General features: G+C 35.6%; 70 protein-coding genes and 1 other RNA gene (1 of these 71 running past the window's edge). 65 read left to right on the top strand and 6 right to left on the bottom strand.

Annotated features, from left to right (window positions below; genetic code table 11):
* From atpA to ACLRVU_RS11645, 18 genes are all read left to right on the top strand, one after another.
* Positions 1-215: the end of a F0F1 ATP synthase subunit alpha gene (gene atpA / locus ACLRVU_RS11730; protein ID WP_147551241.1), read on the top strand. 1312 nt of this gene lie to the left of the window's left edge; only the last 215 of its 1527 coding nucleotides appear in the window; its start codon lies off the left edge, out of view; it ends in the stop codon at positions 213-215.
* A gap of 6 nt (positions 216-221) precedes the next feature.
* Complete coding sequence (gene atpG, locus ACLRVU_RS11725; RefSeq protein ID WP_412892002.1) at positions 222-1070, top strand: ATP synthase F1 subunit gamma; 849 nt, start codon at positions 222-224, stop codon at positions 1068-1070.
* A 14-nt stretch (positions 1071-1084) separates the two neighbouring features.
* The gene (gene atpD, locus ACLRVU_RS11720) at positions 1085-2485 is read left to right on the top strand and encodes a F0F1 ATP synthase subunit beta (RefSeq protein WP_147551244.1); all 1401 of its coding nucleotides are present in this window, start codon (positions 1085-1087) and stop codon (positions 2483-2485) included.
* Positions 2486-2495: 10 nt separating this feature from the next.
* Positions 2496-2888 (top strand): F0F1 ATP synthase subunit epsilon, encoded by a 393-nt coding sequence (locus ACLRVU_RS11715; protein ID WP_412892001.1) that lies wholly within the window; start codon positions 2496-2498, stop codon positions 2886-2888.
* A 20-nt stretch (positions 2889-2908) separates the two neighbouring features.
* Positions 2909-3115, top strand: a complete 207-nt coding sequence (locus ACLRVU_RS11710) for a DUF1146 domain-containing protein (protein WP_147551246.1) — start codon at positions 2909-2911, stop codon at positions 3113-3115.
* A gap of 4 nt (positions 3116-3119) precedes the next feature.
* Positions 3120-4052: a stage II sporulation protein D gene (gene spoIID / locus ACLRVU_RS11705; protein WP_412892000.1), complete on the top strand. Its 933-nt coding sequence runs from the start codon at positions 3120-3122 to the stop codon at positions 4050-4052.
* 44 nt (positions 4053-4096) lie between these two features.
* On the top strand, positions 4097-4702 hold the full coding sequence (locus ACLRVU_RS11700) for a M23 family metallopeptidase (RefSeq protein ID WP_147551250.1): 606 nt from the start codon (positions 4097-4099) through the stop codon (positions 4700-4702).
* A 214-nt stretch (positions 4703-4916) separates the two neighbouring features.
* Entirely contained in the window at positions 4917-5909 is a 993-nt protein-coding gene (locus ACLRVU_RS11695) for a rod shape-determining protein (protein ID WP_041137973.1), read from the top strand.
* A gap of 98 nt (positions 5910-6007) precedes the next feature.
* Complete coding sequence (locus ACLRVU_RS11690) at positions 6008-7867, top strand: undecaprenyl/decaprenyl-phosphate alpha-N-acetylglucosaminyl 1-phosphate transferase (RefSeq protein ID WP_412891999.1); 1860 nt, start codon at positions 6008-6010, stop codon at positions 7865-7867.
* 117 nt (positions 7868-7984) lie between these two features.
* Entirely contained in the window at positions 7985-8203 is a 219-nt protein-coding gene (secG, locus tag ACLRVU_RS11685; RefSeq protein WP_041137972.1) for a preprotein translocase subunit SecG, read from the top strand.
* A gap of 45 nt (positions 8204-8248) precedes the next feature.
* Positions 8249-10486, top strand: coding sequence for a ribonuclease R (rnr, locus tag ACLRVU_RS11680; protein WP_412891998.1), 2238 nt, complete (start codon positions 8249-8251; stop codon positions 10484-10486).
* Positions 10483-10932 carry an SsrA-binding protein SmpB gene (gene smpB, locus ACLRVU_RS11675; protein ID WP_147551256.1) on the top strand — a complete coding sequence of 150 codons (450 nt, stop codon included), beginning with the start codon at positions 10483-10485 and terminating at the stop codon, positions 10930-10932. The genes rnr and smpB overlap by 4 nt, the downstream gene beginning before the upstream one ends.
* Before the next feature lie 50 nt (positions 10933-10982).
* Positions 10983-11334, top strand: a transfer-messenger RNA (tmRNA) gene (gene ssrA, locus ACLRVU_RS11670).
* Between the two features lie 99 nt (positions 11335-11433).
* A complete protein-coding gene (fic, locus tag ACLRVU_RS11665; protein WP_412891997.1) occupies positions 11434-12042 on the top strand; it encodes a protein adenylyltransferase Fic in 609 nt (202 codons plus the stop codon).
* 227 nt (positions 12043-12269) lie between these two features.
* Entirely contained in the window at positions 12270-12803 is a 534-nt protein-coding gene (locus tag ACLRVU_RS11660) for a hypothetical protein (RefSeq protein ID WP_412891996.1), read from the top strand.
* 313 nt (positions 12804-13116) lie between these two features.
* A complete protein-coding gene (locus tag ACLRVU_RS11655; RefSeq protein WP_412891995.1) occupies positions 13117-13266 on the top strand; it encodes a DUF6019 family protein in 150 nt (49 codons plus the stop codon).
* Between the two features lie 197 nt (positions 13267-13463).
* On the top strand, positions 13464-13847 hold the full coding sequence (locus tag ACLRVU_RS11650) for a PAS domain-containing protein (RefSeq protein ID WP_412891994.1): 384 nt from the start codon (positions 13464-13466) through the stop codon (positions 13845-13847).
* A 48-nt stretch (positions 13848-13895) separates the two neighbouring features.
* Positions 13896-14387: an AAA family ATPase gene (locus ACLRVU_RS11645; protein ID WP_412891993.1), complete on the top strand. Its 492-nt coding sequence runs from the start codon at positions 13896-13898 to the stop codon at positions 14385-14387.
* 107 nt (positions 14388-14494) lie between these two features.
* Here the strand turns inward: ACLRVU_RS11645 and ACLRVU_RS11640 are convergent, their stop codons facing one another.
* A complete protein-coding gene (locus ACLRVU_RS11640) occupies positions 14495-14842 on the bottom strand; it encodes a hypothetical protein (RefSeq protein ID WP_412891992.1) in 348 nt (115 codons plus the stop codon).
* Between the two features lie 169 nt (positions 14843-15011).
* Here ACLRVU_RS11640 and ACLRVU_RS11635 point away from each other — a divergent pair, with 169 nt between their 5' ends.
* From ACLRVU_RS11635 to ACLRVU_RS11545, 19 genes are all read left to right on the top strand, one after another.
* On the top strand, positions 15012-15329 hold the full coding sequence (locus ACLRVU_RS11635) for a hypothetical protein (RefSeq protein ID WP_412891991.1): 318 nt from the start codon (positions 15012-15014) through the stop codon (positions 15327-15329).
* A gap of 32 nt (positions 15330-15361) precedes the next feature.
* Positions 15362-15607, top strand: a complete 246-nt coding sequence (locus ACLRVU_RS11630) for a hypothetical protein (RefSeq protein WP_412892034.1) — start codon at positions 15362-15364, stop codon at positions 15605-15607.
* Positions 15520-15831, top strand: coding sequence for a GNAT family N-acetyltransferase (locus tag ACLRVU_RS11625; protein ID WP_412891990.1), 312 nt, complete (start codon positions 15520-15522; stop codon positions 15829-15831). Before ACLRVU_RS11630 ends, ACLRVU_RS11625 begins: the two co-directional genes overlap by 88 nt.
* A gap of 39 nt (positions 15832-15870) precedes the next feature.
* Positions 15871-16389, top strand: a complete 519-nt coding sequence (locus ACLRVU_RS11620) for a methyltransferase family protein (RefSeq protein ID WP_412891989.1) — start codon at positions 15871-15873, stop codon at positions 16387-16389.
* A 259-nt stretch (positions 16390-16648) separates the two neighbouring features.
* Positions 16649-17398: an MFS transporter gene (locus tag ACLRVU_RS11615; RefSeq protein WP_412891988.1), complete on the top strand. Its 750-nt coding sequence runs from the start codon at positions 16649-16651 to the stop codon at positions 17396-17398.
* 117 nt (positions 17399-17515) lie between these two features.
* Entirely contained in the window at positions 17516-18505 is a 990-nt protein-coding gene (locus ACLRVU_RS11610) for a linear amide C-N hydrolase (RefSeq protein WP_412891987.1), read from the top strand.
* 97 nt (positions 18506-18602) lie between these two features.
* Entirely contained in the window at positions 18603-18965 is a 363-nt protein-coding gene (locus ACLRVU_RS11605) for a hypothetical protein (RefSeq protein WP_412891986.1), read from the top strand.
* A 65-nt stretch (positions 18966-19030) separates the two neighbouring features.
* A complete protein-coding gene (locus ACLRVU_RS11600; protein ID WP_412891985.1) occupies positions 19031-19606 on the top strand; it encodes a TetR/AcrR family transcriptional regulator C-terminal domain-containing protein in 576 nt (191 codons plus the stop codon).
* Between the two features lie 118 nt (positions 19607-19724).
* On the top strand, positions 19725-20552 hold the full coding sequence (locus ACLRVU_RS11595; RefSeq protein ID WP_412891984.1) for an MBL fold metallo-hydrolase: 828 nt from the start codon (positions 19725-19727) through the stop codon (positions 20550-20552).
* Complete coding sequence (locus ACLRVU_RS11590; protein ID WP_412891983.1) at positions 20549-21121, top strand: histidine phosphatase family protein; 573 nt, start codon at positions 20549-20551, stop codon at positions 21119-21121. Before ACLRVU_RS11595 ends, ACLRVU_RS11590 begins: the two co-directional genes overlap by 4 nt.
* Positions 21122-21133: 12 nt before the next feature.
* Positions 21134-22111 (top strand): aldo/keto reductase, encoded by a 978-nt coding sequence (locus ACLRVU_RS11585; protein WP_412891982.1) that lies wholly within the window; start codon positions 21134-21136, stop codon positions 22109-22111.
* A gap of 116 nt (positions 22112-22227) precedes the next feature.
* Positions 22228-22659, top strand: a complete 432-nt coding sequence (locus ACLRVU_RS11580; protein ID WP_412891981.1) for a hypothetical protein — start codon at positions 22228-22230, stop codon at positions 22657-22659.
* Positions 22649-23491, top strand: coding sequence for a DNA/RNA non-specific endonuclease (locus ACLRVU_RS11575; RefSeq protein ID WP_412891980.1), 843 nt, complete (start codon positions 22649-22651; stop codon positions 23489-23491). Before ACLRVU_RS11580 ends, ACLRVU_RS11575 begins: the two co-directional genes overlap by 11 nt.
* A 70-nt stretch (positions 23492-23561) precedes the next feature.
* A complete protein-coding gene (locus ACLRVU_RS11570) occupies positions 23562-23948 on the top strand; it encodes a DUF1847 domain-containing protein (RefSeq protein WP_412892030.1) in 387 nt (128 codons plus the stop codon).
* 21 nt (positions 23949-23969) lie between these two features.
* Entirely contained in the window at positions 23970-24455 is a 486-nt protein-coding gene (locus ACLRVU_RS11565) for a pyridoxamine 5'-phosphate oxidase family protein (RefSeq protein ID WP_412891979.1), read from the top strand.
* A 1-nt stretch (position 24456) separates the two neighbouring features.
* Positions 24457-24939 carry a GNAT family N-acetyltransferase gene (locus ACLRVU_RS11560; protein ID WP_412891978.1) on the top strand — a complete coding sequence of 161 codons (483 nt, stop codon included), beginning with the start codon at positions 24457-24459 and terminating at the stop codon, positions 24937-24939.
* Positions 24940-25057: 118 nt separating this feature from the next.
* Entirely contained in the window at positions 25058-25396 is a 339-nt protein-coding gene (locus ACLRVU_RS11555) for a TIGR04076 family protein (RefSeq protein ID WP_412891977.1), read from the top strand.
* Positions 25397-25412: 16 nt separating this feature from the next.
* Positions 25413-25769, top strand: coding sequence for a VOC family protein (locus tag ACLRVU_RS11550; protein WP_412891976.1), 357 nt, complete (start codon positions 25413-25415; stop codon positions 25767-25769).
* A 23-nt stretch (positions 25770-25792) separates the two neighbouring features.
* A complete protein-coding gene (locus ACLRVU_RS11545; protein WP_412891975.1) occupies positions 25793-27136 on the top strand; it encodes an MATE family efflux transporter in 1344 nt (447 codons plus the stop codon).
* 30 nt (positions 27137-27166) lie between these two features.
* Here the strand turns inward: ACLRVU_RS11545 and ACLRVU_RS11540 are convergent, their stop codons facing one another.
* The gene (locus ACLRVU_RS11540) at positions 27167-27565 is read right to left on the bottom strand and encodes a MerR family transcriptional regulator (RefSeq protein WP_412891974.1); all 399 of its coding nucleotides are present in this window, start codon (positions 27563-27565) and stop codon (positions 27167-27169) included.
* A gap of 152 nt (positions 27566-27717) precedes the next feature.
* Here ACLRVU_RS11540 and ACLRVU_RS11535 point away from each other — a divergent pair, with 152 nt between their 5' ends.
* The gene (locus ACLRVU_RS11535; protein ID WP_412891973.1) at positions 27718-28332 is read left to right on the top strand and encodes a flavodoxin family protein; all 615 of its coding nucleotides are present in this window, start codon (positions 27718-27720) and stop codon (positions 28330-28332) included.
* Positions 28333-28400: 68 nt separating this feature from the next.
* On the opposite strand, the gene ACLRVU_RS11530 is transcribed toward ACLRVU_RS11535, so the two are convergent.
* On the bottom strand, positions 28401-29120 hold the full coding sequence (locus tag ACLRVU_RS11530; protein ID WP_412891972.1) for a glucosamine-6-phosphate deaminase: 720 nt from the start codon (positions 29118-29120) through the stop codon (positions 28401-28403).
* 251 nt (positions 29121-29371) lie between these two features.
* Between ACLRVU_RS11530 and ACLRVU_RS11525 the strand changes: the two genes are divergently transcribed.
* From ACLRVU_RS11525 to ACLRVU_RS11455, 15 genes are all read left to right on the top strand, one after another.
* A complete protein-coding gene (locus ACLRVU_RS11525) occupies positions 29372-32656 on the top strand; it encodes a response regulator (protein ID WP_412891971.1) in 3285 nt (1094 codons plus the stop codon).
* A gap of 99 nt (positions 32657-32755) precedes the next feature.
* The gene (locus ACLRVU_RS11520; RefSeq protein ID WP_412891970.1) at positions 32756-33190 is read left to right on the top strand and encodes a MarR family winged helix-turn-helix transcriptional regulator; all 435 of its coding nucleotides are present in this window, start codon (positions 32756-32758) and stop codon (positions 33188-33190) included.
* On the top strand, positions 33183-34514 hold the full coding sequence (locus ACLRVU_RS11515; protein ID WP_412891969.1) for an MATE family efflux transporter: 1332 nt from the start codon (positions 33183-33185) through the stop codon (positions 34512-34514). The genes ACLRVU_RS11520 and ACLRVU_RS11515 overlap by 8 nt, the downstream gene beginning before the upstream one ends.
* A gap of 156 nt (positions 34515-34670) precedes the next feature.
* Complete coding sequence (locus ACLRVU_RS11510) at positions 34671-35486, top strand: MerR family transcriptional regulator (RefSeq protein WP_412891968.1); 816 nt, start codon at positions 34671-34673, stop codon at positions 35484-35486.
* A 121-nt stretch (positions 35487-35607) separates the two neighbouring features.
* Positions 35608-36021, top strand: a complete 414-nt coding sequence (locus ACLRVU_RS11505; RefSeq protein ID WP_412891967.1) for a DUF3788 domain-containing protein — start codon at positions 35608-35610, stop codon at positions 36019-36021.
* A 21-nt stretch (positions 36022-36042) separates the two neighbouring features.
* Positions 36043-36267: a PF20097 family protein gene (locus ACLRVU_RS11500; protein WP_412891966.1), complete on the top strand. Its 225-nt coding sequence runs from the start codon at positions 36043-36045 to the stop codon at positions 36265-36267.
* Positions 36268-36721: 454 nt separating this feature from the next.
* Entirely contained in the window at positions 36722-38125 is a 1404-nt protein-coding gene (locus ACLRVU_RS11495) for a glycoside hydrolase family 1 protein (protein ID WP_412891965.1), read from the top strand.
* 42 nt (positions 38126-38167) lie between these two features.
* Positions 38168-39031, top strand: coding sequence for a ChbG/HpnK family deacetylase (locus tag ACLRVU_RS11490; RefSeq protein WP_412891964.1), 864 nt, complete (start codon positions 38168-38170; stop codon positions 39029-39031).
* 91 nt (positions 39032-39122) lie between these two features.
* On the top strand, positions 39123-39602 hold the full coding sequence (locus tag ACLRVU_RS11485) for a hypothetical protein (protein WP_412891963.1): 480 nt from the start codon (positions 39123-39125) through the stop codon (positions 39600-39602).
* Complete coding sequence (locus ACLRVU_RS11480; protein WP_412891962.1) at positions 39599-40138, top strand: adenylate kinase; 540 nt, start codon at positions 39599-39601, stop codon at positions 40136-40138. The genes ACLRVU_RS11485 and ACLRVU_RS11480 overlap by 4 nt, the downstream gene beginning before the upstream one ends.
* Positions 40139-40227: 89 nt before the next feature.
* On the top strand, positions 40228-40362 hold the full coding sequence (locus tag ACLRVU_RS11475) for a DUF1648 domain-containing protein (protein WP_412891961.1): 135 nt from the start codon (positions 40228-40230) through the stop codon (positions 40360-40362).
* Between the two features lie 17 nt (positions 40363-40379).
* Positions 40380-40598: a hypothetical protein gene (locus tag ACLRVU_RS11470; protein ID WP_412891960.1), complete on the top strand. Its 219-nt coding sequence runs from the start codon at positions 40380-40382 to the stop codon at positions 40596-40598.
* Positions 40599-40610: 12 nt separating this feature from the next.
* Positions 40611-41879, top strand: a complete 1269-nt coding sequence (locus tag ACLRVU_RS11465; RefSeq protein WP_412891959.1) for an alkyl/aryl-sulfatase — start codon at positions 40611-40613, stop codon at positions 41877-41879.
* A 96-nt stretch (positions 41880-41975) separates the two neighbouring features.
* The gene (locus ACLRVU_RS11460) at positions 41976-42596 is read left to right on the top strand and encodes an SAP domain-containing protein (protein WP_412891958.1); all 621 of its coding nucleotides are present in this window, start codon (positions 41976-41978) and stop codon (positions 42594-42596) included.
* Positions 42597-42602: 6 nt separating this feature from the next.
* Positions 42603-43301 carry a hypothetical protein gene (locus ACLRVU_RS11455; protein ID WP_412891957.1) on the top strand — a complete coding sequence of 233 codons (699 nt, stop codon included), beginning with the start codon at positions 42603-42605 and terminating at the stop codon, positions 43299-43301.
* A gap of 33 nt (positions 43302-43334) precedes the next feature.
* Here the strand turns inward: ACLRVU_RS11455 and ACLRVU_RS11450 are convergent, their stop codons facing one another.
* Positions 43335-43727, bottom strand: a complete 393-nt coding sequence (locus ACLRVU_RS11450) for a MerR family transcriptional regulator (RefSeq protein ID WP_412891956.1) — start codon at positions 43725-43727, stop codon at positions 43335-43337.
* A 121-nt stretch (positions 43728-43848) separates the two neighbouring features.
* On the opposite strand from ACLRVU_RS11450, the gene ACLRVU_RS11445 reads away from it, so the two are divergent.
* The 9 genes from ACLRVU_RS11445 (at position 43849) to ACLRVU_RS11405 (ending at position 51260) form a co-directional block, all read left to right on the top strand.
* On the top strand, positions 43849-45042 hold the full coding sequence (locus tag ACLRVU_RS11445) for an MFS transporter (RefSeq protein ID WP_147551347.1): 1194 nt from the start codon (positions 43849-43851) through the stop codon (positions 45040-45042).
* A gap of 101 nt (positions 45043-45143) precedes the next feature.
* On the top strand, positions 45144-45596 hold the full coding sequence (locus tag ACLRVU_RS11440; protein WP_147551349.1) for a GNAT family N-acetyltransferase: 453 nt from the start codon (positions 45144-45146) through the stop codon (positions 45594-45596).
* A gap of 1 nt (position 45597) precedes the next feature.
* On the top strand, positions 45598-45780 hold the full coding sequence (locus tag ACLRVU_RS11435; RefSeq protein WP_147551352.1) for a hypothetical protein: 183 nt from the start codon (positions 45598-45600) through the stop codon (positions 45778-45780).
* Positions 45781-45793: 13 nt separating this feature from the next.
* Complete coding sequence (locus ACLRVU_RS11430) at positions 45794-47302, top strand: 4Fe-4S dicluster domain-containing protein (protein WP_147551354.1); 1509 nt, start codon at positions 45794-45796, stop codon at positions 47300-47302.
* Between the two features lie 146 nt (positions 47303-47448).
* Entirely contained in the window at positions 47449-48609 is a 1161-nt protein-coding gene (locus ACLRVU_RS11425; protein WP_147551356.1) for an MFS transporter, read from the top strand.
* A 12-nt stretch (positions 48610-48621) separates the two neighbouring features.
* Positions 48622-49101, top strand: coding sequence for a flavodoxin (locus ACLRVU_RS11420; RefSeq protein ID WP_147551359.1), 480 nt, complete (start codon positions 48622-48624; stop codon positions 49099-49101).
* Positions 49102-49110: 9 nt separating this feature from the next.
* Positions 49111-49656 (top strand): flavodoxin family protein, encoded by a 546-nt coding sequence (locus ACLRVU_RS11415; protein ID WP_412096825.1) that lies wholly within the window; start codon positions 49111-49113, stop codon positions 49654-49656.
* A 338-nt stretch (positions 49657-49994) separates the two neighbouring features.
* Complete coding sequence (locus ACLRVU_RS11410; RefSeq protein WP_147551363.1) at positions 49995-50240, top strand: hypothetical protein; 246 nt, start codon at positions 49995-49997, stop codon at positions 50238-50240.
* Positions 50241-50255: 15 nt separating this feature from the next.
* Positions 50256-51260, top strand: coding sequence for a GH25 family lysozyme (locus ACLRVU_RS11405; RefSeq protein ID WP_147551365.1), 1005 nt, complete (start codon positions 50256-50258; stop codon positions 51258-51260).
* A 29-nt stretch (positions 51261-51289) separates the two neighbouring features.
* On the opposite strand, the gene ACLRVU_RS11400 is transcribed toward ACLRVU_RS11405, so the two are convergent.
* Complete coding sequence (locus ACLRVU_RS11400) at positions 51290-52759, bottom strand: family 1 glycosylhydrolase (protein ID WP_147551367.1); 1470 nt, start codon at positions 52757-52759, stop codon at positions 51290-51292.
* Between the two features lie 123 nt (positions 52760-52882).
* Here ACLRVU_RS11400 and ACLRVU_RS11395 point away from each other — a divergent pair, with 123 nt between their 5' ends.
* The 3 genes from ACLRVU_RS11395 (at position 52883) to ACLRVU_RS11385 (ending at position 56175) form a co-directional block, all read left to right on the top strand.
* The gene (locus ACLRVU_RS11395; RefSeq protein WP_147551369.1) at positions 52883-53650 is read left to right on the top strand and encodes a MurR/RpiR family transcriptional regulator; all 768 of its coding nucleotides are present in this window, start codon (positions 52883-52885) and stop codon (positions 53648-53650) included.
* Positions 53647-53901: a TfoX/Sxy family protein gene (locus tag ACLRVU_RS11390; RefSeq protein ID WP_147551371.1), complete on the top strand. Its 255-nt coding sequence runs from the start codon at positions 53647-53649 to the stop codon at positions 53899-53901. Before ACLRVU_RS11395 ends, ACLRVU_RS11390 begins: the two co-directional genes overlap by 4 nt.
* An 84-nt stretch (positions 53902-53985) precedes the next feature.
* Entirely contained in the window at positions 53986-56175 is a 2190-nt protein-coding gene (locus ACLRVU_RS11385) for a DNA topoisomerase 3 (protein ID WP_147551374.1), read from the top strand.
* 346 nt (positions 56176-56521) lie between these two features.
* On the opposite strand, the gene ACLRVU_RS11380 is transcribed toward ACLRVU_RS11385, so the two are convergent.
* Positions 56522-56804, bottom strand: a 283-nt coding sequence (locus ACLRVU_RS11380) for a hypothetical protein (RefSeq protein WP_412891955.1), incomplete at its 5' end; no start/stop codon positions are given.

Here is a 56804-nt window from a genome sequence, read left to right as displayed (position 1 = left end):
TTGCTTTGAAACATGGCTTTACTAAACAAATTCCGGTAAATAAAATTAATTTATTTATGGATGAACTGCTAGAAGAAATTGCTGAAAATCATGATGACTATATTCAAGAGATCAAAGAGGCAAAAGCCATCTCACCTGAATTAGAAGCGAAGCTAAAAGAAACTATCGGAACTTTTGCGGAAAGATTCGTAAAAACCGCCGAAAAAGAAGGATAGCGCCTTATGGCTGGAATGCAGACGATCAAGCGTCGTATTCGCTCGGTCGAATCAACTAAAAAAATCACAAAAGCGATGGAATTAGTTGCCACTTCTAAATTAAGAAAAACAAGAAATCAATTAGATCAATTAAAGCCTTACTATAATACTGTCCGCTCTACTGTGGCAGAAATCCTTGAATCAAGCCAAGGGCAAAGTGACAGCCCTTACTTAATGAAAACCGATGTAGAAACAACCGCTTATATCGTGATTACATCCAGTTTAGGATTATGCGGCGGCTATAATGCTAATGTCATCAAACTGGCATTAGAAGAAATCAAAGCGAATGATTTAGTTTACACAATCGGAACAAAAGGCTATAGCTCATTAAAAAGAAGTTTTCCTTCTGTCAATGAGACTTACATGCATGTGAATCAATCGTTGGATTTTAATGAAATCGTTCGTTTGGTTAATGAGCTGAAGAACTTATACTTAGAAAAGAAAATTGGTCATATTAAAATTATTTATACAGAATTTGTTAATAATCTGCGCTATGTGCCTCATGCGGTAACATTGCTGCCGGTAACTGCGGACAAGTTTGTAAAAAGCAGTCATGCAAATAAAGAGACTTTATTTGAACCCAGTCCGGAAGCCGTATTGGAACAGCTGATCCCGATGTACTTGCAAGCCGTTATCTATGGGTATTTGGTAGAATCCATTACCAGTGAGAATGCTTCAAGAAGAACATCGATGGAAAATGCTAATGATAATGCAGAAGAATTAATCGAAGATCTATTATTAAAATACAATCAAGCAAGACAGACAGCGATCACGAATGAAATTTCAGAAATCGTTGCCGGTGCTAATGCTCAATAAAAGGAGGCGGTATGATGTCTGAAAAAAATATTGGAAAAGTCGTTCGTGCCGTTGGACCCGTTGTCGATGTGCAATTTGAAGCAGATCATTTACCTTTGCTTAATACTGCCATTGAGATCATGAATGGACAAGACCAACTTGTTGTTGAAGTTGCTAGCCATATCGGTGAAGATATTGTTAGATGTATTGCCATGGGTCCGACAGATGGACTCACCAGAGGAATTGATGCCCTTGATACAGGGGCGCCGATCCGAGTACCGGTTGGAGATAAAACATTGGGACGTATGTTTAATGTTTTAGGTCAGCCAATCGATGATCAGGAATTTGACAGGGATGATGTTAAGCTGATGCCGATTCATCGTCAGGCTCCCGACTATTCACAACAAAGAACGGAAACAGAAATCCTTGAAACCGGAATCAAAGTCATCGATTTAATTTGTCCCTTCATCAAAGGGGGAAAGATTGGATTATTCGGTGGTGCCGGAGTTGGTAAGACCGTATTAATCCAGGAGTTCATCAACAATATTGCGACTGAACATGGTGGATTATCTGTGTTCGCAGGTGTTGGAGAACGTTCACGTGAAGGAAACGACCTTTACTATGAAATGAAAGAAAGCGGTGTTTTAAATAAAACAACCCTAGTGTTCGGACAAATGAACGAACCACCGGGATCTCGTTTAAGAGTAGCTTTAACAGGATTAACAATGGCGGAACATTTCCGTGATGAAGAGGGACAGGACGTCTTGCTGTTCATCGATAATATATTCCGTTTTACTCAAGCCGGTTCAGAAGTATCTGCCTTGTTGGGACGTGTTCCTTCACAAGCCGGATATCAGCCTACTTTAGCGACAGAGATGGGACAACTGCAGGAACGTATTACCTCAACTAAAAAGGGATCCATTACTTCTGTACAAGCCGTTTATGTACCAGCCGATGACTTAACGGACCCGGCTCCGGCTACAACATTTGCTCACTTAGACGCTAAAGTTGTATTGGATCGTTCTATTGCGGCATTAGGAATCTACCCAGCAGTAGATCCATTGAACTCATCATCACGTGCGCTGGATCCGCTGGTTGTGGGAAAAGAACACTATGAAGTAGCTCATGGCGTTCAGCAAATCTTACAGCGTTTCCAAGAATTGCAGGATATTATTGCGATCTTAGGAATGGATGAATTAGGTGAAGAAGACAAATTAACCGTTGCTCGTGCACGACGTGTGCGTAACTATCTGTCTCAGCCATTTACTGTAGCAAGCCAGTTTACCGGAATGGATGGTAAATATGTGCATGTAGACGATACTATTAAAGGCTTCAAAGAAATCTTGGAAGGTAAGTGGGATCATTTACCTGAACAGGCTTTCCATAACGTTGGATCAATCGAAGAAGCTGTCGCTAAAGCTGAAACATTAGAATAGAGGTGCAATGATGAGTACCTTTCATTTAAAAATCGTAACTCCTAGTGGTGTTTACGCAGAAAAAGATGTGAATATTTTAAATATTCGAACAACCGGAGGACAAATGGGGATCTTAGCCCATCATTTGCCTTTAGCCAGTGCGATTGAAATTTCGGAAATGAACTTTGTAGAAAACAATCAGAGAACTTTTTATGCAATCGGCGGTGGTTTTGTATATGTCGGAAATGATGAAACAACGATTATTGCCAACTCGATTGAAAGTCAAGAAGAAATCAACTTGGCACGTGCTACGCAGGCAAAGGCACGTGCGGAAAAGCGTCTGCAAAGCAAAGACGGTGATGTTATGCGTGCAGAGATTGCTTTAAGAAAGGCTTTGAACCGTATTCACGTCAAAAACTTATAAAACTAAAGAAAGGAGGAATAATGATGGTATACTCAATCATAAAATTAGTGACGTATATAGGAAGTGTTATGGTAAGTTTCTATGCTTTAAGCTGTATAGACTTTGCTCGTTTTCTAAAAAAGAATAAAGCAAGAGAGTTCAATACCCTTTTTATATTGATGTGCTTTGCTTTAGCTTATTTAGTCGCTTCATTTATACTCGAATTTATGACAATAAGAATCGGGTGATGATTTGAAAAAGATATTTATGAGATTAGGAGCTTTAGCTCTGTTATTTGCTTGGATTAATTATTCTTTATATTTAAAACCGGATAAATCTCACGCAAAAGAACCGGATATTCAGCAGTTAAACGATACAAATGATAAAACTACACTTCCCAGTGAATATCAGGTCGAGGTAACTCAAAAAGACGGAAGTGTTCAATATTTAGCGTTAGATGATTATCTAGTTGGTGTAGTCGCCGGAGAGATGCCTTTATCATTTGAAGATGAAGCTTTAAAAGCACAAACAGTTGCCAGCCGCACCTTTGCTTTTTCAAGAGGCTTAAAGGTAGACACAACGACTAACACACAAGTCTATTTAACTGTTGAGCAGATGAAGAATAACTGGAAAGATGAATTTGATCAAAAATATGAACGATTGAAAAATATTGTAAGTTCTACACATAATGTAGTAATGAAATATAATAATAATTATATCTCTGCCTTGTTTTTTTCAAGTTCAAACGGAAAAACAGAAAATAGTGAAGATTATTTTGCTTCCAGTAGTGTTCCTTACTTACGTTCTGTAGACAGTACTTGGGAATTATCAATCTGCCCCAACATAGAACGTACCAGTAATTTTACACCTGAACAAATGAAAGCTGCTTTTAATCAGGATATCGAAGACATTCATATCGTCTCTCATTATGACAGCGGACGTGTAAAAGAAGTCAGTGTAAATAATCAAATTTACAGCGGCAGGGAAGTAAGGGAATTACTGAATTTAGCGTCAACGGATTTTAAAATTAACTATGATGGCAGTCAGTATATATTTGATACTGTTGGATTCGGTCATGGCGTAGGAATGAGTCAGTACGGTGCTAATGGAATGGCAATGAATGGCTATAGCTATGAAGAAATTCTAGCATACTATTACCAAAACGTGGAAATTTGTAAATTATAGAATAAATTTATTCATAATGGAAATACTGTTTATGAGGTGAAATTATGAATAAAAAAACATATAAAATTGGTTTATTGTTTTGTTTATCTGTCTTTGTTTTCTTAACGGGATTGGTGGTATATGAAAAGTTTAATGAAAATAACCAGGATATCCCCGTTGTTTCCATGAATCCTACACCAACGGAAACAGAAACAAAAACAGAGGAAAAAATCGCTAAACCATATGCAGGTGAAGTACAAGTAGCAAGAAGTTTCTATGACCAAAGCGACGATGCTGAAAAACAAGGAAAATCTTTAGTGCTATTTGAAGGAGTGTATCGTCCTAATCAAGGTGCCGATTTTACAAGCAATAATAAAGCATTTGAAGTATTAGCTAGTTTAAGTGGCACCGTAACAAGCAAAAAAGAAGATCCAATCTTTGGATTATGTGTATCCATTGAAAGTGATAATGGTGTAACAATCACTTATCAAAGTATGTCTGAGGTCTCTGTAGAACTTAACGCCAAAGTTAAACAAGGTGATGTGTTGGGAAAAACCGGAGAAAACCTTTATGAAGCAGATCTTGGTAATCATTTACACATGATCGTTGAAAAGAATGGTAATGTTTTAAACCCAGAAAAATGCTTTGATAAGACAACAAAAGAATTATAGATGATTGAAGAGTTAGAATTTGTTTCTAACTTTTTTTATTTTCTTATTCATGAATATAAATTTAGTCCTTATCTATACTAATAGTGGCAGGCAATTCGAAAAGAAACAAAAAAATAATAAAAAGTTTATGAGTTTTTATTATTCTTATTGCTAGATTATTAGATATAGTATATGATATAATACTGTAGAAATAGGTTCATAGGAGGAAAAAATCATGGGATTTTCAAAAGAAATTGGTATCGATTTAGGTACTGCAAATATATTAATCTATGTTAAAGGCGAAGGAATCGTCGTTAATGAACCTTCAGTTGTAGCCATGGATGCTGAAACACATAAAGCATTGGCAGTTGGAGCTGAAGCAAAAGAAATGTTAGGGAAAACACCAGGTCGTGTACAAGCCATTCGTCCTTTAAAAGACGGTGTTATTGCAGACTTCCAGGTGACTGAAATCCTTATTACACATTTTATCAATAAATTAAATTTGAAGGGTGTTTTTTCAAGACCAACAATCTTGATTTGCTGTCCTTCTAATATTACTTCTATTGAAAAAAGTGCGATTAAAGATGTAGCTGAACGCTGTGGTGCTAAACGTGTATTTATTGAAGAAGAACCTAAAGTAGCTGCTATCGGAGCAGGTTTGGATATTTCAAGACCGGCTGGACATATGGTCATTGATATTGGTGGGGGAACAACTGATGTTGCTGTCTTATCTTTAGGCGATATCGTAACAAGTACATCATTAAAAATTGCGGGTGACCGTATGGATGAAGAAATTATTCATTACTTAAAAGATAAATATAAATTATTGATCGGTGATCGTACTGCCGAACAAATTAAAATTGAAATCGGAACAGCTGTAAGAGGCGGAAGAGAAGATAAAGTCATGGAAGTTAGAGGACGTGACTTAGTCACCGGACTTCCTCATACTGTAGAAATCAGCGCAGATGAAACTGAACTGGCATTAAGAGAAAACTGTAATACAATCGTTGCAGCTGCAAAATCAGTATTAGAAAAAACACCGCCTGAATTAGCAGCGGATATTGTAAGCCGTGGTATTTTCTTAACTGGTGGTGGAGCATTGCTTCATGGACTGGATGCTTTATTAGAAAAAGAATTAAACGTACCGGTATTCGTAGCAGATAATGCTTTGGATTGTGTTGCTGAAGGATGCGGCGTTATGTTAAATAATTTACATTACGTAAAATAAGCTGTAGGGGGATGCTTCCCTCTTTTTTTATTTTCGATTATTTCACATTGTTCACTAAGAAATATATGGTATAATGACATACAGTAGGAGGCATGAGAATGAAAATTGAAATCATATTATCATTTATAGTAGCAATGATCCTCAGTGCACTCCTCGTTCCTATTGTAAAGATTGTAGGAGACAAGCTCAATATCATTGCTTTGCAAAATGAAAGAACCATACATAATGGCCGAATCGTGAGAATTGGCGGTTATGCCATATATATCAGTTTTATCATTTGTGCTTATATATTCTTGAAAACAGATGTGCAGATCAATTCGATCCTATTTTCAAGTTTTCTTGTCTTTATGATTGGACTGTATGATGATATTCATGATGTCAGTCCCAAAGTTAAATTACTTGTAGAAATAATTGCTGCTTCCATTATTATTTTTTATGGAAAGATCATGCTGAGAGGGATTACGATTCCTTATCTTCCGGGTGATATTTGTGAATGGATTTCTATTGGGATTACCTATTTATGGATTATTGGTATTACGAATGCGATCAATTTGATCGATGGATTGGACGGACTATCCTCTGGGATTTCAATAATCGTCCTTGTAACTTTATCGCTTACCAGTTTACATTTCGGGAGAACCGATATTGCTGCGCTTTCACTATTGCTGGCGGGAGCAACAGTTGGTTTTCTCTTCTATAATTTCAATCCGGCCTCTATCTTTATGGGAGATAACGGAGCCTTGTTTTTAGGGTTTATGATTTCTGTTATTTCATTGTTAGGTTTTGGATATAAAAGTTCGGCTTTCTTTACGTTAGGTGCACCGATTATTGTTTTAGCCGTTCCAATTATGGATACGATCATGGCGATTCTAAGACGTAAACTAAGGAAGAAAAAATTCTCTGATGCAGATCGTGAACATTTGCATCATCAATTAATGTTTAACTTAAACCTAGGACAAAAAAAGAGTGTTTTAATATTATACGGAGCGACTGTTTTATTCTCACTTTCATCTTATATTTATCTGTTTGACAAAAAAGCAGCGATTGCTTTATTCGTTTTGTTAGTTATCGCATTTGAGTTATTTGTTGAGTATACGCAGATGATCAGCCGTCGTTATCGACCATTGTTAACGATTATCAATCTCTTTGTCCATAGTGATAAGTTACCGATCTTAAGTGAGCCGGAACCCGATGTTCATACTTTAAAGGAACTATCTACACAAATCAATAAAGAAAATAAGCAGCAGATCGATTATTATCGTCGGCGTGCCAGAGCATATGAAAGGACTAAACGAATCATGAAAAAAGATAGCAAGTCAAAATTAAAATTGCAGATACTTATTGTTTCCATTTTAAGTGTATGTGTTGTATTTGGAGTAGTGGCGGTGATGTATCTTAAAAATCAAGGAGAAAGCAATCAGCCTCCTGTTGTGCAGCCAGTGGATGATGGCTTAAATTATACATTGTCAACCAATGCAACAGATAAAATGAAAGAAATCTTTGAACAGCTGGAAGCAGCTAATCAATCAGGAGATCAGGAAAAAGAAATGACTTATGCAGCTGCTTATTTTGCGACTGATTTCTTTACATGGTCAAATAAAACGAAACGTGAAGATATTGGCGGCTTAAATTATGTTTGGCCGGATTCGCGTCAGGATTTTGCCTCATTTGCTTTGCGTGACTATTATGCAAATTTCACAGATTATGCCAATAAATATGGAATCAGCTTACTTCCGGAAGTAGAAAACTATGTAATCAATGGTGTTTCAGAATCAGAATTCCGCTTAGAAAGTGAAGAGGATAAAGATAAGCCATGCTTTGATATCAGCATTGATATTACTTATAAGCAAGTGAGCGGAGGCATGCCAACCTCTTCCTTAAAGAGTTCAATGGTGATTACTGTCGTAAAAGATACAGAATTGTATTATGTTGTCGGGATCGACTATAAAGAAGCTTAATCGCTTCTTTTTTTGCCCTTTAAATGGTTGAAATTTAAAAATAGATATGGTATTATGACAATGCTAGTAAATCAGAAAATTCACATGAGTTTTAATTAGTATTTAGGAGGATCGATCATGTTAGATATATTAATGGTAGTCGTATGTATTGCAATTATTGTATTATCTCTATTGCAAAGCGGTAAATCTGAAGGAATCGTCAGCGCTTTGACCGGACAAAGTTCGGCATTATTCGCACAAACTAAAGAAAGAGGATCAGAGTTAGTTTTAACACGATTAACAGTTGGATTCGGTATTGCTTTCTTTGTGTTGGCAGTATTAATCCAAATGGGGTAAACAATAGGACAATGCAGTCCTATTTTTTTTTGAAGGAGGGATGTTATGGAAAAGCAAATATTAGAATGGTTAGCAGCCGATGATTATTTAGGAATGGATGTAGATGAATTAGCTACAGCATTGGGATTTGATACAACCGATAAATTTAAAGAGCTGGTAAAATGCTTGGTAAAGCTGGAGGATGAAAAAGCTATTGTCAGAGGAATTGGTGATCGCTACTTTTTACCTGATCGTACAGGCATTGTGATTGGAACAGTTCAATTAAATCCGCGTGGATTTGGATTTATTCGAGTGGGAGATGATCTCGATGATGTCTATGTGGGGGAGAAGAACCTGCATGGGGCTTTAAATAATGATAAGGTTAAGGTCAAGATTGATGGAAAACAAAGTGGTTCTTCTTTAGAAGGAGAAGTCATTGAAATAATTGAAAGAGGTCAAAAACAGGTTGTTGGATTAGTGAAGCAGATTCAGGGGAAATTTTATGTATCTGTCGATGACAATAAATTTGGTTCATTAGTCCTGCTTAGCGGAAACCGCAAAGGAGCAATGGAAGGACACAAGGTTGTCGCAAAAATCACAAGTTTTGAACAGCCGATTATGGGGGAAGTCGTACAGATTTTAGGGCATCGCAATGATCCCGGAGTCGATATTTTATCTGTTGTTGCACGCTATGATTTAGCGACTGAATTTAATGAGGATGTAATGGCAGAATTAGAAAGTATTCCGGATGTCGTGGCGGCAGAAGATAAAGAAAACCGCGTCGATCTGCGTGATGAATTAATTGTGACTATCGATGGTGATGATGCGAAAGACTTAGACGATGCCATCAGCTTGAAACGATTGAAAAACGGAAACTATCAATTAGGGGTTCATATTGCGGATGTCTCTCATTACGTAAAAGAAGGAAGTCAGATTGATAAAGAAGCTATCAGCAGAGGAACTTCGGTTTATTTAGTTGACCGTGTTATCCCTATGCTTCCACACAAGCTTTCTAACGGAATCTGTTCGTTAAATCCGCATGTTGATCGATTGACGATATCTTGTATCATGGAAATCAATTCATCAGGGGATGTGGTTGACCATCAGATCTTGCCAACGATGATTCATTCTACAGAAAGAATGACTTATAATAATGTCAATAAAATATTAGACGGAGATAAAGCAACAACGAAACGTTATGAAGATATTCATAAATTATTCTTCCAAATGGAGAAATTGGCGATTATCTTAAGAAGTAAACGTAGTAAAAAAGGGGCTATTGACTTTGACGTGGATGAGGCAAAAGTTATTGTTGATAAAAAAGGTAAACCAACAGATGTAGTATTAAGAACCCGAGGAATCAGTGAACGAATTATTGAGGAGTTTATGCTGGTTGCCAATGAAACTGTGGCAGAACATTTTTTCTGGCTGCAAGTACCTTTTATTTATCGTGTTCATGAACATCCTAAGAAAAAGAAATTATTGAATTTTGCTACGATTGCCAGCGTTTTAGGTTATAAGATTAAAGGCTCTTTGGATCATGTTTATCCAAGAGAATTAAGCTCACTGATTGAATCGGCAAAAGGCAAACCAGAGCATAGTGTTATTTCAACCTTGCTGTTAAGATGTATGCAGAAAGCACGCTATGATGCTCAATGTTTAGGGCATTATGGACTAGCTGACGAATATTACACACATTTTACTTCGCCAATTCGACGTTATCCGGATTTATTAGTACACCGTCTTATCAGAAATTATGTATTTGAGCAAAAATTAGATGGTCAGACAATTCAGCACTTTAGTGAAGTTGTACCGCAGTTGGCGGAAAGTTCATCAAACTGCGAAATTGATGCGGTAAACTGCGAACGTGATGTAATGGATATGAAAATGGCAGAATATATGCAAAGCCGCATCGGTCAGGAATATGATGGAATTGTATCTTCGGTGACTGCTTTTGGATTGTTTGTAGAACTGCCTAATACCATTGATGGCTTGGTGCATATTTCTACTTTGAAGGATGATTATTATCATTATGACGCTCAATATTTACAACTAGTAGGAGAAAGAACTGGGAATACTTATCGTATGTCAGACCGAGTACGTATTAAAGTCATCAGTGCCTCTAAACTGGATGGTCAGATTGATTTTGAAATTATTGACAGCAAGAAGAAAAAACGTAAACCTAAAGAAGAGCCTGTACATCGCAGAAAAGGTGATAAAAAAAGAACACCTACTTCACGAAATTTATTTTCTCGTTCAAAGCGACCAGCTAATAAAAGTCGAAGCAGGAGGGGATCAAAATGAAAATCTTAGCCCAAAATAAAAAAGCTTATCATGATTATTTCATTGAAGATACTTTTGAAGCGGGCATCGTTTTACAAGGAACGGAAATCAAATCTGTTCGCAAAGGAAGTGCTAATTTAAAGGATAGTTTTATTCGTATCAAGAATGATGAGGCCTTCTTAGAAAATATGCATATTGCTCCTTATGAACAGGGAAATATCTTTAACCATGAGCCACTGCGTACTAGAAAACTTTTATTGCATAAAAAAGAAATTCTTAAATTGGCAAAAGAGGTCAAAGAGGGTGGGTATACGATTGTTCCCACTAAGCTTTATTTTGATAAGGGAAGTAAAGTGAAAGTGGAGATTGCTTTGGCAAAAGGAAAGAAATTATTTGATAAACGTCAGTCGCTAAAGGAAAAAGATGCGAAAAGGGACATTGAAAAAGCTTTAAAGAACATTTATTGATTTCATTTCAATGAATGTGCTATAATTCATATGCGGTTATCCGCATATCTGGGGTCGTCTTGGATTCGACAGGGACAAGTCTGACTTTAGCTGCAGTCGGAGGCACACGTTACGTGCACAAACAAATAACTGGAAACAGAACAAATTATTCATTTGCCTAATTAAGTCGACATAGACTTTGGCATGCTACTGTTGGATTTACTCATAATTCATCAGCTAGTATCATAACTTATGAGTTAAGAAAAAGGATTGCCTAGCTCCTTTTTACGAAAACCAATAGGCTCGCTAAGTGAAAGATTGCTTATTGATCGTAGCTTAGTTAAACTCATTCAATAAGATAAACTGTAGACGCTTTAGAGGGACTGTTTTTGGACGGGGGTTCGATTCCCCCCGGCTCCACCTGAGTCATTAAGATATTAATGGTTGAGGTGAAGGCGAAAGGAAAAATGAAAGGATTAATTTATAATCCTTTTTTTGTATATAAGAAAGGAGCAAAATAAAATGTTGAAAAATAAACTTGGCATAAATAATTCAGCAGAGCTTGCACGCAAGGAAGAACAGATTAGCAAGGCAAAAGCGTTGGATCTATTTGAAAATGAATTACTTGATACTTTTGAAGTTGGTACTTTTAAAGGCTTGGCACAAATACACGATTATTTATTTAGTGACATTTATGATTTTGCTGGAAAAATGAGGGATGTAAATATTGCTAAAGGGGGATTTCGTTTTGCTCCTTTTATGTATTTAGGAGCAGCTTTAAAAAATATCGATGAAATGCCACAATCTAATTTTGATGAGATTATTGAAAAATATGTAGAAATGAATATAGCTCATCCATTTCGTGAAGGTAATGGGCGTAGTACAAGAATTTGGTTAGATTGTATTTTAAAAAAAGAATTAAAATGTGTTATTGATTGGAATGAGGTTGATAAAGAGGACTACTTATTGGCTATGGAGAGAAGTCCGATTAAAGATGTAGAAATTAAGGTTTTATTGAAGAGCGCATTAACAGGTAAAATTGATGATCGAGAAGTATATATGTTGGGAATTGATGCGAGTTATTATTATGAGGGATATTATATTTATAAGACAGAGAATTTAAAAAGATAGAGTATGCTTTTTATTATGATAAAAGGATAATTTTAGTATCTTTTCAAATATTGAACTTAGCTTGGCACCTGTCTATTTGTCATATTGAGTCAAACAGGTTGATCTGTTTTTAATTTCAATTGTTGATATAAAGTTTCTATGATAATATAAAAATAGGATATATCTAAATATTAGAAAATACAAAAAAGATTTACAATGTACTTAGTTATAATTTAGGGGATGGCTCAATGTATGAATTAAATTATTTTAATGATAGAAATAAAGCACAGTTAGATATTGCGCTTGGTCTGTTCATGAATAAAAAAAGAATAAAGAAATTAAAAAAGCTTCCAAAAGCTTCTACGAATTTTAAAACTCTCTTGCTTCAAGCCTTTTTATTTTTTATAATAGCTTTTATTTATTACTTATTACAAAAATCCGATGTAAATATCTTTCTGACAGTTATGCAAACAATTTGTATAATTCTAGGAGTAATATGGCTATTTTTAGCCTGTGTTAATTATTACATAATGTATACTTCTTTTAAACAAATTAAGAATGCCGATGATCTAGTGAGTTTAATAATAGATGAAGAATACATCATGGATAATAATAAAAAATATTACTGGAATAGTTTGTATTGTTGTGCTATTTTAAATGACATTATTGTATTAATTTTTAAAAAGGATGCTCTTTATATACCATATAATGAGGAACATTTAAGGATATTAAGAAAAGTAATTGATGATGAAAGTTATTTTTACAGTATGAAAAATAAGTAAGCTCTTCTATTGTCTATATAAAGTGACTTATTTTAATTTTATTGATAGAGTAAAAAAGGGAAGAGTTTCTAATATTTTACTTAGGCTTCTTATGCAGAATTAGAGCCTGGTATAATCGGATCCGTTATATGGAAATGGTCTTTGTGAGTTATCAAAGATAGTTAACACATTTAAACTAATGTATGAATGTCAAAGACTTTACTATAAAACAGTCTTTTTATTAGAATTAAATGAATAGAATGTGTGTCCTGTTGTCTTGATACAGAAAGTGAAATTCAGGTATATCCGATATAACATGAAAGGATAGATAAGTATGCTCAATTTACTCAATATAAATGTAGGATTAAGTATAGTTATTACAGTTTTACTATTTGTTATTTTATGTTTTATTATGAAGTTGGCAGTCAAAGCAGGAGTAAAAGAAGCCTATCAAGAGATAAAAGACGATGGCAGTTTAAAATAGAAAAATAAAGAAGTAAGTAAAAATCTATATAACATTAAACATATTTCTATTATATTAATATTTATATTTAAAATGTTTTTTGATTGTATTTATTATATATGTTAGTCTATAAAGTTATCCAATCTAGTAAGAAACAATATAACGGCGTTTATCATTCTTGTATATGATGTGAAAAATAATAAAAAGAGGACTAAAAAATGGAAATAACAAAAGAAATTTTAGAAAGTATTTTAGATGCCTATATTTATGAAATAGTTTTTGTCGATCGGGAACATATTGTTCGCTATATAAATAAAAAAGCTAAGCAAAGATATGGGGATCGCGTTCAAATAGGAAATAGTCTTTTTAATTGTCATAATCAAAATTCGAAGATCAAGATTGAAGAATTTTTAAGGCGTGCAGATGCTGGTGAAGAGGAAATGTTTGAACTTCTTAATGGTAAAACAGGTGAAAGAGAATTCTTTGTACCAGTAAGAGATATAGATGGTAAGGTGATTGGTTATTTTGAAAGACATGAAATGCCATGGAATCAAGATGAACCGGAAGTGCCTGTATTTGAATATTGGAAACATCGGCAATAAGGGAATATAATAAATTTAAATGATATAAAATTAAAGAGGAAAAGAACAATGGGGATTAAGAATTATTTAATTGAAGGAGTATCTTGTACAGGGAAAACAACAGTTTGTGATGAACTGATAAAACGTGGCTATCAAGCAATTCATGGAGATCGTGAATTAGCCTATCAGGGGGACCTTGAAACCGGCTTGCCAACAGCTGGTCTGACACATGAACATCATATTTGGAACATTCAGAAAGTAAAATGTTTAGTCGCCAATCATGATGAGAAGATCACCTTCTTTTGTGGAGGGTCTCGTAATTTTTCAAAGTTTATTGATTTATTTGATGAGGTATTTATCCTTGATATTGATCTTGAAACCTTGAAACATCGATTAGACCAGCGTCCTAAAGACGAATGGGGATCAAAACCGTCAGAAAGACAACTAGTGATAAAACTGCATCAAACAAGAGAGGATTTACCTGAAAAGGCAATTATCATTGATGCCACTCAACCGATTGAGAAAGTAGTGGACGAAATTATTCGTCAAATTAAAATATAACCGAATATGATGTAATAAAGTTATGATTGTATCTTGATACTGTGATATGTAGACTCAAGATACTTTTATTTTAAAAAGAAAAGACTATCCAATTGGATAATCTTATCTTAAAAACCAGAGTAACTCGATATCTTTATAATACCATAGGTTTTGCATTCTATGTACAAAATTCGGTTGCCAGTGTCCCCTTTAATATCTTTGGTAGGCTTTAAATAAGTATTACGTGTTCCATAATATGTAGGACTTGGATCAAAGCCCGTCGTATAGGCATCAATTAACGCAATCGATAGTCTGATTGAACCTGTAGTAGAAAAGAATGAATAGCTAAAAATTACTAATAATGCAATAAGGGGAATAATAAATCCTTTCCTTTTCTTTTTAAGAATAGTATAAAGCATCCAACCCATTCCAATGATAGAAATAATACATAGGCACCAAGCTAAAGTAAGTTCCATTTTTCTGCCTCATATCTTTACTATTATTATAACACTATTTAAAGTCATAGCAAACTTGCTAAGCTAGTGTATGAAAAATGCAAAAGGAGATAAGATTGTAAATAAGGAAAATCTATAGTAAAATTAAATAAAGAAGATACATTGAATAATGAATGAGGAGGGAAGTACTATGAACTATTGTGAAAAATGCTATCATCTAAACGATCAGGAAGAATGCAGCTGCTGCGGTAATAAAAAATTAAGAGAAATTACGGATAAAGATGTAGTTTTTCTTATAGAAAAACAAACAATTTGGGCAGAGATGCTGAAAGAAAAGCTTGATCATGCAGAGATACCTTTTGAATGTGTTGAAGGTATGGGAGCTGCAATGGCAATAAAAACAGGGCCATATCTGGAGAATTACCAGTTCTACGTACCTTACGCTTATTATTCAAAAGCAAAAATTATTATTGATGAAATGTTTTCACAGGATCAAACTGCTGATTAATAATAAATATTTTTTAAAATAAAGGAGAAAAAATGATTGTTCTTAGAGAAATGATGAATAACGATATACCGCTCTTTAAAAAATGGCTCTATTTGCCGCATGTTGCCAAGTGGTACCATGAGCCACTAGATTGGATTGAAGAGATTGAAAAACAAGACAATGAATTTTTTCCTGGTTTTATCACTTTATTGTGGAAGATAATGGAAAACCAATTGGCTTTTGTCAATATTATGCTTGTCAGGACAGTGATGAATCTTTGGGTGGGTATACAAAACTAAAAGGAACGTATAGCGTCGATTACCTGATTGGAGAATTAGACTATCTTAAAAAAGGATATAGAAAACAAATCCTTGAAAGTCTCATTTATATGATTATGACTCATGATGATGCCAAGAGAATCGTCGTGGAGCCGGAACCGGAAAATAAGGCTTCTTGTAGGTTACTAATATCACGCGGATTTGACTTCGATCAAGCCACAGGAATCTATGTAAGAGAACTATAAAAATGCTTAGTTTAAGCTAAGCGAAAGGAGCAGCTGCTAATGAATGCCTTTTTATTGATGATCCCATTCTTTTTTATACGTTTTGGTTTAATGCAGATGGTCAATAAAGAGGCATTGTCACGTGCAGCCTTTTTTTCGCCATTACAAGGAAATGAAAAAATTGCTTACCTTGTTTATCAGTTATCTAATATCCTTATCATTCTTTATCCGCTTTTCTTAAAGATTCAATTGGATCACTATACATTTTTATTTGGTTTCCCCCTCTATATTTTAGGCACCGTTATTCTTGCTTTATCCATTACTGCTTTTGCTAAACCGGATCCTAATGGGCTAAATAGAAAAGGTATCTATCGCTATTCTCGCAATCCCATGTATGTTGCTTATTTCCTATGTTTTTTAGGGATTACGGTCAGCACACAATCAATTTTGTTGCTGTTAGCGGTATTCACTTTTCAGATTTCGGCTCACTGGATTATTCTTTCCGAAGAAAGATGGTGTCTTATTAAATTCAAAGAGGATTATGTGGATTATATGCGACATGTCAGACGTTATTTTTAAATACTTTAATATGCAATTCTATATACGATAATGCGATTTATATTTAACTACTGAATTTATTTTAGTAGTTTTTTATATGTAATTTAAAAAAATCGGATAAACTCTGCCCATGCTTTTAATGTAAGATACACATATTCTGTATGGGTATTTTATTATATTAAACTCTACTGATATAATAGATCTTGTGGCATATTATAAGTTCGTATCTGTAAGATGTTTAAAATAAGAATCAGGAGAGAAAAAATAAATAAATCATAATTTGAAATTAAAAATTGCATTACTGTCTTGCTGTTTTGCCACAGCGTCCATAAATGCAATTGCGGGAAATATCCCGGAAATGGTAAAGACATTTTCTTCAACACCGCTTTATATCATTGAGTTAATCACAACGATTCCGTCATTGTTTCAAATGCTGGCAATTATGTTCGGTCGGTTTATCGCTAAGAACATAGACTATAAAAATAATATCCCTTTAGGAATCGTCTTATTCGGTACTGGGGGTGTTTTCCCTATTTTCATTCAGGAAATCATTCTTATCTTGCTATCCAGAGCTGTTTTTGGGATCGGTGTAGGTTTAATTTCTTCCTCACTGTTTACCTTAATTATTTCATTCTTTGATGGGGAAACAAGAAGCACTATGATCGGAATGCAGGGAAGCATAGGGGGCTTAGGAAGTTTGGTTGCTACCTTTATTTTCGGTCAGCTTCTGATATGTGGTTGGAGCTACTCGTTTATCACTTATTTTGTCAGTTTTATTCTATGTTTTATGTGCAGTGGCATTTGTATCTTTATTCAAGAGAAAAACCATTCTGTCTATGTTCATTTTGGTGAGAATGCATCCAGTGTAGTTTTTGTGTTTCAAAGTTTAGGTGCATTCTTAGCCCCATATCTTGGTAATATGTTTAGTTATGTGACAACGGGTTTAAATAGTCAGTTCATTATGCGCGGAGTTATCTTTGGAGTACTGGCATTAATAGCTTTCTTTATTAAAAGACCGATTCAAGATTAAGATTCAATGTAATATTGGATCTTTTTCATTTGAATATACTTAGAGAATCTTAGCTAAGGAATATCTCTTATATAAATAGAATATATAACAGTAGAAGATATAAACTTAGGAGGGCCTATGTGCACAGCAATCAATGTTAAAACGCAGTTTGGCAGTATTTTCTTAGGACGTACAATGGATTTTTCTTATCCTTTAGATCCGCAGCTTTATGTTGTACCTAAAGGTTATGAATGGAATAATCAGCTAAATACGCATACGATCAAGGCGAATTATACTTTTATGGGCATTGGTCAGGATATTTCTCCGATAACTTTTGCGGATGGAGTCAATGAAATGGGTTTTGCAATCGCTGTTTTATATTTTCCCGGCTATGCAGTTTATGATCCGATTGACATGCAGGATCGTCGAACCTTATCTGTTACTGCACTTGAAATGACCAAGTTTTTATTGAGTACCTGTGCGAATGTTGACCAAGCAGCTAAGTTATTGAAAACAATTCGAATTGTTGGAATAGAGGATCCGGTAACTCAATCGATTGCTCCGCTTCACTGGATCATGGCAGATAAAGAGGGAGCCTGTTGTGTCATTGAAAAAACAGAAAAAGGCTTACAGGTAATGAATAATCCTATCGGGGTACTATCAAACAGTCCTGACTTTTTATGGCATATGACAAATTTAAGAAATTATATGAATGTAACCCCGACACAGATGGAAGCGATAAAGTGGAACTCATTTAGTTTAACACCATTTGGTCAAGGTGCGGGTACCTTCGGTTTACCTGGAGACTATACGCCGCCATCCCGCTTTGTCAGAGCTGCCTTTTTAAAAAGCCATACCATTTACCCAAATAATCAAAGTGAAGCAGTGGCAGCCTGTTTTCATGTAATGGAAAGTGTAAGTATTCCTAAAGGCATAGTCATAACTAAACGAAAAACCAGTGATTATACTCAATATACAGCGTTTATCGATCTAGTAACTTCACGATACTTTTTTAAAACTTATGACAACAGTGAGATTATAGCGGTTCAATTACCACTTTATTCCCAAAATAAAGATCAAATTATTTCTTTAGGTAAACTGATCCATCCAATAACGTTTAAGCATTGAACTTAGGAACTTGGAACCATGAAGGTGAAGAGTTCTTTTTTATTGCACATAAAATAAATAAAGGGTAGAATATAAAATAAAAAGAAGGAGGGCTTTTATGGAAAGCAATACATCAGAAGGATTAATGGAAGCGGAAAAGGTAATTTCTGCTACGATTAAAAACTGTGAAAAAATGCAGCCAAAATTTATAAAAGGAAGTTCACAGCATACTTTACTGGAAAACAGAATAAAAGCGTTGTATATCTCAAAAGCCTTAATCAGACAAGCAGACCTTTCTGTTTATACCATAGAAGAACTTCATCAGGCATTGCCGCCCATCCTCTCTATTATTCATAAATGTGAAAAAGGGCAGTCCAAGTTTGAAAAGGGAACCCCCTATTACCAGCGTTTTACCCCTTTGATCAATGCTATGTCCCAATCGTTGATTCTGCTTAAAGAAGAAATTGATAAAAGAAATTAATTATTTAAGGTTAATCTTTTTATAGTTGTATAAAAACTGATATACTAAGAACAGGAGGTGGGGATATGGCAATTAATATAAAAGCCCTCTTGGCAAATGGCTTGCTGGAACTTTGTGAAGAGATACCGCTGGATACGATTACTATCAAACAATTACTGAATAAAACTGAAGTTAGTCGACAGACTTTTTATAATCATTTCAAGGATAAAAATGACTTGATTCAATATATTTATTTAGAAAAGATTATACCTCGCTACAACGATGCCAATACTGAAATTGATTTTTATGAGTCTCTTTTGGATACCTTTAAAAGAATGAAAGAATATCATGTTTTTATGAAACAAGCTTGTTTGATGGAGGATCAAAATTGTTTAAGAGACTATATTTTTGATCACTGCAAACAATTTGATTTAGAGTGGCATCAGCATCTTTATGGAGAAAAGCCAATGCCTGAGGCTCTTCGTTTCGCAACTGAGTACCATGCGACGGCTTCCAGCAGTATGACACTTTCTTGGATATTATCGGATATGCCTGCCAGTTGTGAAGAGATGGCATTACTGATTACAAAAATGCGCGGAATTGGAATGGAAAAACTGTTTGCCGATGCGAACACAGGGTATAATCCTTATCAAAAAAAATGAATAGGTTGACAATTTAAGTAAAATGTCAATTTATGGACAACATAAAAATAATTGTAAATTGCTCTCTCTTTCTTTATACATTAAAATGGAATTGTATAGAAAAGGAGGGCTTTTATTTATGGAAATAAAGAGAAGTATACATGGACAGGCAATGCCTGAAAAAGTAATAAAAATAAATGAAGATGCTTTTTTACCAACCCGTCAAACTGAAATTCGCTGGCTTGGCAATGCCGGTATTATGATCAACAGTCACGGAACAACTTTGATGATCGACCCCTTACTGGAAGGATTTGATATGCCGCTGCTTTTTGAAATGCCGATCTTGCCGCAGACAGTTCCTCATTTAGATGCCGTACTGATTACCCATATTGATAATGATCATTTCAGCAGACCGACATGCTCGGATTTAAAACCAGTTTGTGAAGCCTACCATGCCCCTTATTATGTGGCAGAAGTGATGAGAGAGGAGAGCATTAACGGAACCGGACACGCCATTCATGATACGTTTAAGGTCAATAATATTACAGCAACATTAACCCCTGCCAAACATAACTGGCAAAATGGCTCAACGAAGTATCATTATAGAGAATGGAAAGAAGAAGATTACTGTGGTTATTGGCTGGATACAATAGATGGAACGATCTGGCTTCCGGGAGATTCCCAACTTATGGAAGAACATTTACAAATGCCTTCTCCTGATGTCATATTGTTTGATTTTAGTGATAATGACTGGCATATCACATTCGATGGGGCTGTCTTATTGGCTAATACTTATCCAAACGCGGATTTGATCTGTATTCATTGGGGAAGTGTTGATGCCCCTGATATGTCACCCTTTAATGGGAACCCCGAGCTATTGAACAGTAAAGTAATTCATCCGGAGCGTATTCGAGTTTTAGCACCGGGAGAACCCTTTACTTTAACTAAGAAACAGGTGAAAGCATGAAAAAGACACTTTATTTAATGCGGCATGGAGAAACCATGTTTAATATCCAGCATCGCATTCAAGGCTGGTGTGATTCTCCCCTGACAAAAAACGGTATTCAGCAGGCAAAGAAAGCAGGGCAGTATTTTAAAAATCAAAACATTATCTTTGATCATGCTTACTGTTCAACTAGTGAGCGATGCAGTGACACTATAGAGTATATAACCGATATGCCTTATACCCGACTGAAAGGATTAAAAGAGATGTTTTATGGCGAACTGGAAGGAGAAAGTGAACGTCTAAACTGTCAGACACCTAAGGAATGCGAAACCTATTATTTGCAGTTTGGCGGGGAGTCTTCAAATACAGTGAGAGATCGAATGCTGGAAACTCTCACTTCTATAATGGAAAAAGAAGATCACAGCTCTGTCTTAGCTGTATCACACAGCGGTGCTTGCTTTAATTTTTTAAGAGCGATTCAAGATCCAATGGAAGAATTAGAAAAAGGTTTCGGCAACTGTTGTATCTTTGTTTATGAATTTACGGACCATCAGTTTTATTTAAAAGAAGTGATCAGACAACATTATTAGGAGGTAAGAATTATGGAATACGTTAAATTGGGAAATACAGGATTAGATGTGTCAAAAATATGTTTAGGCTGTATGAGTTTTGGAGATCCAAAGAAATGGATCCACAGTTGGGTATTAGACGAAGCTGCATCAAGAAAAATTATTAAAAAAGCTTTAGATCTAGGTATTAATTTCTTTGATACTGCTAATGTTTATGGCATAGGCAGCAGTGAAGAAATCTTGGGCAAAGCGTTAAAAGACTATGCTGTTAGAGAAGAAATCGTCATTGCCACGAAGGTGAGCGGAAAGATGCATGATGGACCGAATGGTTCCGGACTTTCAAGAAAATCAATCCTTCATGAAGTTGAACAGTCGCTTCAACGTCTGCAGACAGATTATATTGATTTATTGTATATTCATCGCTGGGACTATCAGACACCGATCGAAGAAACAATGCGAGTCCTCAATGACTTAGTCCGATCAGGTAAAGTTCATTATATCGGAGCTTCCAGCATGTATGCATGGCAATTTCAAAAAGCCCAGTATGTAGCAGAAAAGAACGGTTGGACTAAATTCTCAGTCATGCAAGGACATTATAATTTGCTGTATCGTGAAGAAGAACGGGAAATGAATCCTTTATGTCTGGATATGGGGGTTGCTTTGGTCCCTTACAGTCCTCTTGCCGCCGGGCGTCTGACAAGAGATTGGGACAGTGAATCAAAACGTGCACAGGAAGATCAAGTGGCTAAACAAAAATATGATGCCACAGAAGCACAAGATAAACTGATTGTACAAAGAGTAGCGGAAATAGCAGAAAAGCATCATGCGACTCGTTCACAGATTGCGGTTGCATGGCTTTGGCACAAAGGAGTGACGGCTCCGATCGTAGGGATTACAAAAGAAAAATATTTAGATGATTTTATCGGTGCCTTAAATATCACTTTGAGTAAAGAAGATATGACATTACTTGAAGAATTTTATCTTCCTCATTCTATTATTGGGCATCAGTAGTGAATAAAATGGTTGTACAAACAGCCATTTTTTTATGTCTTTTTTAGCTTATTCATGTCCGTTAAAATAAATTTATGTTAGAGTAAAACATGTAAGTATAAACTGAGGTGAAAACAATGAAAATTATAGTATGTTTAGACGATCAAAACGGAATGATGTTCAATCAAAGGCGGCAGAGTCAGGATCGTATGGTAAGAGAAGATATCATGAGGCTTTCACTCCCTATTGTGATGAATGCCTATTCTTATAAGATGTTTGAAAAAGATGCTTTTGCAAAAGCGATTATTATAAAAAATGAATTGCCTGTTTTTAAAGATGATTGCTATCAGTTTATTGAAGATTTGGATATAAAGCCATATGAAGACCAAATCACAGAAATTATCGTTTATTCTTGGAATCGAAGCTATCCCAGTGACTTAAAATGGACGATAAATCTAGCTGATAAACAATGGCAGTTAATATCTGAAACGGAATTTCAGGGTAATTCCCATGACTGTATTACCAAAAAGGTGTATATCAGAAACGAGGATTTGACACATGATGTTTAGAAAATTACTGCTTATTTTTGTTCTTGCAGTCAGCCTCTTTGGCTGTTCTTTGGCACCGGAAAAAGAAGTCGTTGATTTAGCTGACCTTCCGGAATTTTCGGGAGAACCCTATGTTGTTGTGAATGACAATATCCCAAATTTTGAAGAAAGTGATAAAAATACAAATTCATTTGAACGATACAGCGATCTTGATTCACTGGGAAGATGCGGAGCAGCATATGCTAATGTTTCAAAAGAAGTAATGCCCATAGAAAGTCGTGGATCCATTGGACAGGTAAGACCCTCTGGCTGGCAGACTGTTAAATATGATCAGATTAATGGGAAATATCTCTATAACCGATGTCATTTAATTGGGTTTCAGCTGACCGGAGAAAACGCAAATGAGAAAAATCTGATTACAGGTACAAGATATATGAATACAGAAGGTATGCTTCCTTTTGAAAATATGGTTGCTGACTATGTCAAAGAAACAGACAATCATGTGTTATATCGAGTGACACCTGTTTATGACGGGGACCATTTAGTCGCGAGCGGGGTTTTGATGGAAGCTGAATCCGTTGAGGATAATGGTGAGGGTATTCAGTATTGTGTGTATGTGTATAATGTTCAGCCGGGTATAAGTATTGATTATTCTAATGGAGACAGCCACTTAAATGAAGAAATCGATACTAAAGAAGTGATAGGAGCAGAGATCCGAGGAAATAAAAAATCAAAAGTCTATCATTGCCCAGGACAAGCGGCTTATGAAAGTATGAAAGATTCAAAAAATTTGATTATATTTAATAACGAAGAAGAAGCAATCGAGGCCGGATATCGAAAAGCAAAACAGTAAATATAAAAATATTTTATAGATAATACAGGAATAGCTGTTATAATGGGATAAATAAAGGGGAGAAAAATGAATATACTGTCAAAAGCATAGCTGTCATAAAAATGATTTAGAGAATGCCCCGAAGAACTGTCTGTCATTAGACGAGGAACAAAAAGAAATTATCAAGCTGTATCAAGATAAAGAAAATTTTGATATAGCGAAAGCTTCTTCTAAAATTGGAATGGATGACTACGGCAGTAAAACCCAACTGAAAGAAATGATTGATTTTGCTCATGAGATGGGCTATCAGAAAACAGATTTTAATATTGTGCTAGGTCTTTGTGTTGGGCATGACACATTATGTTTTAAATATTCAAAGATTCCGGTTAGTGTGTTAGCGGTAAAAGATCGTGTACTGGCTCATAATCCGTTAGGGGCTGTTTATTTAGCTGACAGTTATTTTAAAGATAAATTTTAGTGTTGGTAAAGGAGAAAGATTATGTTTAGAGAAATACGTCGTAAAAATCAACTATTATCATTAGAAGAAACCATCTTCATTCTTGAACATGAAACATCAGGAACTTTAGCGGTTCTAGGGGATGACGGGTATCCTTACGCAGTGCCATTAAGTTTTGTCTATGAAGATTCTAAGATTTATTTTCACTGTGCTAAGACCGGGCATAAGATGGAGGCTATTTTAAATGATGATAAAGTATCGTTCTGTATCATTGCTCAGGATCACATAATTCCGGAAGAATATACAACGTATTATCGAAGTGTGATCGTGTTTGGAAAAGCACGTCTATTAGAAAGTGAAGAAAAACGTCATGCGATTGAAATCTTAGCTAAAAAGTATTCCCCTCAGGATGAAGAAGGACGTGCAAAGGAAATCGAAGAATCTTTTAATCGCGTAGCTATGGTTGAAATCGCTATTGAGCATATGTCAGGGAAAGCTGCCCTTGAACTTGTTAAAGGGAATAAGTAGAATGGCAGATACCGGAATTCCCGTCATTTCAACTAAACGTTGTCTGATTCGTTCGTTTCAGCAGTCTGATATCTTCACTTTTATGGAGTATCACAATAATGAACAGTGGATGTGCTATCAGGGATTCAAAGGGCTGACCTACGAGCAGTATTACCAAATATTGTTAAAGCCGTCTATGTTGGAGGAAGGAATCCAGCTCGCTATTATTAATCATAAAGAAACAAAGCTGATGGGTGATCTTTATTTGAAAAAAGAATCAGATCAGCTTTGGCTGGGATACACCATACATCCTCTATATCAGCGTCAGGGGTATATCTGTGAAGCCATCTTTGGAATTATAAATTGGGCTTCAAAACAGGATATATCATTTTTGAAGGCTGGTGTTTTCCCTGATAATACGGCAAGCAGGAATCTCCTTATAAAATTAGGTTTCAATTTTATCACAAGAGAAGAAGACGAAGATATTTACAGTTTCAAATTATAAGCTGCTTATCCCAAGGATGGGCAGTTTTTTTACCGCTTTCATAAAAGCGTTAGTAAAATGTCGATAAATAAAGTATAATGTAAAAAGAATAATGACTATATATGGGGGAGGAGCGCATATGGAACATAAATGTAAAATCACAGTATTAAAAAAAGAATGTTATCAAGATTTACAGGCAGAATACTTGGCAGATCCTAAAGCAGGGGTATGTCCGCTGTTTGAAGTAGGACAGGAGTTTATTTTAGAAAGAAACAGTGAACGTGATGATTTCTGGCATATGATGGATGGAAAATTTTGCTCCGAAGCATGGGATGCGATCAGCCGTTATGTCTATACAGCTTTGCAGGGAGGCTCGATTATGAAGGGCTGGACCAACGATGAAAAAATGATGATTGCCTGTTGTAATGATGGAACACGACCGGTTATTTTTAAAATTGAACGTATCGATGTTGAGTAATAGAAAGGAGACCGTGATGAATTGTCGGTTATATTCTTTATATCTATGTGTAAAAGATATGGAGCGCGCTATTACGTTTTATAAAGATTTCTTTGAAAAATTACCATTAATAGAAGATGAAATCTACAGTGTCTTTGATCTTAATGGTTTTCGCTTAGGATTATTTGCTTATCAGAAAATGGGAGAAAATCATGAATTTGGAAGCAATTGTCTGCCAAGTTTAGAAGTAGAAAGTTTAGATGTTCTCAAAAATAAAATAAAGAATTTAGAAATATGCTTTCCTCTTACCAAAATAAAAAATAATTGGGTTGTGGAGTTTATTGATAGTGAAGGTAATCACATTGAACTGACAGCTCCGATTAATATAGAGTAGGAGAGCAAAACGGGAGAAAAAGTATGTTTAATTTTCAAGTAGATCTAACAAAAGATAAAATATTTAAAGCCTTACTGTTGTTTGCAATACCAATTTTTATCTCAAATATTTTTCAGCAGTTTTATAATACGATGGATACAATGATTGTTGGTAATGTTTTAGGGGATACCTCATTAGCGGCAATCGGTGCCTGTACAGCAGTGTATGAACTGTTAATCGGTTTTGCACTTGGAGTCGGAAACGGTTTGAGTATCGTTGTAGCAAGAAGCTTTGGAGCTAATGATAAAGAGTTGTTAAAACGTTCTGTTGCCGGATCCATTGTGATCGGAATAGGGTTGACAATTATTATAATGATTATTTCGCAGCTGGGACTATATCCACTGCTTAAATTATTAGATACTCCGCAAAATATTATTCAAGAATCTTATTCTTATATTTCGATGATTACGTTATTTGTAGGAGTTATGTTCGCTTATAACTTGTGCGCCGGATTATTGCGTGCAATCGGAAACAGTTTCATGCCTTTAGTTTTCTTAATTATCTCTTCAGTAGTTAATATTGTATTAGATTTAGTGTTCATCACTCAATTTAATATGGGAATCCAGGGAGCAGCGATCGCAACCGTTATTGCCCAGGGAATTTCCGCAGTTTTATGTATCGTGTATATGTGGAAAAAAACTCCGATTTTGATTCCGCAAAAGGATCATTTCAAGTTTGATAAAGCGTTATATCAGGAATTGGCGGGACAGGGATTCTCTATGGGATTCATGATGGCGATTGTTTCATCAGGAACTGTTATATTACAAAAAGCAATCAATGGCTTTGGCTATCTTACTATTGCCGGTCATACGACAGCTAGAAAGATCAATGCTTTTTGTATCATGCCATGTGCTACCATTGCAGCTTCTTTATCTACTTTTGTTTCACAGAATAAAGGAGCTGATAATCGTGATCGTATTATTGAAGGTGTGAAAACCGGGTTTAAGATTGCGATTGGTTGGGGCATCATCGCAACGGTTGTTTTATTCTTTTTAGCCAGACCGTTGGTTACATTGCTTTCAGGTTCAAGTGAAGCGGTTGTACTGGATAATGGCTCTCGTTATTTAATGATTAACGCTCCTTTTTATGCCGTACTGGGAATTCTTTTAATACTGAGAAATTCACTGCAAGGCTTAGGAAAAAAAGTAGTGCCATTAATTTCAAGTGTCATTGAATTTATTGGTAAAGTAGTCTTTGCATGGCTATGTATTCCAGCCTTGGGGTACTTTGGCGTTATTATCTGCGAACCGGTAATCTGGTGCTTAATGTGTGTTCAATTATTATATTCTTTCTTTAAGAATCCTTACATTAGAGGAACGCAGTCATAAAAAAGAGGCAGTATCTAATTGGTATTGCCTTTAGTCTTCTATATCTATGAGATTACTGCTGTATTTAATCTCACCTGCTAGAACACCATCAAAATAGTCCTGTTTTTGTTTGATGAACTGTAGAGATTGTTGCAGCAGCTGCATTTTATGAAGCAGTATTTCATTGGTTTTAGAAAGCATTTCTTTTCTTTGTGGAATGCTGGAAACTCCCTGCAGACAATATTCCATATAAATTTTCATATCTTTGATGCTGAATCCACAGTTTTTTAAGCATTGCAGACTTTTTAGCCAAGCAATATTTCTTTCATCAAAATCACGGTAATTATTTTTATCTCTTTTTACATTAGGAACTAATCCTTCTTTGCAATAGAACTTTAATGTTTCATAGGTCATTCCTACTTCTTCACAAGCTTCTTTCATCGTACACATTTTTTAATTCCTCCATAAAGTATAAAAAACTCTTGCTCGGTTGTTACTACCGGATGCTATAATTTAATTGTAGAGCGAGACCAACAAAAAAGCAAGAAAGAAAATGGTTGTGAATTTTAAGCAGTAAACTTAGTGTAATAGGAGGAATTACAATGAAAGTATTACTAATTAACGGGAGTCCTAATATCAAAGGATGTACCTATACCGCTTTAACGGAAGTGGAAAAAACATTGAATGAGGCAGAGATTGAAACAGAAATCATTCAGGTTGGCAGTAAAGATCTTCGTGGCTGTATTGGCTGTCGTCAATGCAAGAAAAATGGGAAATGCGTATTTAATGATTTAGTGAATGAAGTAGCACCGAAATTTGCTGAATGTGATGGTATTGTGATCGGATCACCGGTTTATTTTGCCTCAGCAAACGGGACTTTAATCTCATTTATCGATCGATTATTCTATAGTGTACCGGTAGATAGGTCAATGAAAGTAGGTGCAGCGGTTGTCTCTGCCAGACGTGGCGGATGCTCGGCTACATTCGATGAAATTAATAAGTATTTTACCATTTCGGGAATGCCGATCGCTTCTAGTCAGTATTGGAACAGTGTTCATGGGTATACGCCTGAAGATGTCTATGCTGATAAAGAAGGATGCCAAACGATGAGAACTTTAGGAAGAAATATGGCATTTCTTATCAAGAGTATTCAATTAGGCAAAGAAGAATATGGATTACCTGAAAAAGAAGAACGTGTATCCACAAACTTTATTTAGTTCTTTAATGGATGAAGCATTTAAACATAAAAAGAGTTGGGATTAAAAGTCTCAGCTCTTATTTTTTATTATATATTTGTATAATGGTTTGGATCGATTAAAGAAGCAGCTTCCTGATCGCAGATTACGGTAAAATTAGGGTGCATCTTTAATATGGTTACCGGTACGTCCTGATTGATTGGTTCGTCCAAGAATCTCTTGAAAATCTCTGCTTTTTCTTTTCCGTTAACGATCATTACCAGATGTTTCACTCTCATTAGACTCTTTGGTCCCATCGTTAATGAATAAGGCTGACGTGGACGATCACCATAACCGGGATTGACGGCTTGCTTATCTTTAAAGTCAATGCAGTAGGTATAACTGTCAAATGGGGTACAGCGTGGACAGTTCCCACAGAAATGACCATCATAGCCAAGACCAATGACCATGACATCAATGCCTCCCGCATTTTTTATTTCATTATCATAATTTTGCCAGTTATCTAAATCCATAATATGAATGCGTTCATCAGGGATATGCGCTTCTTTAAAAAACAGATTCTGCATATCATTCCAGTTTGGACCATGAGGCTCATCTGTATATGGATTTTCATCAAACAGATAATATTCAATATCTTTAAACTTTTCTTGATCTTTTACATGAGGAATCATCATCGAATACATTGTTTTAGGTGAACGACCGGAAGTTAAAGAAATATTGACACGTTTGTCCTGCATCATTGCACCTAATAAAATAAACATGGCACTTTCACTCATCTTTTGTTCGTTTTCTTCAATTATTAGTTTCATACCTTTTCTCCTTTATATAAAGCGCTTACAATTAAAGTATACTGTTTTTTACAATAATGGTCAACAACTCCGGTTTTTATCATTCATTTAGGCTTCTATTATCAAATAGGGGAAGGTCATCGTTAAAAAGGTAGGATGAATAGGAAAAATGTTTATCTTTTCCAATATAATGAAAACGAGTATAATAAACATATATTGAACAACAAGACTCTGTGATTAAATCAATGAGAATTAAAGATTGGAGATATGGAATGATTAAGAATAAAGAGGAAGTCATCGCTTTTGCAGCTTATATTATGCATACTTTTTTTGTGGATAATAATATAGAACCATTGATTAATGCGATGAGTGATGACATTTTATGGATGGGTTCTGGAAGAGTACAGGTGGCAGAAGGAAAAGAAAATGTCGCTCGTCATTTTATTGAGGGGAAAGATGATTTGTCTCCCTGCCTGTTTAGTGAAGAAAACTATGAAGTGACCTTATTAGGTGAAAATGATGCGATCTGCCAAGGACACGGCTACATAGATACACATCCAAACAGCGATGTTAAACTTCATGCCTTTCAGCGTGTAACTTTTGTTTTTCATAAAGAAGGTGATACGTTTAAGATAAAACACTTACATCATTCGATTGCCTATGAAGCGATGGAAGATGAAAAACTGTTTCCTGTTCGTTATGGGAAACAGCATTATCAAACCTTGAAAAATGAATTAACGAGAAAAGATAATCAGATTGAATTAATGCTGTCGCAGCTTCCGGGTGGAACAACGATTTGTTCACTCGATGAAAACTTGACAACTAAGTGGATTTCTAAAAGTGGGTGTGAATTATTAGGTTTTGAAAATGAGAAAGAATTTTGGGAAGAAACAGGCGGCGATACCACGAAAGTCATCTATCAAGAAGATATTCCTAAAATAAAAAAAGAACTCAGCCGCTGCCTTGGGGAACGAAAATCTTTTATGCTTGAATATCGTTTAAAAAGAGCCGACGGAAGATTGACTTGGATCGTTAATATCGGGAAGATCATAAAGAATGAAGATGGACAAGAGGAAGTCTACTGCTTCGTAAGTGATATCAGTGAACGTAAAGAAATGGAACTGTTGTATAAAAAAGCCGATTTAGATGTGAAGCGTCAGGCAGCTTTTATGATGGAATTATTTAATACATTGCCATGCGGTATTGTTCAATTTACCGTTGATGATGCACATTTATTGTTGATGACAAACCGCTATGGCTGGGAAGTCTATGGGTATGAGGAAGAAGAGTTTCATCAAACGATCAAAAGTCCTTTGCAGTTTGTTTTAAAAGAGGACAAAGAACATATTATGGCATTACTGGACAGCCTTGTACTTGATGGTGAGTTAGTCAAATATGAAAGAAAAACATATAAAAAAGATGGCAGTGAACTTTGGATTTCTGTATTGATGAAGCGATTGATCAATATGGATGGAAAAGATGTCATTCAGGCAATCTATACAGATATTACCGAACAGAAGAAAATGCAGTTAGAAATAGAAAAAAGCAGAAGAGTGGAAACAGAATCTCTTCGTGCAGCAATCGATATCGCTTATCCTCTTATCTATAATTTAAATTTAAGTCAGGATAGCTATACTTTATTGAGTAATCGTATCGAAGAAGGTCTGCCTGAAAGCGGACAATATGATAAGCTGTTCGATAATTATCTGCCACGAGTGCACAAGGACTATCAAGAGGCATATATCGAGAATTTTAAAAGAAAAAATATGCTTCGACGCTTTGCGGCCGGAGAAAAAGAAATCTATATGGACTTACTGCAGTTAGGTGGGGATGGAAATTACCACTGGCAGTCTGCTCATGTCATTCATGTCGACGACCCTTACCAAGAATCGCAGTTAGCTATTTTATTGGTGAAAGAGATGGATGAGCAAAAAGCAGAGCAGCTTCGTCAGGAACAATTACTGCGTGATGCCTTAGCCAGAGCAAATGCAGCCAATGAGGCAAAAAGCAGCTTTCTATCATCGATGAGCCATGATATCCGCACGCCAATGAACGCTATTATTGGAATGGCGGCGATTGGTCAGATGAAACGCTATGACAGTGAGAATGTTAAACATTGTTTTGAAAAGATTGATGCATCAAGCCGTTATCTTTTAGCTTTAATCAACGATATTTTGGATATGTCTAAGATTGAGCAGGGGAAGATGAATATTAATCCGGTAGAATTTAATCTGATCGAAGTGATGCAGGAAATCAACAGCATTATCGTTCCGCAAGCTTATGAAAAAGAAATTAATTATGAAATGCATATTATGGAGCCGATCGCACATAATTATGTCGGTGATGGGTTACATCTGCGTCAGATTATGATGAATCTATTAAGCAATGCTCTTAAATTTACCCCTGTTTCAGGAGATATTACGGTTACGATTAGTGATGAATATCATCGTAATGGATATGCCTACTTAAAATTCTCAGTAAAAGATAATGGCATTGGGATTTCAAAAGAGTTTATGTGGAAATTATTTCAGCCCTTCGAACAGGAATATGCGGATTCTGCAAGAAATAAAGTAGGAAGCGGATTAGGGTTATCGATCGTTTATAATTTGGTTCATTTAATGGAAGGACATATTGAAGTCAAGAGTGAAAAAGACAAGGGCACTGAATTCATTGTGACAATCCCAATGAAGCTTGTCTTTATCAATAGGGAAGAAGAAGAGGTTCACCGACAAAAATCTTTGCTGAAGGATCTGAGTGTTTTAATTGTGGATGATGATACTGTGATCGGTGAGCAGGTGAGCTTAATCTTAGAAGATATTGGAGCTGATTGCTTATGGGTAGATTCCGGATATAAAGCTATCGAAGAAGTTAAAGCACGTCTTGAAAATAATTCTCTGTTTGATGTTGCGATGATCGACTGGAAAATGCCGGATATGGATGGATTGGAGACAACGAGAAGAGTCCGTCAGTTAGTCGGTCCGGATACGATGATTATTATTATTTCCGCTTATGATTGGAGCAGCATTCAACAAGAAGCCATTGAGGCAGGAGCCAATACTTTTATTACGAAACCCTTATATACAGAAAATATTTGTGATACATTAGAAAACTTATATACGGAATTCGAGTACCAAACTGAAAATCAAGTGAACTACAATCTTAATGGAAAAAAGATTTTATTGGTTGAAGACAATGAACTGAATATGGAAATTGCTAAAGAATTACTGGAAATGCAGGACTTGATCGTTGATACTGCAAGTAATGGACAAGAAGCTGTAGAGATGGTGAATAATCATGAACCCCAAACCTACTATGCTGTATTAATGGATATTCGCATGCCGGTGATGGACGGACTTGAAGCAACAAGAAAAATTCGTCAGTTGACAGGAATAAAAGGAGATTTGCCGATCTTAGCCATGAGTGCCAATGCATTTGATGAGGATAAAAAAATGGCACTGGCGGCAGGAATGAACGGTTATTTAGTAAAACCTGTCAATGCCTCCGACCTCTATCAGGCATTGAGTCAGCTGCAGAAAAAAGAATCTGTTATAGAATAAATAAGAGAGCTATTTAATAAAATAGCTTTTTTTATTGACAATAGTACTAATTCGTACTAATATTAAATGGTACGAATTAGTACTATGAAGGAGGATGTTATGAATATTCGAGAACAAATTAAACTTGTTAATATCGCTTTAAGCGGTACATTAGATTTATATAGAATCTGGGCTAAAAAGCATCAATTAAATTATAATGCTTTGGTTATTTTATATACATTGAATGATTATAAGATATGTACGCAAAAACAAATCTGTGATTGGTGGGCTCTACCCAAACAAACAGTCCACGGCATTTTATTAGATTTTGAAAAGAAAGGATATATATCCATTATCGCCAATAAAGAAAACAAAAGAGAAAGGCTGATCTCATTTACGGAAGAGGGAGAAATATTTGCTCTTTCGATATTAAAAAAGCTTCACCAAATGGAAGAAAACGCTATGCATAATCTAGGAGAAGAAAAAAGACAACAGCTTATTGACTGCAACACAATGTATTATGAATTATTAAAGGAGGAAATGCAAAATGAATAATCCTTTAGCGAAAAAGTTTACTTTTTCTTCATTATTACGATTTACGATACCGAATATTATGATGATGATGAGCTTATCTATGTATATCATCATAGACGGAATGTTTGTTTCTCGTTTAATTGGAACAACTGCATTATCGGCTGTAAACATGGTTTATCCTGCTGTCTGCTTTGAAATGGCGGCTGCTATTATGGTGGCCACTGGCGGAAGTGCTATCGTAGCGAAAAAACTCGGGGAAGGAAAACACAAAGAAGCACAAAATAATATAAGTTTTCTTATTGTTATAGAATTATTGATGGGAATTGGTGTCGCTATAGTCGGGACTTTGTTTACCAAAGAGATTATAGTGTTTTTAGGAGCCAGTTCCATGCAGGCACCCTTATCTATTGCTTATGCAAAAATCCTATTTGCCTTTGCACCCGCCTTTTTTCTTCAAACTGCCTTTCAGACTTTTTTTGTAACAGCTGGGAAACCAACATTAGGTCTGATCGTTACCCTTTTGGCAGGGGTTACAAATATTGTATTGGATTATATTTTTATGTCATCATTAAATATGGGAGTTGCGGGTGCGGCAATCGCTACCGGAATCGGCTATTGTATTCCGGCTGTTATCGGTGTGCTTTTTTTCTTGACTTCCCAAAAGAATGTATTGCGTTTTGTCAGACCGCAATTTGATTATAAAGTACTCTTGCAGTCTTGCACGAACGGCTTATCGGAAATGGTCACTAACTTAGCAAATGCAGCAACGACATTTTTATTTAATTATACCTTACTTCATTTTTATGGAGAGAATGGTGTTGCCTCTATCACTATTATTTTATACTTTCAATATATATTTACAGCACTGTATTTTGGTTATTCTAATGGTATTGCCCCGATTATTAGCTATAAATATGGAAATAACGATAACATACAATTACGCAGTATATTTAAAAACAGTATCTTGTTTTTGATAATCAGTTCCGCTGCCGCCAATCTTTTAGTCCATTTTACTATATCCCACGCATTAACTGTTTTTACGTCTATAGACAGTGAAGTATATAATATAGCGTTACAAGGATTCAATATTTATTCTCTAGCTTTTATTATCATGGGATTTGGCATTTTTGCTTCAGCAATGTTTACAGCATTTTCTGATGGAAAAACATCAGCAGTCATTTCTTTTTCTAGAACGTTTATTTTCATTGTAGGTGCTATTCTTATTCTTCCTAATCTATTAGGAGAAATAGGTGTTTGGATCGCAGTGCCAATAGCTGAGGTATTGGGCTTTATCGTAGCTGTTTCTTACCTTGCGGCAAAGAAGGGTAAATTTCTATATATTTAACAGGAACACTATAGGAATAATATTTGAATTCGTTATTTGGCGTTATTAGCCTAAAGTCATTCCTTCTTAATTTCTAAAATTATTATTGCTCTGCACTTGACTCTACCATGATGGAATAGTTTATACTAACACTGAGCTCAAGAGGAGGACCTCCGTATGTTAAAGATATCAGACTTTTCAAAACTATCAAGAATCAGTATTCGAATGCTAAGATTTTATGATGAAAAAGGTATTTTAAAACCGATCATCGTGAAAGACAATGGGTATCGTTATTATGAACCTACCCAATTGATTATTGCTTCACATATTCAATACTTGCGTTATCTAGGCTTTGGCACAGATAAGATCAAAAGTATTTTAGCGATTTTTCAAAATGGTCGTGAAATAACGGGATATTTGAATAGCCAGCTTAAAGAATTAGAAAGTGAACGCAATAAATTGACGGAAAAGATTGATGCTCTTTCATTGACGATCCAAAAAATCAATCAGGAGGAAATTATGATGAATTACCAAGTAGAAATCAAAGAGATACCCGCAAAGTACATGATGTGTAAAAGAGCGATCATTCCATCTTACGAAAAAGAAGGCTTGCTGTGGCATGGAATGATGAACGAATTAAAGGAATGTCAGTTAAATGTGGATATGGTAGAAAATGGAACAGTGATGGCAGTTTTCTATGATCCCGGATATAAGGAAAAAGAAGTCGATGTAGAAATAAGAATGGAAGTAAAAGGACATTATGAAGATACCGAAAACATCAAGTTCAGAAATATTGGTGCGGTAAAAGTTGCTTCTGTTACCTTTACGGGAGGATATGAACATATTACGGAGATTTCCTATCATATCGCCACATGGATTACCGATCATCACTATGAGATCTGCGGTCCTGACTTTTCTATTTATCATGTAGGATATGCACAGACAGATAATCCCAATGAATTCGTTACTGAAATCTGTTATCCAATTAAATAAAGCTAATAGACCGAATATTATTTTGATCTTATTAACCTGACATCTACTTGTCAGGTTTTAACTGCTATAATGATAGTAGGCATCAGCTATTTAAACTAAAAAATAGACAGGAGGAATGAGGATGACAAAAAATGAACCAACACCTAACGAATTGAATATATTGCTAGGAGATCATTTATTTACTGTATGGCAGGAAGTATGCAGTCAAGTCGAAGGAAAGTATGATATGGAGAAGCTTTGGAATACGGGCGGAAAGAAATGGGACTATGAATATAAGTATCGCCGTGGTGGCAAAACATTGTGTGCATTGTATGCAAAAGATCATTCTATTGGTTTTATGGTAATCTTTGGTAAAGCTGAACGTGAAAAGTTTGAAGCAGAACAGGAAAACTATTCACCTGCAATTTTAAAGGTGTATGAGGAAAGTGTTACGTATCGTGATGGTAAATGGATGATGTTTGCATTAACGGATCTTTCTTTGATGGGAGAGCTTCTGAAGTTACTGCGAATCAAGCGCCGCCCTAATAAGAAATAAAGTGGAAAAGAGATGAATATAATGAATTGTCCAAAATGTGGAAAAGAAATGCAGTCCGGCTATTTACAAACGAATAAAATCATGGCATTTAATCAGCACATACATAAATTATCTTTGCTTCCAAAAGATGAGGGTGATTTACTGATTGTGAATAATACAGTCAGAGGGGCAAATTTTAAAGGGTTTATCTGCAAAGACTGCGGACTTATTGTCTTTGATTATACCCAATCAAATGTTAAAGAATAGATGAAGCCACAAATTATTGTTTGCTTCATCTTTTTTATCAATTATATAATGGGTCCTTGTTTATTGGCATCAATAATCGCAAGACCGGTATTTTTAAAACTTAACATTAATCCCAGCATACAGATTAAACACCCTAAATCAAAAGTATAAGGAGAAAAATTGGTAAAGATATAAACGTTTAACAATAGGAAGATCATGATAGTTAATAATGGAATTTTAGCAAGCCTTCCGACTACATAGAAAGATATAAGAACTAGAAGATTAATGAGAGGGGTGTTTTGAATAAAGAAAGTAAAAGAAAGACAATTCCTTTTGTTTTTTTAAAATATTGGAGTGAAAAAGAATTCATATTATAAGGTACACTAAAATAAAGTAATCGATTTCATTTAACGAAAAAATTCGATGTTCTCGTTAATACGGATTTATACTTAAAGAAAAGCAAGGAGGAAAAAATATGGCATTTCCAAAAGGATTTTTATGGGGTGGCGCTACAGCTGCCAATCAATGTGAAGGTGGTTATTTAGATGGTGGAAAAGGATTGAGTATCGCTGACGTAATGACTGCCGGTAGTTTAAATAAAGAAAGAGAAAATACACTCGTCGTTAAAGAGGGGGAATATTATCCTAGTCATATCGCAATTGATATGTATCACCATTATAAGGAAGATATCGCATTGTTTGCGGAGATGGGATTTAACTGTTATCGTATGTCCATCAATTGGGCACGTATTTATCCTAATGGCGATGATGAAATTCCAAATGAAGATGGTCTTCAATTCTATGATGACCTATTTGATGAATGTTTAAAATATGGGATTCAGCCTATCGTTACTTTGTCTCATTACGAAACACCTATCGGACTATATACAAAGTTTGGCGGATGGAAATCAAGAGAATGTATCGATTGCTTTGTCCGTTATTGCAAAACAGTGTTTACACGTTATAAAGGTAAAGTCAAATATTGGATGACTTTTAATGAAATCAATTGTTTAGAAATGAATTCATGGAATGGGGCAGCCATGCTGGAAGAAGATTTACAGACCAAAACTCAGGCTGCACATCATTTATTTGTCGCAAGTGCTTTAGCGGTCGTTGCCGGTCATGAGATTGATCCGGAAAATAAAATCGGAATGATGTACGGGGGATTATTTTCATACGCTAATTCATGTAATCCGGCAGATGTACAGGCAAATATTGATACGATGCATGCACAGCTTTTCTATTGTGATGTTATGTGTAAAGGGTATTATCCGAACTATAAATTGAAACAATTAGAAAGAGAACATATAACCATTCAAAAAGAACCGGAAGATGATGAAATTTTATTGAAAGGTAAAGTAGACTATTTGGCTTACAGTTACTACATGACCCTTGTTGCTGGTGAAAAAACCGCAAAAGCCGAATTGGCAAACGGAAATTTATTTACTGGATATAAAAATCCATATCTGGAACAGTCACAATGGGGATGGCAGATTGATCCAATGGGAATTAGGATCTCAATGAATGAGTTATATGATCGCTATAATATCCCATTAATGATCGTTGAAAATGGTTTGGGTGCAGTCGATGAATTAAAAGAAGACGGAACGATAGATGATGACTATCGTATTGACTACTTAAGAGAGCATATCAAAGAGATGGAAAAAGGAATCAATATTGATGGAATTCTATTACTTGCTTATACTCCTTGGGGATGTATTGATCTAGTTTCAGCCGGTACCGGAGAAATGAAAAAACGTTACGGCTTCATTTATGTAGATCGTGATAATGAAGGTAATGGAACATTGAAACGCTATCGTAAAAAATCTTTCTACTGGTATAAAAAAGTCATTGCTTCTAACGGAGCTGATTTAGATTAACAATGTATTCTCTGTTTACGTTAAGAAAAGAGGAATATCTAAATGAAATTAGTAATAAGAGCTGATGATTATGGTTATACAGTGCCTTATAATATGGGCGCACTAAAAACGATTGAAGAAGGAATCACAACACATGTCGATATTATGCTGGATACCCCGGGAACTGTAGATGCCCTAGAAACAATAAAGAACTATCCTTGGATTTCTGTAGGTTGGCATGACCATTTCTGGGGAGCGCCGGTAAGTGATCCTAAGCTGATTCCTTCGATGGTCAATGAAGAGGGAAGATTTAAATTCAGAAAAGATCAGTCTTTAAAGAATGAATGTGTTTTTGAAGAGGTATTATTAGAATGTCGTGCGCAAATTGAAAGATGTATTCGTATTTTAGGCAGAGCACCCGATGTTGCTTTGATCCATGGGGGCTCTCCCTTTGAATTAGCTAAAAAACAAGTATGTGATGAATATGGTATCAAGTATAATTTCATGTATAAATATGATACCCACTCAAGCAAAGAATCCTATCCGTTGGAAGAATTTGAACATCTAAACATCACGATGGCAACGCAGCACAGCACTGCCTATAAACCTCAGGAAAGCACAGACTGGAATGATCGTAAAAACTATGATCCGGTACAATATTTCTTAGACGATGAAGATGGCATCTTAAAACAAGAAATCAGTATTTCGGCTTGGCATCCAGGATATTTGGATGATTATATCGTAACTGAATCTTCTTATAAGGAAGCAAGACCGATTGATATTGCGGCGCTTTGCTCACCGATTCTTAAACAGTGGATTGTTGACAATCAAGTCGAATTGATTAATTTGCGTGATGCACTGTATGGAACAAATGAATACCAGAATCATTTAAAAGTAATCCATAGTCCTTTAGCTATTCAAAAATAACAGGCACCTTCTACAGTGCCTTTTTTATTTGGAGTGTAAAAGATTGTAGCCGATATAAATAAGCGATATAATAATAAAAGGAGGAAGCTTTATGGGACACTTTGGTTTTTCTTATATGGGTATCATATTTCTTTTATTACTGATAGTACCCAATCTTGTTTGGACAAAGCATCAGCCTAAAGGGTATGATCCCGGTCATGAAAATACGATTTTAGGCTTCTTTGAACGGGTTGGAGAAGTCTTGGTCAGTGCTGTTGCCTTGATCTTTTCTGATTTTAATTTTCAAGGCTGGGATTTGTGGAGTATTTGGCTGCTGTTAGCTTTGCTTTTTATGACCTTTTATGAAATATGGTGGATTCGTTATTTTAGAAGTGATAAAGAGCTTCGAGATATGTATCGCAGCTTTGGTATAATACCGGTAGGTGGAGCCACTTTGCCCATTATTGCTTTTATCTTTTTAGGAATTTACGGAAAGGTGATCTGGATGATTTTAGCGGTTATTATCTTAGGAATCGGTCATATCGGTATTCATCTACAGCATCAAAAAGAAATAGAAGGGGAAAAGCTATGATTATATTGATCAGTGGCAGTACGCATACAGGTAAAACAATGCTGGCACAGCGCTTATTAGAAAAATATCACTATCCGTATCTTTCCATTGACCATCTAAAGATGGGACTGATCCGCAGTGGTTATACATCTTTAACACCAAACAGCAGCGATCAGGAGCTGACGGACTACCTATGGCCGGTAATACGAGAAATAATAAAAACAAACATTGAAAATCATCAGCATTTAATCATCGAAGGCTGCTATATTCCATTCGACTACAAAAAGGATTTTGATATAACTTACTTATCCGATATTCGTTTTATTTGTTTGATTTTTAGTGAAACATATATTCATTCACATTATAATGAAATCAGCAGGTATGAAAATCAGATTGAAAAACGCTGGGAAGAGGAAGCCTTTAATAAACAAGAACTTATTGAAATAAATCAATATAATTTAGAGATGTGTCAGCGACATCAATGTGATTATATAATGATGAAAGATAAATATGAAATTAATTTAAAAAGGTTGTGTGAGAAATGGAGCGAAAAGTAAAAAGCACAGGATTTCAGTATATTATAAATGGGATATGTCTTGTGGTTTTAGTGGGCGTCTTTGGCTGCCTGGTTTTAAATTAGAGTCATTTGCCTAATCAAATTCCTGCTTATTATGATGCCAGTGGAGCGATTGACCGCTGGGGGAATAAAAATGAGTTATGGCTCTGCCCGGTTATTTCTTTAATCCTTTTTGTTATTTTACTGTTATTGAGAAATATTTAATTACCTGGGAAATAAATATGAATAACGGTAATATAAACAGCTATCGTATCGCTAAAGATATTGGGCTGTTGGTAAAAATGATTTTAATTATTGCATTTAGTTATATAACGATCAACTTTTCAGGTGGAAACACATTGCCAAACACGTTTACACTCATCCTAGTAGGATCAATATTTGCAGTTGTATCAGTGGGATTGATTTTGTATATGCATATAAATAAAAAAGCAAGCTTATAGGAGGAATATGAAATGCTTAAAAAGAACGGTGAAGAATTATTAAGAAAGTTTAGTGAGACAGCTTATCCTTATGAAATTAAAAAGATTAATGATCGCATTTATCATGTAGTTGGCTTAGGACACAGCAACTCGATAGCGATTGAGGGTAATACATCATGGATTCTAGTAGACACATTAGATAGTGATCAGCGAGCTTTGCGAATGAAAGCAGAATTGCTGAAAATTGCGAATAAACCGGTAAAAACGATTATTTTTACTCATAGTCATTATGATCATCATGGCGGAAGTGGTGCATTTAAGGACACAGTTGAAGAAATTATTGCGTTTAAACCTAAAAAAGCACCTTTAAAATATTATAATCTATTAGATGATGTATTGCAGAAAAGAACTTTCAGACAATTTGGCTACGCTTTGAGTAATGAAGAATGTATTACACAAGGAATCGGGATTCGTGAAGGAAGAGCCGTGAACGATGGGACAGGTGTTTGCTTGGAGGCTAATGTTTTATATGATCAAGATATTGTGGAAAGAGAAATTGATGGTGTAAGACTGCAATTCGTCTCTGCTGTCGGGGAAACTGACGATCAGCTCTTTGTCTGGCTGCCGGAAGATAAAGTGTTATGCTGCGGGGATAATTATTATGGATGTTTTCCTAATCTCTATGCCATCAGGGGAAGTCAGTATCGTGATATTGCCGCTTGGGTAGACAGTTTAAATTTAATTTTATCTTATCCTGCTGAAGTGGTTCTGCCGGGACATACAAAAGCCATCATAGGATATGATCAGGTTCAGGAGGTTTTAGGCAATTTTAAAGATGCGATTGAATTTATTCTGCTGGAAACATTAAAATGTATGAATAAAGGCATGAGTGAATCAGAAACAGTATCAGCGGTAGTTCTTCCACAAATTTGGGCTGACCTGCCGTACTTAGGGGAATTCTACGGGACAGTGGAATGGTCAGTACGTTCAGTCTATCATGGCTATTTTGGCTGGTTTGATGGCAATCCGACTCATTTAGCACAATTATCAGATGAAACATTTGATACAAAATTGTTTTCTATGATTGGTGAAGAAAAGATGGAATCAGAAATTCGCACAGCATTAAATGAAGAAAATTATCAGATGGCTGTTCAATTATGCGATATTTTACTGAATGCTAAAGTGGGTATACAAAAATATAAAAAGTTAAAAGCAGAAGGTCTGATGGGCTTATCTAAACAGGTAACTTCTGCCAATGCACGCCATTATTATATTTGCAGTGCAAAAGAACTAATGGAATAACCTAAGGTCCTAATGGACCTTTTTGTTTAGATTATGTCATTTAATAGGAAATATGATATAATTATAAAGAAATAAAATGAGATTAGGAGTACAAAAATGGAAATAAGACCCGAGTTTAAGGAAATCAAGACATTTGATGAATTTATTAAATATTATTGGTATAAAGAAGAACTACAAAAGATCTGCAAGGAATTAGGTATTGATCATTCGGGATCAAAAGGGGATCTGAATCATAATATCGAGGCTTATTTTAATGGACAGATAATAAAGAAAGTGAAACGTGTTAGTGTAAAAAAGAAAGATGTTGAGTTAACTTTGGATACGAAGCTTTTAGAGAGTGGTTTTGCGATGAGAAATGAATATCGAGAATTTTTCGGAAAACAAGTTGGGGTGAAAAACTTCAAGTTTACAGCTGATATGGCAGCGGCAATAAAGAAGGTTCGTCAGGAAAAAAATAAAGACTTTACGGTAAGAGATTTAATCGATGTTTATTATGGGAAAAGTGATTATGCGAAGTATGACAGTTCAGCTTGCCAGTGGAATAAGTTTTTAAAAGCCTTCTGCCAAGATGAGAGAAATAATGTTTATAAGGATAAATTAAAAGCAGCCGCAGCTTTGTGGAAACAGGTACGCCTTTCAACGCTAGATAAAGTTTATGATTATTCTATGGTTGATATTTATCGTGATGTTTTGGAAGAATTTCGTATAATGGAATAATAAGATATGAAAAGCACACAAATTGATTTGAAAAAAAGAGGGTATATCGATGATAAAGAACTTCAAAATTATCAAGAAATGCCTCATACTACAATGGTTTTGTGGATAAATGATCTTGATCCTATAAAGCGAAGCATTGCCGCTCATTATCTTGATGCTTTGCTTAAAGAAGACATAATCTTATTGATCGATCAGCTAAAAAAAGAAAAATGTCTTTATACAAGAATAGCGATCTGTGAGAAGCTTCAGACCGGCAACGTTTTAACGGCTTCATTAATGATAAAAGAACTCGGAAAGATCGGACGTAATCAATATCATGTCCTGCCAAAAAGAAGTTCCGCAAAAAAATCATATCCTTTGCCTAGAGACATAATCGCTCGTTATTTAGGGAAAATGGATACAGTTATTTTTCCTATTTTATTAGAAGTATTAGATACAAACGATGCAAGTCAAATCAGTGAGGTGTTGGATGCAATAGGATTTATGGCATTTTACCAGCCTTCTCTTGCGACTAAGGAAAACGCTGAAAAGATTTATACCATTTTTGATCGGTATCAGGACAACCCTTTACTAATTTGGAAAGGCTTAACCTGTCTATCGGCTTTTCCATTTCAAGAAACAAAATTAATCTTACAAGGCTATGCCTGTCAATCAGGTGTTTTGAGGTTGGAAGCACAGCGTTCGTTACACTTAATGATGAAATAAAAAAGATTCCTATTTTAGTTTAGGAATCTTTTTTTACCAGTTTGCCATATTCATATCATCTTCAATGGTCTTATTTATAATATCCTGATAATGGTCTAACTTTTTAGTCATATAATCCAGTCTTAAACGGGCTTCTTCAAAATCAATTTCAGCAATTTCTTTTTGCCTTTTTAAAATCTCGTATCGTCTTTTTATGGTTTGATCTCCTTCTAAACATAAGTTGACATATTCTTTAATAGCTTCAATTGACATACCGGAATCACGTAAATGTTTAACGCCAATGAACCAATTCAAGCAGGCATCATCAAAGATGCGATTATTATTTTTATTGCGTTTAACCGGTGGGATTAATCCCTGATCGCTGTAAAAGCGAACGGTATGCTCTGTAATATGCAGCTTTGTGGCAATCTCTTTGACCGTATACATAAATTTTTCTCCTTTTTTTATAAAAAATGCTTGCCTTCGTGTAACACGAAGGTGATACATTAATTCTAACAGATATTGCACAGATAAGCAAACACTGTATAAATAGATTGGGGGAAATAAAATGAATCAAACTAAATTATGGACAAAAGATTATTTATGCGTCTTATTTACTACATTCTTTGCAGCAGTAACGCATAATATCTTTATCTCTATTTTTCCTTTATATGTTGTCGAAATAGGAGGAAATAATGCATTAGCCGGTGCAATGATTACTGGATTAGTGGTTGCCAGTACAATTACTCGTTTAATCTGCGGCTCTTTGCTTGATCGTTATGGACGACGTAAAATGTTGATGATCGGGGGCTTTTTATTTGCATTAAATACGATTGCTTATAATTTTGTCAGTAATATTCCGGGATTGTTCATGCTGCGTATCTTGAATGGAATCAGTCAGGGGATTTATTTTGGTGCAGCAAGTACAATGGTGGCAGATATCGTTCCAGAAGAGCGTTTAGTGGATGGAATTGGATATTTTGGAATTGCCGGAAGTTTAGCGGCTGCTTTTGCGCCTATGATTGGATTAGAGATATTTCAAAATCTAGGAGCATCTAACCTGTTTTTATTTGTCTCTTTCTTTGCAACGGTAGGAGCATTGTTTACACTTTGGATCAAATCAGATTTTATTGCTGCACCTGTTGTTAAAGGGGAAGAAAACCATGGATTTAAAATACCAAAACTTTCAATGCTGATCGAGTTTAGTGTGTTGGTACCGGCTATTATTTCATTCTTTATTACGTTTGGAAACAGCTCAGTAGCCAATTTCCTAGCCGCCTGTGGGATTGAAAGAGGCATCACCAGCATTAGCTTATTTTTTATGGTAAACAGTATTTCAATGATTATCATACGTTTGTTTACAGGAAGGCTAACCAATCGCTATGGACTGTCTCGTTTGATTTTTACAGGAGCAGTTTTGGTCGGTATTGGTTTTGTAACAATTGCCTTTGCATATGATACGTTTATGATTATTGGTGCAGGTATTCTTTGTGGTATAGGTATGGGTATCACTACCCCTTTATTAAATACCATGATTTTTAAGATAGCCAGCCCACAAAGAAAAGGAGTGGCTAACTCAACCTTTGCCTTATTTGGTGATATTGGAAACGGGATTGGAGCAACTGTCTGGGGAGCTTTATCGCAGTATAGTGGGTATACGATCACATATCTTGTCTCTGCAATCTGTATCGTCATTGCTGTCATTATTCATTTGTTTACATTAATTCCTAAGATAAAATTAAATCCACAATATGATAGGTAGAATTTCGATTCTATCTTTTTATTTTCTAACAAAAAATTAACTTTTCTTATTCATAGCGCAGTAGTAAAATAGGGTTAGAGAGTAATAAATGAGGGATAAAAATGGAAATGGTTAAATTTGATCAGAGAGATGATACAATAATCAACCAATTAATGGATATATGGGAAAACTCTGTTCGAGCAACCCATTTGTTTTTAAAAGAAGAGGATATTTTAAGAATAACGGAGTATGTTCCACAGGAATTAACACAGATTCCGGTCTTGATAGCTGCAAAGAAGGATGGAAGGATTGTTGGATTTATGGGGATCGATCAAGATAGTTTGGAAATGCTGTTTATTTTAGATAAGGAACGTGGACAGGGGATCGGAAAAAAACTGTTAGAATATGCGATCCTGAATGAACATGTGGATCGTCTGAGTGTAAATGAACAAAATCCTCAAGCTAGAGGGTTTTATGAGTATATGGGATTTGCAGTTGAAAAAAGAAGTGAGCAAGATGATCACGGCAATCCTTTTCCCTTGCTCCATATGCGTTACAAAAGAGAAGAGGATTAAAATGAAATCTAAAAAGACACTGATATTTTCTATTGCTTTAATGATTGTAGCATTAGTATTGATGTTGTTTGGTATCTATTTTGGTAAGCTGTCAGATACCGCAATTAGGATTGTCGGCATTACGATTTTATTAGATTTAGTGATGATTGTGTTTAATTATATGAGCATTAAAAAAATGAAATAAAGGAGAGATGTATATGAGAGGGGTTTATTCATCTATTACAGATATTCGCAGAAAGATTTTTACTGAAATAGCGAGAATGGCTTATAATGGAAATTATCATGACTTAGAAGAAATACCGTATAAGATTATTCCGGGAGAAATTGGAACATATCGCGGCAGTGTCTTTTTGGAAAGGGCGATCGTAGGAGAACGTCTGCGCTTAGCAATGGGTTTGCCTTTAAGACCGATTGATCAGCACGCTCCTTTAACAACGGGAGTAAGTGAAAGTATTGTGGCAGAGAAATATTATGAACCACCACTTATTAATATTATTAAATTTGCTTGTCACGCCTGTCCTGATAATCAAGTAACGGTCACGAATGCCTGTCAAGGCTGTTTAGCCCGTTCATGTAAAGAGGTTTGTCCTAAAAATGCGATAAGTATTGTTGACGGGAAGAGTGTGATCGATCAGGAAAAATGTATTAAGTGCGGTCTTTGCATGAAGGCATGTTCGTATGATGCGATTATTAAACTGCAACGTCCTTGTGCAAAAGCCTGTGGTATGGATGCGATAAAAACGGATGTGAATGGGCATGCAGATATCGATTATGATAAATGTGTTTCATGCGGTATGTGTTTAGTAAATTGTCCGTTTGGTGCTATCAGTGATAAAGGACAAATCTTTCAGCTGATTACTTCAATCAAAAACGGAGATAAGGTAATTGCGGCTGTTGCTCCGGCATTCGTTGGACAGTTCGGTCCCAAAGTTACTCCGGAAAAGTTAAAAGGAGCGATGCGCCAGTTAGGCTTTGCCGATGTGGTAGAAGTAGCTGTAGGTGCAGATTTATGTACTTTAGATGAAGCAGAAGACTTTTTAGAAAAAGTGCCTTCTAAGCAGCCGTTTATGGCGACATCTTGCTGTCCTGCTTGGTCAGTTATGGCAAAAAAGCTGTTTCCTGAATTCAAACCTTATATTTCGATGGCATTAACACCAATGGTATTAACTGCAAGAATGATTAAAAAAGATAACCCCGACTGTAAAGTTGTATTTGTGGGACCATGTGCGGCAAAGAAGCTGGAAGCCTCACGTAAATCGGTGAGAAGCGATGTCGATTTTGTATTAACTTTTGAAGAAATTATGGGGATGTTTGAAGCAAAAGACATTCATTTAGATCAATTAGCAGAACAAGATCCGTTTATCAAAGCAACAGCTGCCGGGCGTGGTTTTGCGGTGAGCGGAGGAGTGGCTCAAGCAGTGGTCGATTGTATTCATAAAACTCACCCAGATCGTGAAGTCAAAGTGCATGCTGAAGAGAGTTTGCAGAACTGCCGTAAGATGCTAAAAGATGCAAAGGCAGGAAAATATGACGGGTACTTGCTTGAGGGAATGGCATGTCCGGGTGGCTGTGTCGCCGGAGCGGGAACGCTGCAATCTATCGTTCGTTCAACAACGGCTGTGAATAAATTTAAAAATACAACAGAAGCTAAAAATGCGGCAGACAGCGAATATGCTGAACGTCTGCATGAATTATTAGAAAAATAGATCCAATCCTTATAAACACTGAACAGTTTATAAGGATTTTTTGATGTTTTTTAAATTTAAGTATTGACTTGGAGTTAACTCCAAAATGTATCCTTTAATTAGGAAGAGCTAAATACTCTGACAAAACAGCTTAAATTGGGGGTATTATGGAAGAAAAATTATGGACAAAAAAATATATATTGGCAGTAAGTATCTTATTTGGCATTTGCTTTTGTTCAAATATCGTTTTATCTGTACTCACTATCTTCGCAAAAAATCTAACTGGCTTGGATACTTATGCAGGATTGATGACATCAATATTTACAATTGCCGCTTTATCGGTACGCTTTGCTGCGGGGGTACTGTTAGATAAGTTCAACTGTAAACGTGTTATTTTAAGCGGTATCAGCCTGATGATCATTGCGTCTTTCTTGTTTATTAGCTGTGATGATATTACAGCGGCATTGGTTTATCGTGCTGTGCAGGGGATTGGTTTTGGTATTGCTTCAACCGGGGCAAGCACCTATGTGACAAAGGTTTGTCATCCTAATCGTCTTTTAGAAGGCGTGAGCTATGCTGCTATTGCTAATTCCTTAACTGGGGTTATCGGACCTTCTCTTGCTTATGCATTAATCGGAAAACATTACGATCAGTTTCAGTTATTGTTTATTGTCGCTGCTCTCATCGCTGTTGGCACCTTCCTATTGATGCTTTTAGGAAAGGATGCACATCAGCAGACAATCACAAGTTCAGCAGTAAAAGAAAAGAATAAAAAAATTAAAAGGAATGCTTTGTGTTTACCGGTAATGATCCTATTTTTAAATTCACTAACTCAGAGCGCCATTACTTCTTTTGTTTCTTTATATGCAATAAGTTTGGGTTTTGCAGGGGCAGGGTCTTTCTTTTCTGTCAATGCCATTGGGATGATTGCATCTCGTTTTGTAATGAATCCATTAGTAAAAAGATTTGGTCAGTTTAGAACGATTTTAATTAACTCTGCTGTCTTTTTTATCAGTGTTTTTCTATTATCAAAAGTGACAGCAATGTGGCAGATGCTTGTTATAGCTTTGCCGGCAGGATTTTCAATTGGAGCGATTTCACCTATAATTAATACGTTTATGATTCAAAATATGCCTGCTAATAAAAGTGGGATTGCCAATGCTCTTTATTATAGTTCAATGGATATTGGCTATGCAATTGGATCTATAATATGGGGGATAGTGGCGACTATGACAGGATATGCAAATGTTTTCTTTATTGGAGCGTTGATTCAGATTATATGTGTTGTATTTAGTGAGATACAGTGTAAAGTATTTAAACTTAGATAGGAGGAAATATAGATGTCTAAAACATTAGTTGCTTATTTTTCCCATTCAGGGAATTCACAAGTGATTGCCAGAGAGTTTGCCAAAGTGTTAAATGGAGACTTATTTGAAATAAAAGCAAAGCATACTTATTCAAGCCAATATAATACGGTTGTTGAGGAGGCAAAAAGAGAATTAAATGCGAAAGCCAGACCGCTGTTGGTCAACCCGCTTCCGGATCTAAAGGAATATGACACGATTGTCATAGGGTATCCTAATTGGTGGGGGACTATGCCAATGCCTTGCTTTACATTTTTAGAGAGCGCAGATTTTAGCTATAAGACGATAATTCCTTTTTGTACACACGAAGGAAGCGGCATGGGAAGAAGTGAGCAGGATCTTCAAAATCTTTGTTCTTCTGCGCGGATCTTAAAAGGTCTTGCTATCCGCGGATCAGCTGTACAAAAGGCTCAGCAGAAAATCATGAATTATTTAAAAGAAAATCAATTGATTTAGGAGAAAATTATGAAAGTTATTATTCTATCATCAAGTCCGAGAAGAAAAGGCAACAGTGAAATTTTATGTGAACAGTTCGCAAAAGGAGCAAAAGAAGCAGGACATGAAGTGGAAATGGTTAATTTGAATGACTATCACATGGGATTCTGTCTTGCTTGTGAATATTGCCGTTATCATAATCATGTCTGCGTATTAAAGGATGATGCGAATCAGATTATTGAAAAAATAATTGAAGCAGATGTTTTTGTAATGGCGACTCCGGTCTATTTTTATAGTTTGTCCGGACAACTAAAAACATTGATTGACCGTATGTTTGCCAGAGAATATGAAATTCGTGATAGTGAGAAACATAAAAAAGCTTATCTGATTTTAACAAGCGGTTCACCTGATGTTAAGCAGATGACAGGTATAGTAGAAAGCTTTAGAGGTTTTATTCAAGTATTGCGTAAAGTGGAAGAAGGGGGCATCATTTACGGCTTAGGTGCTTTCCATAAAGGGGATGCTTTAGAACACCCAGCATATAAAGAAGCTTATGAAATGGGAAAAAAGATTTGAAAAAGCCCTTGTCAATTGACAGGGGCTATTCATATACTTCATAAAATTGGTTCATTTTTTTAATAATTTGTTTCACTTCCTGTTCACATTGTGAAGAATAAGTAGGATCACAATTGAAATGATTATTAAAGATGTGAATCAATTCATGGATCTCAGATTTCTTTTGCTACTGTAGAGCCAGCTTTTATTAAAAAATATGATGATGGGCGATATGTACTTGTTTGAAAGAAAGATATCTTGCTTATTAATACAATAAAAGCATATCAAGAATTAAGTTGTTTAAGAGATCAAAGATTTATTATTTAGCAAATATGACATTAAGTTTGTATCAGAATATAGTGAATAGTAAAGAGAACTTCAATCTGACAAAGCTGAGAAAAGGATTGATACAATTTGTTGTTTTAGTATTTGGTACATTATTATTGGTGATATCTGTGGATTTACTGGTTAATGTTACCGGACTTAATCAAAATGAACTTAGTGAAGTGATTTCTGTAGCCGCAATTCTTTTAACTATTGGAATGGCAATTGTTAAATATATTAAAGAAGCATATATTACTTTACAGGATATTTTAAATAAGTAAAAGGAGGGAAGGTTTATGAGTTTATTAGGTATTGATATTTCAAGCTGGCAAAGTGAGCTGGATCTTAGTCAGATTATTTGTGATTTTGTAATTGTTAAAGCTACAGAGGGGGCAGATTATATCAATCCCTACTGTGAGTGCCACTTTCAAAAAGCATGCTTACTAAATAAGAAGGTGGGTTTTTACCATTTTGCTAGAAACAGCATTAATTCTGCAGAGGTAGAGGCAGACTATTTCATCAGCAATACAAGAGGTTATTTTGGAATAGGGATTCCTATTTTAGATTGGGAAGATGCTGTTGAGGATGTGACCTGGGCTTTAACATGGCTGCAAACAGTTGAAAGGAAAATGGGAGTAAAACCTATGATTTACATGTCTGAAAGTGTAGTGAATCGCTATGACTGGACAGATGTGGCTAGAGCCGGTTATGGCTTGTGGGTTGCAAAGTATAAAGGGTATGATCCCATTTACAATTATGATACAGCTAATAGAGGAAGCGAACCTAATATTTGTCATTGGCCGTTTTATGCGATGTGGCAATTTACTTCAACAGGTTATTTGAATGGCTATAGTGGTAAATTGGACTGCAATGTTTTTTACGGTGACATTATGGCTTGGGATCGTTATGTGGGAGCGGCAGCCTCACCAGCCGAACCTAAACCAAAGTATTTGAAATATAAGGTTGGAGATTATGTCACCTTCGGAAGCTGCTATGTCTCTTCTAATGCAAAAATTGGCTGGCCGCCCAATGGTGAGGCACTAATACCGGATATTAACGAGGGCATTATCACCGCAATTTATGAAGGAACCAATAATCCCTATCTGATTAATGAGGGAATGTGCTTTATTAATGAGGGTGATATTCAGGAAAGTAAAGAAGAATTTTATATTGTCCAAAGCGGGGATACATTGAGCGAAATTGCTATGCGATTTGGTACGACGTATCACTATTTGGCACAAATTAATCAGTTAGAAGACTCAAATTTAATTTATCCAGGACAAAAACTGAAAGTTCATTAAAAAAGCTTGCAATCACTGCAAGCTTTTTTCTATTTTAATGTTTCTCCATTGGACTGAATAACCCCTTTATACCAGTCAAATGATTTTTTCTTTATTCTTTTTTTCGTTCCATTTCCTTCATCGTCCAAATCAACGTAGACTAAACCATAACGTTTGCTCATTTCTCCGGTACCAGATGAAATTAAATCAATAGGTCCCCAAAGTGTATATCCCATTAGATCAATACCATCATCTTCCACTGCAATCTTCATTTGCTGCAGATGAGCATGTAAATAATTAATGCGATAATCATCAATGATCTGCCCTGTTTCATCTAACTTATCCGTTGTTCCTAATCCATTTTCTACGATCATTAATGATAATTGATAACGACTGTAAAGATCATTTAAGGAAAGTCTCAATCCAATTGGATCGATTGTCCATCCCCATTCGGACTTTTCAAGATAAGGATTCTCCACTGCCATCATTTGATTGCCCTCTGTCATTTTCTTATCTTTTCTCGTTGTAGCTACACTTGTATTATAATAGCTAAAACCGATGAAATCGACAGTACCATTCTTTAAAGCCTCTTGATCGCCCTCGTTCATGATGACTTCTATGCCCTTTTTCTTCATAGTGTTTAAGGCATATGCCGGATAATGACCGCGACATTGGATATCGGTATAAAAATAACGCATCATTCTTCCCATTTCCATACAATATAACTGATCTTTAGGATTGCAGGTTTCAGGATAGCTCATGATATTAGCGAGCATCATACCGATCTCAAATTTAGGATTGATACTCCTTGCTAAAGCGACAGCTTTTGCAGAGGCAACAAAAATATGATGTAATGCCTGATAGCGTTCCTGCTCATTGCTGCTGCAAAAACCAAGAGAACGATATCCATTGTTTAATAACAAATTGATTTCATTAAACGTTAACCAATATTTTACTTTATGCTGATAGCGAGTAAATACAGTAAAGCAATATTTTAAATAATAATCGATAGATTCACGATTAATCCATCCGCCTAACTTTTCTGCAAGGTGAAATGGATAATCAAAGTGAACAGTAGTAACCATCGGTTCGATCCCATATTTTAAACATTCATCAAATACATCATCATAGAATTGCAATCCTTCTTCACTGGGTACTGCATCATCTCCATTAGGATAAATACGACTCCAAGCTAAAGACATACGATAACATTTGAATCCCATTTCTGCCATCAATGCAATATCTTCTTTATAATGCCCATAAAAATCAATGGCTTCATGGCTGGGATAATAAAGCTGGTCATTTAATTCGATATAGGCACCAACTGGAAGATCATCTTTTCTAAAATTATGAACAAAATCTCTAGTCCCATCTTTTAAGGTGATCGAAATCTTTCTAGGGGTATTCTTATTACCGGCTGTCATAAAATCATAGGTTGCTAAGCCACGGTGCGATAATCCACCCTCTACCTGACTGGCAGCACTGGCACCGCCCCAAAGAAAATTCTCTTTAAAACTCATAACATCACGCTCCTTTATTTCAATATACCGCTTAATAAAATATATTTCAATAATAAATAAAATAAATTTTATAATGTTTTATATTCCATCTGTTTATGGTAGAATATAGATAGAGGTGTTAGGATGAATGTACTAGAAAATATTCACATCCATTATGATGAACTGACTAAAAAAGATAAGGACATTGCAGATTATATTTTAGAGTATCCGAAGAAGTTCTGCCGTCAGGACATGAATGACTTTACAAGTAAAATGAATGTTTCTAAATCAGCTCTTATTCGATTTTCAAAGAAATTAGGATATTCCGGATATAGTGAATTACGTTATGAGTTATCAAGAATTATTTTTATCGGCGGAGAAAAAAGACAAGAGCTTTATACTCCGGTAGAAATTATTGGGCATGGCTATATAGAATGTCTTTCTGCTTTAATTGAAGAACTGGATTCTGAATTGATCGAAACCATCGCAAAAAAGATTTGGCTAGCTAATAAAATTAAACTCTTTGGATATAATGAGTCTGCTTTGCCGCCACAGCATTTAGCGATACGAGGAACATTGCTAAACTTAGATTTTGCAGTCTATACAAATCGTGATTACTTTGCGACACAGTTCAAAAATATGCATAAAGAAGATTTAGCGATTATCTATTCAGTCAAAGATCATGCCAAGGTTTATGCATCATTACTAAAAAATAGAGAGATGCCGGCGTTAGTCATTACGATGAATCCTAAAAATTTTTCATTGATAAGTGAGGATTTAATGGTGAATCTGCCTAATCCAGCAACATCAAAGGCTGGGCTGCTGGATGAACAGGTGTTGTTTTATGTTTTTAATGAGATTTTATTAGCTCAATTAATGAAAACAAAAACAGATAAAGGAGGGTGTTTATGAAATTATTGGAGTTGCCTAATATTGGGAAAGAAACTGCACGTCAGCTAGAGGAAGTTGGCATTCATGATGCAGAAGAGCTGCGTTTGGTTGGAGGCAAGGAAGCCTGGCTTCGCATTAAAACCTCCATTGATCCGGGTGCTTGTATTCATCTATTATATGGTATAGAGGCGGCAGTTGAAGGAATTAAAAAGAAAGATTTAAATAATGAAAAGAAAGAAGAATTGAAGGAATTTTATCATTTAAATGAGTAAAGCGGTGTTTCACTGCTTTATTTTGTTTATAGCTGGCGTCATGATGAAAACAATGATAAAATAATGAAGAAATGAGGTGGAAACATGGCCAAAACATTAGTTTTAGCAGAGAAACCCTCTGTTGGCAGAGATATTGCCAGAGTATTGGGATGTAATAAAAAGTTAAATGGAGCATTAGAAGGCAATCGCTATATCGTGACTTGGGCATTAGGACATTTAGTCACATTAGCTGATCCGGAAAAATATGATAAACGTTATAAAGATTGGGATTTAAAAGATTTACCGATCATTCCTGATCGCATGTCATTAGTGGTAATTGGTCAGACAGCAAAGCAGTTTAAAGCGGTACAAAGCCAAATGAATCGAAATGACGTTCAGGAGATTGTCATTGCGACAGATGCAGGACGTGAAGGAGAATTGGTTGCCCGTTGGATTATTCAAAAGGCAGGAATAAAAAAGCCATTAAAACGCTTATGGATATCTTCTGTAACCGATAAAGCTATCTCCGAAGGATTTAAGCACTTAAAAGATGCCCGAGCCTATGAATCACTGTTTCATAGTGCCTATAGCCGCAGTGTTGCCGATTGGCTGGTAGGAATCAATGCAACGCGTGCGTTAACCTGTAAATATAATGCACAGTTGGCGTGCGGGCGTGTTCAAACCCCTACATTAGCGATGATTGCCGCTCAGGAAGATCAGATTCGTCAGTTTGTCCCTAAGCCTTATTATGGCATTACCGCCGAAGCGATGGGAATACGCTGGAGCTGGCGGACAGCAAAAAATGAAACGCATGTATTTGAAGAAGAAAAGGTGGATCAAGTTCTTTCTAAATTAGAACGTCAATCTCTAGAAATTACAGAGATCAGTAAGGCATCTAAAAAGAAATATGCACCTTTGCTTTATGATCTTACAGAATTACAAAGAGATGCCAATAAGCTCTATGGCTTTTCTGCAAAAGAAACATTAGCAATCATGCAGAGCTTATATGAATATCATAAAGTGTTAACTTATCCAAGAACGGATTCACGTTATTTAACCGATGATATCGTGCCGACCATAAAAGAGCGTTTGGAAGCTAGCCGTGGTGGGGATTATGATGCTGCTATTCAAAAAATCTTGAAACAACCAATAAAGAAACAATCTCATTTTGTGAATAATAGTAAGGTTAGTGATCACCACGCAATCATTCCAACTGAGCAAAGTGCTTACATTGGAAGTTTTGATGATCGTGAAAGAAAAATCTATGATTTAGTATTAAAACGTTTCCTTGCAGTTCTGCTTCCTCCTTATGAATATGAGCAGACAACACTCACTGCTAAAAGCGGCAATGAAACTTTCATAGCAAGGGGAAAGATAGAAAAAGCAATAGGCTGGAAAGAAGTATACGGACATTATCGTGATGAAGAGGAAGAAGAGGACGAACAGTCTTTACCGCCTTTGAAAAAAGGACAATCAATGCATGTGGATAAATGGGAAAAAACGACGGGTAAAACTCAGCCGCCTGCTTATTTTACTGAAGCAGCATTGCTTTCTGCGATGGAAAATCCGGTTCGTTATATGAAAAGCAGTTCTAAACAGTTGAATACTACACTGAGTGCGACTGGTGGTTTAGGAACCGTAGCGACACGTGCGGATATTATTGAAAAGCTGTTTAATACATTCCTTATTGAAAAAAGAGGACAGGAAATTCATGTCACCGCTAAAGGAAGACAGTTACTTCAGTTGGTTCCTAATGATTTAAGATCACCTGAACTAACTGCAAAATGGGAACTTGAACTCGCTAAAATAGCGAAGAATGAAAGAAAATCGAATCAGTTTATTAAAGAGATTGAGAAATATACGCATAGTGTTGTTGAAGAGATTGAAACTAGTGAAGGTAAATTTAAACATGATAATATCACCACTAAAAAGTGTCCTGAATGTGGTGAACTTTTGCTGGAAGTCAATGGTAAAAAAGGAAAGATGCTGGTGTGTTCAAATCGTGAATGCAAGTATAAAGAAACTCTGTCTATTGTAACGAATGCTCGTTGTCCGAATTGTCATAAGAAAATGGAATTAGTGGGTAAAAAAGAAAGTCAGATGTTTGTCTGTAAAAACTGTGGCTACCGACAGCACATGAATGCTTTCAAAAAAGAACGAGAAGATAAGAAAGGTGTAGCGGGTAAGAGTGATGTGAAAAAGTATCTGCAAAAACAAAAAGCAGAAACGAAAACAACCATTGAGGATTCACCGTTTGCTGCACTGTTAGATTTAAAAAAAGAATTGAAGAAATAAAGATGAAGACATTGACCTCAGTGTCTTTTTTATAAGCTGCTTTACTGCTTTGGGTTTTAACTTTTTCAAAAGAAAGTGTCAGTCAGCATGAAAATAGAAAGTGCAGGAGATTTTATGATGACTTTTAACAAGCATTGTAAAATAATAGGCTATGAAACTGCACTGTCGTTAATTGAAGAGTGGATGAACAGTGAGTGAGCCAATGTACCCAAAGCAGCTCTTGGAAAATTGAGAGTTCGATGAAAGAAATAAACCAGGTTTATAAGCTGGCTAATCGATTTGTCGAAAGTAATAAATAAAATCGGTATGACGAAAAACAGTCATACCGATTATTTTTTAGTTATCGTTAATAGTGGAGCAGAAATTGTTTTGCCTCTTCACAAGATTCAAATATCTGATTACTGTCAAGAATGTAATTAACAGTATCTTGCCAATCTTTTAAGGTGAAGTCTTCAGCGACATAATTACCAATTATTTTTTTTATGGAATTTAATAAATGAGGAGCATGTAAATCTGAGAGATATTCACAGTTTAAATCGTTGGCAACACAATTGATTAAATGAAGATTTTCGTTCATGTCATACTCCTTTCCTTCTGACCGAGATCGTATACAATCAGGTTGTACACTT

This window comes from Beduini sp., assembly GCF_047239305.1.
Classification (GTDB): Bacteria; Bacillota_I; Bacilli_A; order Erysipelotrichales; family Coprobacillaceae; genus Beduini.
Note: the sequence above shows the minus strand (reverse complement) of the source record. Positions and strands in the feature narration are given on the sequence as shown.

Coding starts and splice junctions, on each gene's coding strand:
- atpG (WP_412892002.1), top strand. CDS start 222: ATGGCTGGAATGCAGACGATCAAGCGTCGTATTCGCTCGGTCGAATCA.
- atpD (WP_147551244.1), top strand. CDS start 1,085: ATGTCTGAAAAAAATATTGGAAAAGTCGTTCGTGCCGTTGGACCCGTT.
- ACLRVU_RS11715 (WP_412892001.1), top strand. CDS start 2,496: ATGAGTACCTTTCATTTAAAAATCGTAACTCCTAGTGGTGTTTACGCA.
- ACLRVU_RS11710 (WP_147551246.1), top strand. CDS start 2,909: ATGATGGTATACTCAATCATAAAATTAGTGACGTATATAGGAAGTGTT.
- ACLRVU_RS11700 (WP_147551250.1), top strand. CDS start 4,097: ATGAATAAAAAAACATATAAAATTGGTTTATTGTTTTGTTTATCTGTC.
- ACLRVU_RS11695 (WP_041137973.1), top strand. CDS start 4,917: ATGGGATTTTCAAAAGAAATTGGTATCGATTTAGGTACTGCAAATATA.
- ACLRVU_RS11690 (WP_412891999.1), top strand. CDS start 6,008: ATGAAAATTGAAATCATATTATCATTTATAGTAGCAATGATCCTCAGT.
- secG (WP_041137972.1), top strand. CDS start 7,985: ATGTTAGATATATTAATGGTAGTCGTATGTATTGCAATTATTGTATTA.
- rnr (WP_412891998.1), top strand. CDS start 8,249: ATGGAAAAGCAAATATTAGAATGGTTAGCAGCCGATGATTATTTAGGA.
- smpB (WP_147551256.1), top strand. CDS start 10,483: ATGAAAATCTTAGCCCAAAATAAAAAAGCTTATCATGATTATTTCATT.
- fic (WP_412891997.1), top strand. CDS start 11,434: ATGTTGAAAAATAAACTTGGCATAAATAATTCAGCAGAGCTTGCACGC.
- ACLRVU_RS11660 (WP_412891996.1), top strand. CDS start 12,270: ATGTATGAATTAAATTATTTTAATGATAGAAATAAAGCACAGTTAGAT.
- ACLRVU_RS11655 (WP_412891995.1), top strand. CDS start 13,117: ATGCTCAATTTACTCAATATAAATGTAGGATTAAGTATAGTTATTACA.
- ACLRVU_RS11650 (WP_412891994.1), top strand. CDS start 13,464: ATGGAAATAACAAAAGAAATTTTAGAAAGTATTTTAGATGCCTATATT.
- ACLRVU_RS11645 (WP_412891993.1), top strand. CDS start 13,896: ATGGGGATTAAGAATTATTTAATTGAAGGAGTATCTTGTACAGGGAAA.
- ACLRVU_RS11640 (WP_412891992.1), bottom strand. CDS start 14,842: ATGGAACTTACTTTAGCTTGGTGCCTATGTATTATTTCTATCATTGGA.
- ACLRVU_RS11635 (WP_412891991.1), top strand. CDS start 15,012: ATGAACTATTGTGAAAAATGCTATCATCTAAACGATCAGGAAGAATGC.
- ACLRVU_RS11630 (WP_412892034.1), top strand. CDS start 15,362: ATGATTGTTCTTAGAGAAATGATGAATAACGATATACCGCTCTTTAAA.
- ACLRVU_RS11620 (WP_412891989.1), top strand. CDS start 15,871: ATGAATGCCTTTTTATTGATGATCCCATTCTTTTTTATACGTTTTGGT.
- ACLRVU_RS11610 (WP_412891987.1), top strand. CDS start 17,516: ATGTGCACAGCAATCAATGTTAAAACGCAGTTTGGCAGTATTTTCTTA.
- ACLRVU_RS11605 (WP_412891986.1), top strand. CDS start 18,603: ATGGAAAGCAATACATCAGAAGGATTAATGGAAGCGGAAAAGGTAATT.
- ACLRVU_RS11600 (WP_412891985.1), top strand. CDS start 19,031: ATGGCAATTAATATAAAAGCCCTCTTGGCAAATGGCTTGCTGGAACTT.
- ACLRVU_RS11595 (WP_412891984.1), top strand. CDS start 19,725: ATGGAAATAAAGAGAAGTATACATGGACAGGCAATGCCTGAAAAAGTA.
- ACLRVU_RS11590 (WP_412891983.1), top strand. CDS start 20,549: ATGAAAAAGACACTTTATTTAATGCGGCATGGAGAAACCATGTTTAAT.
- ACLRVU_RS11585 (WP_412891982.1), top strand. CDS start 21,134: ATGGAATACGTTAAATTGGGAAATACAGGATTAGATGTGTCAAAAATA.
- ACLRVU_RS11580 (WP_412891981.1), top strand. CDS start 22,228: ATGAAAATTATAGTATGTTTAGACGATCAAAACGGAATGATGTTCAAT.
- ACLRVU_RS11575 (WP_412891980.1), top strand. CDS start 22,649: ATGATGTTTAGAAAATTACTGCTTATTTTTGTTCTTGCAGTCAGCCTC.
- ACLRVU_RS11565 (WP_412891979.1), top strand. CDS start 23,970: ATGTTTAGAGAAATACGTCGTAAAAATCAACTATTATCATTAGAAGAA.
- ACLRVU_RS11560 (WP_412891978.1), top strand. CDS start 24,457: ATGGCAGATACCGGAATTCCCGTCATTTCAACTAAACGTTGTCTGATT.
- ACLRVU_RS11555 (WP_412891977.1), top strand. CDS start 25,058: ATGGAACATAAATGTAAAATCACAGTATTAAAAAAAGAATGTTATCAA.
- ACLRVU_RS11550 (WP_412891976.1), top strand. CDS start 25,413: ATGAATTGTCGGTTATATTCTTTATATCTATGTGTAAAAGATATGGAG.
- ACLRVU_RS11545 (WP_412891975.1), top strand. CDS start 25,793: ATGTTTAATTTTCAAGTAGATCTAACAAAAGATAAAATATTTAAAGCC.
- ACLRVU_RS11540 (WP_412891974.1), bottom strand. CDS start 27,565: ATGTGTACGATGAAAGAAGCTTGTGAAGAAGTAGGAATGACCTATGAA.
- ACLRVU_RS11535 (WP_412891973.1), top strand. CDS start 27,718: ATGAAAGTATTACTAATTAACGGGAGTCCTAATATCAAAGGATGTACC.
- ACLRVU_RS11530 (WP_412891972.1), bottom strand. CDS start 29,120: ATGAAACTAATAATTGAAGAAAACGAACAAAAGATGAGTGAAAGTGCC.
- ACLRVU_RS11525 (WP_412891971.1), top strand. CDS start 29,372: ATGATTAAGAATAAAGAGGAAGTCATCGCTTTTGCAGCTTATATTATG.
- ACLRVU_RS11520 (WP_412891970.1), top strand. CDS start 32,756: ATGAATATTCGAGAACAAATTAAACTTGTTAATATCGCTTTAAGCGGT.
- ACLRVU_RS11515 (WP_412891969.1), top strand. CDS start 33,183: ATGAATAATCCTTTAGCGAAAAAGTTTACTTTTTCTTCATTATTACGA.
- ACLRVU_RS11510 (WP_412891968.1), top strand. CDS start 34,671: ATGTTAAAGATATCAGACTTTTCAAAACTATCAAGAATCAGTATTCGA.
- ACLRVU_RS11505 (WP_412891967.1), top strand. CDS start 35,608: ATGACAAAAAATGAACCAACACCTAACGAATTGAATATATTGCTAGGA.
- ACLRVU_RS11500 (WP_412891966.1), top strand. CDS start 36,043: ATGAATTGTCCAAAATGTGGAAAAGAAATGCAGTCCGGCTATTTACAA.
- ACLRVU_RS11495 (WP_412891965.1), top strand. CDS start 36,722: ATGGCATTTCCAAAAGGATTTTTATGGGGTGGCGCTACAGCTGCCAAT.
- ACLRVU_RS11490 (WP_412891964.1), top strand. CDS start 38,168: ATGAAATTAGTAATAAGAGCTGATGATTATGGTTATACAGTGCCTTAT.
- ACLRVU_RS11485 (WP_412891963.1), top strand. CDS start 39,123: ATGGGACACTTTGGTTTTTCTTATATGGGTATCATATTTCTTTTATTA.
- ACLRVU_RS11480 (WP_412891962.1), top strand. CDS start 39,599: ATGATTATATTGATCAGTGGCAGTACGCATACAGGTAAAACAATGCTG.
- ACLRVU_RS11470 (WP_412891960.1), top strand. CDS start 40,380: ATGAATAACGGTAATATAAACAGCTATCGTATCGCTAAAGATATTGGG.
- ACLRVU_RS11465 (WP_412891959.1), top strand. CDS start 40,611: ATGCTTAAAAAGAACGGTGAAGAATTATTAAGAAAGTTTAGTGAGACA.
- ACLRVU_RS11460 (WP_412891958.1), top strand. CDS start 41,976: ATGGAAATAAGACCCGAGTTTAAGGAAATCAAGACATTTGATGAATTT.
- ACLRVU_RS11455 (WP_412891957.1), top strand. CDS start 42,603: ATGAAAAGCACACAAATTGATTTGAAAAAAAGAGGGTATATCGATGAT.
- ACLRVU_RS11450 (WP_412891956.1), bottom strand. CDS start 43,727: ATGTATACGGTCAAAGAGATTGCCACAAAGCTGCATATTACAGAGCAT.
- ACLRVU_RS11445 (WP_147551347.1), top strand. CDS start 43,849: ATGAATCAAACTAAATTATGGACAAAAGATTATTTATGCGTCTTATTT.
- ACLRVU_RS11440 (WP_147551349.1), top strand. CDS start 45,144: ATGGAAATGGTTAAATTTGATCAGAGAGATGATACAATAATCAACCAA.
- ACLRVU_RS11435 (WP_147551352.1), top strand. CDS start 45,598: ATGAAATCTAAAAAGACACTGATATTTTCTATTGCTTTAATGATTGTA.
- ACLRVU_RS11430 (WP_147551354.1), top strand. CDS start 45,794: ATGAGAGGGGTTTATTCATCTATTACAGATATTCGCAGAAAGATTTTT.
- ACLRVU_RS11425 (WP_147551356.1), top strand. CDS start 47,449: ATGGAAGAAAAATTATGGACAAAAAAATATATATTGGCAGTAAGTATC.
- ACLRVU_RS11420 (WP_147551359.1), top strand. CDS start 48,622: ATGTCTAAAACATTAGTTGCTTATTTTTCCCATTCAGGGAATTCACAA.
- ACLRVU_RS11415 (WP_412096825.1), top strand. CDS start 49,111: ATGAAAGTTATTATTCTATCATCAAGTCCGAGAAGAAAAGGCAACAGT.
- ACLRVU_RS11405 (WP_147551365.1), top strand. CDS start 50,256: ATGAGTTTATTAGGTATTGATATTTCAAGCTGGCAAAGTGAGCTGGAT.
- ACLRVU_RS11400 (WP_147551367.1), bottom strand. CDS start 52,759: ATGAGTTTTAAAGAGAATTTTCTTTGGGGCGGTGCCAGTGCTGCCAGT.
- ACLRVU_RS11395 (WP_147551369.1), top strand. CDS start 52,883: ATGAATGTACTAGAAAATATTCACATCCATTATGATGAACTGACTAAA.
- ACLRVU_RS11390 (WP_147551371.1), top strand. CDS start 53,647: ATGAAATTATTGGAGTTGCCTAATATTGGGAAAGAAACTGCACGTCAG.
- ACLRVU_RS11385 (WP_147551374.1), top strand. CDS start 53,986: ATGGCCAAAACATTAGTTTTAGCAGAGAAACCCTCTGTTGGCAGAGAT.